Origin of the sequence: Paraburkholderia edwinii (genome assembly GCF_019428685.1) — a bacterium.
Classification (GTDB): Bacteria; Pseudomonadota; Gammaproteobacteria; order Burkholderiales; family Burkholderiaceae; genus Paraburkholderia; species Paraburkholderia edwinii.
Window position 1 is genome coordinate 2530099 of record NZ_CP080095.1, and the last position, 56955, is coordinate 2587053.

At 61.9% G+C, this 56955-nt stretch carries 49 protein-coding genes and 1 pseudogene (2 of these 50 cut by a window edge); 26 read left to right on the forward strand and 24 right to left on the reverse strand.

Features of this window, described 5'->3' with window-relative positions:
• Together KZJ38_RS11135 and KZJ38_RS11140 are read left to right on the forward strand one after the other, a co-directional pair.
• On the forward strand, positions 1-143 hold the 3' portion of the coding sequence (locus KZJ38_RS11135) for a DUF5990 family protein (RefSeq protein WP_219795969.1). 283 nt of this gene lie to the left of the window's left edge; the window shows 143 of its 426 coding nt (coding positions 284-426); its start codon lies beyond the left edge, outside the window; it ends in the stop codon at positions 141-143.
• A gap of 132 nt (positions 144-275) precedes the next feature.
• Positions 276-836: a lipocalin family protein gene (locus KZJ38_RS11140; protein WP_219795970.1), complete on the forward strand. Its 561-nt coding sequence runs from the start codon at positions 276-278 to the stop codon at positions 834-836.
• A gap of 297 nt (positions 837-1133) precedes the next feature.
• Here KZJ38_RS11140 and KZJ38_RS37105 read toward each other — a convergent pair whose 3' ends face one another.
• Positions 1134-1877 carry a response regulator transcription factor gene (locus KZJ38_RS37105; RefSeq protein ID WP_425518242.1) on the reverse strand — a complete coding sequence of 248 codons (744 nt, stop codon included), beginning with the start codon at positions 1875-1877 and terminating at the stop codon, positions 1134-1136.
• 1005 nt (positions 1878-2882) lie between these two features.
• Between KZJ38_RS37105 and KZJ38_RS11150 the strand changes: the two genes are divergently transcribed.
• The 3 genes from KZJ38_RS11150 to KZJ38_RS11160 all read left to right on the forward strand — a co-directional run bounded on the left by KZJ38_RS11150 (position 2883) and on the right by KZJ38_RS11160 (position 7702).
• Entirely contained in the window at positions 2883-5204 is a 2322-nt protein-coding gene (locus KZJ38_RS11150; protein ID WP_219795972.1) for an alkaline phosphatase family protein, read from the forward strand.
• 197 nt (positions 5205-5401) lie between these two features.
• Entirely contained in the window at positions 5402-6871 is a 1470-nt protein-coding gene (locus tag KZJ38_RS11155) for a cytochrome-c peroxidase (protein WP_219795973.1), read from the forward strand.
• 159 nt (positions 6872-7030) lie between these two features.
• The gene (locus tag KZJ38_RS11160; RefSeq protein WP_219795974.1) at positions 7031-7702 is read left to right on the forward strand and encodes a hypothetical protein; all 672 of its coding nucleotides are present in this window, start codon (positions 7031-7033) and stop codon (positions 7700-7702) included.
• 32 nt (positions 7703-7734) lie between these two features.
• Here KZJ38_RS11160 and KZJ38_RS11165 read toward each other — a convergent pair whose 3' ends face one another.
• Positions 7735-8628 (reverse strand): 2OG-Fe(II) oxygenase, encoded by an 894-nt coding sequence (locus KZJ38_RS11165; RefSeq protein ID WP_219795975.1) that lies wholly within the window; start codon positions 8626-8628, stop codon positions 7735-7737.
• A gap of 425 nt (positions 8629-9053) precedes the next feature.
• On the opposite strand from KZJ38_RS11165, the gene KZJ38_RS11170 reads away from it, so the two are divergent.
• On the forward strand, positions 9054-11027 hold the full coding sequence (locus KZJ38_RS11170; RefSeq protein ID WP_246641429.1) for an alkaline phosphatase D family protein: 1974 nt from the start codon (positions 9054-9056) through the stop codon (positions 11025-11027).
• 19 nt (positions 11028-11046) lie between these two features.
• Positions 11047-11295, forward strand: coding sequence for a hypothetical protein (locus KZJ38_RS11175; protein WP_219795977.1), 249 nt, complete (start codon positions 11047-11049; stop codon positions 11293-11295).
• 175 nt (positions 11296-11470) lie between these two features.
• Here the strand turns inward: KZJ38_RS11175 and KZJ38_RS11180 are convergent, their stop codons facing one another.
• Positions 11471-11896: a CBS domain-containing protein gene (locus KZJ38_RS11180; protein WP_219800252.1), complete on the reverse strand. Its 426-nt coding sequence runs from the start codon at positions 11894-11896 to the stop codon at positions 11471-11473.
• A gap of 1274 nt (positions 11897-13170) precedes the next feature.
• Between KZJ38_RS11180 and KZJ38_RS11185 the strand changes: the two genes are divergently transcribed.
• From KZJ38_RS11185 to KZJ38_RS11195, 3 genes are all read left to right on the forward strand, one after another.
• On the forward strand, positions 13171-13884 hold the full coding sequence (locus KZJ38_RS11185; protein ID WP_219795978.1) for a DUF4396 domain-containing protein: 714 nt from the start codon (positions 13171-13173) through the stop codon (positions 13882-13884).
• A 136-nt stretch (positions 13885-14020) separates the two neighbouring features.
• The gene (locus KZJ38_RS11190) at positions 14021-14350 is read left to right on the forward strand and encodes a four-helix bundle copper-binding protein (RefSeq protein ID WP_219795979.1); all 330 of its coding nucleotides are present in this window, start codon (positions 14021-14023) and stop codon (positions 14348-14350) included.
• A gap of 137 nt (positions 14351-14487) precedes the next feature.
• Positions 14488-15354 carry a formate/nitrite transporter family protein gene (locus KZJ38_RS11195; RefSeq protein WP_219795980.1) on the forward strand — a complete coding sequence of 289 codons (867 nt, stop codon included), beginning with the start codon at positions 14488-14490 and terminating at the stop codon, positions 15352-15354.
• A gap of 36 nt (positions 15355-15390) precedes the next feature.
• On the opposite strand, the gene KZJ38_RS11200 is transcribed toward KZJ38_RS11195, so the two are convergent.
• Positions 15391-16623: a histidine kinase dimerization/phosphoacceptor domain -containing protein gene (locus KZJ38_RS11200; RefSeq protein ID WP_219795981.1), complete on the reverse strand. Its 1233-nt coding sequence runs from the start codon at positions 16621-16623 to the stop codon at positions 15391-15393.
• Positions 16624-16707: 84 nt separating this feature from the next.
• Here KZJ38_RS11200 and KZJ38_RS11205 point away from each other — a divergent pair, with 84 nt between their 5' ends.
• On the forward strand, positions 16708-16944 hold the full coding sequence (locus KZJ38_RS11205; protein ID WP_219800254.1) for a hypothetical protein: 237 nt from the start codon (positions 16708-16710) through the stop codon (positions 16942-16944).
• Positions 16945-16960: 16 nt separating this feature from the next.
• Here the strand turns inward: KZJ38_RS11205 and KZJ38_RS11210 are convergent, their stop codons facing one another.
• Positions 16961-17476: a hypothetical protein gene (locus tag KZJ38_RS11210; RefSeq protein WP_219795982.1), complete on the reverse strand. Its 516-nt coding sequence runs from the start codon at positions 17474-17476 to the stop codon at positions 16961-16963.
• Positions 17477-17881: 405 nt separating this feature from the next.
• On the opposite strand from KZJ38_RS11210, the gene KZJ38_RS11215 reads away from it, so the two are divergent.
• Positions 17882-18364, forward strand: coding sequence for a GNAT family N-acetyltransferase (locus KZJ38_RS11215; RefSeq protein ID WP_219795983.1), 483 nt, complete (start codon positions 17882-17884; stop codon positions 18362-18364).
• A 23-nt stretch (positions 18365-18387) separates the two neighbouring features.
• On the opposite strand, the gene KZJ38_RS11220 is transcribed toward KZJ38_RS11215, so the two are convergent.
• The 5 genes and pseudogenes from KZJ38_RS11220 to KZJ38_RS11240 form a co-directional block, all read right to left on the reverse strand.
• Positions 18388-19176: a cupin domain-containing protein gene (locus tag KZJ38_RS11220; RefSeq protein WP_219795984.1), complete on the reverse strand. Its 789-nt coding sequence runs from the start codon at positions 19174-19176 to the stop codon at positions 18388-18390.
• 83 nt (positions 19177-19259) lie between these two features.
• The gene (locus tag KZJ38_RS11225) at positions 19260-19466 is read right to left on the reverse strand and encodes a CsbD family protein (protein WP_425518243.1); all 207 of its coding nucleotides are present in this window, start codon (positions 19464-19466) and stop codon (positions 19260-19262) included.
• Between the two features lie 159 nt (positions 19467-19625).
• The gene (locus KZJ38_RS37110) at positions 19626-20216 is read right to left on the reverse strand and encodes a chemotaxis protein CheB (RefSeq protein ID WP_219795985.1); all 591 of its coding nucleotides are present in this window, start codon (positions 20214-20216) and stop codon (positions 19626-19628) included.
• Positions 20213-20563: pseudogene (locus KZJ38_RS11235) on the reverse strand (phosphatidylserine decarboxylase); the annotation flags it as partial. The gene KZJ38_RS37110 and the pseudogene KZJ38_RS11235, both read right to left, overlap by 4 nt.
• A 48-nt stretch (positions 20564-20611) precedes the next feature.
• On the reverse strand, positions 20612-21151 hold the full coding sequence (locus KZJ38_RS11240; protein ID WP_219800258.1) for a CinA family protein: 540 nt from the start codon (positions 21149-21151) through the stop codon (positions 20612-20614).
• Between the two features lie 350 nt (positions 21152-21501).
• On the opposite strand from KZJ38_RS11240, the gene KZJ38_RS11245 reads away from it, so the two are divergent.
• The 8 genes from KZJ38_RS11245 (at position 21502) to KZJ38_RS11280 (ending at position 31094) form a co-directional block, all read left to right on the forward strand.
• On the forward strand, positions 21502-21996 hold the full coding sequence (locus tag KZJ38_RS11245) for a YciE/YciF ferroxidase family protein (RefSeq protein ID WP_219800260.1): 495 nt from the start codon (positions 21502-21504) through the stop codon (positions 21994-21996).
• A gap of 203 nt (positions 21997-22199) precedes the next feature.
• Complete coding sequence (locus KZJ38_RS11250) at positions 22200-23105, forward strand: YihY/virulence factor BrkB family protein (RefSeq protein WP_219795987.1); 906 nt, start codon at positions 22200-22202, stop codon at positions 23103-23105.
• A 165-nt stretch (positions 23106-23270) separates the two neighbouring features.
• The gene (coxB, locus tag KZJ38_RS11255) at positions 23271-24344 is read left to right on the forward strand and encodes a cytochrome c oxidase subunit II (protein ID WP_219795988.1); all 1074 of its coding nucleotides are present in this window, start codon (positions 23271-23273) and stop codon (positions 24342-24344) included.
• On the forward strand, positions 24341-27031 hold the full coding sequence (gene ctaD, locus KZJ38_RS11260) for a cytochrome c oxidase subunit I (protein ID WP_219795989.1): 2691 nt from the start codon (positions 24341-24343) through the stop codon (positions 27029-27031). The genes coxB and ctaD overlap by 4 nt, the downstream gene beginning before the upstream one ends.
• 11 nt (positions 27032-27042) lie before the next feature.
• On the forward strand, positions 27043-27372 hold the full coding sequence (locus KZJ38_RS11265) for a hypothetical protein (protein WP_219795990.1): 330 nt from the start codon (positions 27043-27045) through the stop codon (positions 27370-27372).
• Complete coding sequence (locus KZJ38_RS11270) at positions 27369-28316, forward strand: cytochrome c oxidase assembly protein (RefSeq protein WP_246641431.1); 948 nt, start codon at positions 27369-27371, stop codon at positions 28314-28316. The genes KZJ38_RS11265 and KZJ38_RS11270 overlap by 4 nt, the downstream gene beginning before the upstream one ends.
• Entirely contained in the window at positions 28313-29677 is a 1365-nt protein-coding gene (locus KZJ38_RS11275) for a c-type cytochrome (protein WP_246641432.1), read from the forward strand. Before KZJ38_RS11270 ends, KZJ38_RS11275 begins: the two co-directional genes overlap by 4 nt.
• A 115-nt stretch (positions 29678-29792) precedes the next feature.
• Positions 29793-31094, forward strand: coding sequence for a cation:proton antiporter (locus tag KZJ38_RS11280; RefSeq protein WP_219795992.1), 1302 nt, complete (start codon positions 29793-29795; stop codon positions 31092-31094).
• Positions 31095-31117: 23 nt separating this feature from the next.
• Here the strand turns inward: KZJ38_RS11280 and KZJ38_RS11285 are convergent, their stop codons facing one another.
• Both KZJ38_RS11285 and KZJ38_RS11290 read right to left on the reverse strand, forming a co-directional pair.
• Positions 31118-31717, reverse strand: coding sequence for a hemerythrin domain-containing protein (locus KZJ38_RS11285; protein ID WP_219795993.1), 600 nt, complete (start codon positions 31715-31717; stop codon positions 31118-31120).
• A gap of 170 nt (positions 31718-31887) precedes the next feature.
• Entirely contained in the window at positions 31888-32769 is an 882-nt protein-coding gene (locus KZJ38_RS11290; protein WP_219795994.1) for a manganese catalase family protein, read from the reverse strand.
• 936 nt (positions 32770-33705) lie between these two features.
• On the opposite strand from KZJ38_RS11290, the gene KZJ38_RS11295 reads away from it, so the two are divergent.
• The 3 genes from KZJ38_RS11295 (at position 33706) to KZJ38_RS11305 (ending at position 38108) form a co-directional block, all read left to right on the forward strand.
• Positions 33706-34305: a hypothetical protein gene (locus KZJ38_RS11295; protein WP_219795995.1), complete on the forward strand. Its 600-nt coding sequence runs from the start codon at positions 33706-33708 to the stop codon at positions 34303-34305.
• 51 nt (positions 34306-34356) lie between these two features.
• Positions 34357-36747, forward strand: coding sequence for a hybrid sensor histidine kinase/response regulator (locus tag KZJ38_RS11300; protein ID WP_219795996.1), 2391 nt, complete (start codon positions 34357-34359; stop codon positions 36745-36747).
• Between the two features lie 224 nt (positions 36748-36971).
• A complete protein-coding gene (locus KZJ38_RS11305) occupies positions 36972-38108 on the forward strand; it encodes a glutathione-independent formaldehyde dehydrogenase (RefSeq protein WP_219795997.1) in 1137 nt (378 codons plus the stop codon).
• Between the two features lie 131 nt (positions 38109-38239).
• Here KZJ38_RS11305 and KZJ38_RS11310 read toward each other — a convergent pair whose 3' ends face one another.
• Positions 38240-39535 carry an NRAMP family divalent metal transporter gene (locus KZJ38_RS11310; RefSeq protein ID WP_219795998.1) on the reverse strand — a complete coding sequence of 432 codons (1296 nt, stop codon included), beginning with the start codon at positions 39533-39535 and terminating at the stop codon, positions 38240-38242.
• A gap of 198 nt (positions 39536-39733) precedes the next feature.
• On the opposite strand from KZJ38_RS11310, the gene KZJ38_RS11315 reads away from it, so the two are divergent.
• Positions 39734-40765 (forward strand): flavodoxin family protein, encoded by a 1032-nt coding sequence (locus tag KZJ38_RS11315; RefSeq protein ID WP_219800264.1) that lies wholly within the window; start codon positions 39734-39736, stop codon positions 40763-40765.
• Between the two features lie 105 nt (positions 40766-40870).
• Here the strand turns inward: KZJ38_RS11315 and KZJ38_RS11320 are convergent, their stop codons facing one another.
• The 8 genes from KZJ38_RS11320 to KZJ38_RS11355 form a co-directional block, all read right to left on the reverse strand.
• A complete protein-coding gene (locus tag KZJ38_RS11320; RefSeq protein WP_219795999.1) occupies positions 40871-41857 on the reverse strand; it encodes a UDP-glucuronic acid decarboxylase family protein in 987 nt (328 codons plus the stop codon).
• 49 nt (positions 41858-41906) lie between these two features.
• Complete coding sequence (locus KZJ38_RS11325) at positions 41907-42860, reverse strand: glycosyltransferase family 4 protein (RefSeq protein WP_219796000.1); 954 nt, start codon at positions 42858-42860, stop codon at positions 41907-41909.
• The gene (locus KZJ38_RS11330; RefSeq protein WP_219796001.1) at positions 42850-43998 is read right to left on the reverse strand and encodes a glycosyltransferase family 9 protein; all 1149 of its coding nucleotides are present in this window, start codon (positions 43996-43998) and stop codon (positions 42850-42852) included. The genes KZJ38_RS11325 and KZJ38_RS11330 overlap by 11 nt, the downstream gene beginning before the upstream one ends.
• The gene (locus KZJ38_RS11335; RefSeq protein ID WP_219796002.1) at positions 43995-45020 is read right to left on the reverse strand and encodes a glycosyltransferase family 2 protein; all 1026 of its coding nucleotides are present in this window, start codon (positions 45018-45020) and stop codon (positions 43995-43997) included. Before KZJ38_RS11335 ends, KZJ38_RS11330 begins: the two co-directional genes overlap by 4 nt.
• The gene (locus KZJ38_RS11340; RefSeq protein WP_219796003.1) at positions 45017-46774 is read right to left on the reverse strand and encodes a carbamoyltransferase family protein; all 1758 of its coding nucleotides are present in this window, start codon (positions 46772-46774) and stop codon (positions 45017-45019) included. The genes KZJ38_RS11335 and KZJ38_RS11340 overlap by 4 nt, the downstream gene beginning before the upstream one ends.
• 47 nt (positions 46775-46821) lie before the next feature.
• The gene (locus KZJ38_RS11345) at positions 46822-48021 is read right to left on the reverse strand and encodes a glycosyltransferase family 9 protein (RefSeq protein WP_219796004.1); all 1200 of its coding nucleotides are present in this window, start codon (positions 48019-48021) and stop codon (positions 46822-46824) included.
• Positions 48018-48746: a D-glycero-alpha-D-manno-heptose-1,7-bisphosphate 7-phosphatase gene (locus KZJ38_RS11350; RefSeq protein WP_219796005.1), complete on the reverse strand. Its 729-nt coding sequence runs from the start codon at positions 48744-48746 to the stop codon at positions 48018-48020. The genes KZJ38_RS11345 and KZJ38_RS11350 overlap by 4 nt, the downstream gene beginning before the upstream one ends.
• Positions 48747-48845: 99 nt before the next feature.
• Positions 48846-50147, reverse strand: coding sequence for a glycosyltransferase (locus KZJ38_RS11355; RefSeq protein ID WP_219796006.1), 1302 nt, complete (start codon positions 50145-50147; stop codon positions 48846-48848).
• A 378-nt stretch (positions 50148-50525) separates the two neighbouring features.
• Between KZJ38_RS11355 and KZJ38_RS11360 the strand changes: the two genes are divergently transcribed.
• Positions 50526-53339 (forward strand): ATP-binding cassette domain-containing protein, encoded by a 2814-nt coding sequence (locus tag KZJ38_RS11360; protein WP_219796007.1) that lies wholly within the window; start codon positions 50526-50528, stop codon positions 53337-53339.
• On the opposite strand, the gene KZJ38_RS11365 is transcribed toward KZJ38_RS11360, so the two are convergent.
• Positions 53272-54186: a glycosyltransferase family 2 protein gene (locus KZJ38_RS11365; protein WP_219796008.1), complete on the reverse strand. Its 915-nt coding sequence runs from the start codon at positions 54184-54186 to the stop codon at positions 53272-53274. The two genes, KZJ38_RS11360 and KZJ38_RS11365, sit on opposite strands and share 68 nt — an antisense overlap.
• Before the next feature lie 195 nt (positions 54187-54381).
• Here KZJ38_RS11365 and KZJ38_RS11370 point away from each other — a divergent pair, with 195 nt between their 5' ends.
• Complete coding sequence (locus KZJ38_RS11370) at positions 54382-55590, forward strand: zinc-dependent alcohol dehydrogenase (RefSeq protein ID WP_219796009.1); 1209 nt, start codon at positions 54382-54384, stop codon at positions 55588-55590.
• A 147-nt stretch (positions 55591-55737) separates the two neighbouring features.
• Here KZJ38_RS11370 and KZJ38_RS11375 read toward each other — a convergent pair whose 3' ends face one another.
• Both KZJ38_RS11375 and oxlT read right to left on the reverse strand, forming a co-directional pair.
• Positions 55738-56043 carry a hypothetical protein gene (locus tag KZJ38_RS11375; RefSeq protein ID WP_219796010.1) on the reverse strand — a complete coding sequence of 102 codons (306 nt, stop codon included), beginning with the start codon at positions 56041-56043 and terminating at the stop codon, positions 55738-55740.
• Positions 56044-56769: 726 nt separating this feature from the next.
• A protein-coding gene (gene oxlT / locus KZJ38_RS11380) for an oxalate/formate MFS antiporter (protein ID WP_219796011.1) crosses the window boundary here: on the reverse strand, positions 56770-56955 show its 3' end. The gene runs 1098 nt beyond the window's last position; the window shows 186 of its 1284 coding nt (coding positions 1099-1284); its start codon lies beyond the right edge, outside the window; the stop codon is at positions 56770-56772.

Below are 56955 nucleotides of genomic sequence, written 5' to 3' on the forward strand. Positions count from 1 at the left end.
GTATTCGCACGTCGCTAGCCGCCAAGGTCATCGCGAGCAATGGCATCCTGCTTGCTCGGGTCTCCGGGATGGCTAAGGACGGTGGGCCGTTTTGCGCATCGGTTCCGCTCCTGACAGATTGGGAAATCAAGGCTCTCTCCTGACAGGGCATTGCAGCGGGCGGCCTCCGTCGACGTCGGGTTTTCGACGTTTTCGATTGCGTTCGGGCTGCGAGGTTGCCGGCGCATAGTCCGGTTCATCACCTTTGCAACCCGTTGTGAAAGGACAATCCCGCTATGCAAAAGAAAATTATTGCCGCTGCGCTAACTGGAACAGCGCTGCTTCTGGGGGCGTGCGCGTACATTCCCCGACCCGGCCCGGTCGGCAACCGCGCCGTGCCGCAGCCGGTCCGATCGGTCGACCTCACCCGATACATGGGCCGGTGGTACGAACAATTTCGCTATGAGGCGTCGTTCGAGAAGGACATGGACGACGTTACGGCGGTGTACTCGCTCAACGACGACGGCACGGTCAAGGTCGTCAATCGCGGCCGCAAGCCGGGCGACTCCGGCGATTTCAGGGAATCGGTCGGCAAAGCGAAAATCGCGGACCCGGAAACGAATGCAAAACTGAAAGTTTCATTCTTCGGGCCGTTCTACGGCAATTACTGGGTACTGGATCATGGCGACGATTATGACTGGGCGATTGTCGGCGAGCCGTCGGGTCGCTACCTATGGGTACTGACGCGCGCAGCGCATCCCGCCCCCGACCTCCTGGCCAGTCTGGAGGCTCGAGTGAGAGCACTTGGTTACGACTGGTCGCTCGTCAGGGTGACGAAACAGAGTGGACCTTATTGAGGTAACACCGCTTAGTCATTGCCTGCGCCCGATAGCCGCTACTAAGCACGGCATCTCGCACGAGGACGACTGGAGCCGGCTGTGGCCGGCGTTGCTGCTTATGTTGCCGGCGTGTGCGTCGCCACCTGGACATCAGTACATAAGTCAATCGGATTTCGCATGCTGCCCGGGAGAGACAGGCGAATGACTTGCGGGTGTCGGCGGCTAGGAGTCATCCACTTGACCTCGCTAACAGCGCGCTAGCGATAGCGGTCGATGATCTCGAACAGTCGACGGCACGATGCGGCAAGCTGCGGTTCAGTGATTGCCGCTGAGGGTAACCATTCGATACCCCTGCCGTTTAACGGATTCTATTGCCACATTCGCGGCACAACGACGCATCTCTGCACGGATCAAACTAATCTGTACAGCGACGTTTTGACTGCTCAACGAAGTGTCACCTCTCCAGACGGCCCTCAAAATCTCGTCGCGTGCAAATAGTGTCTCAGGACGGGAAAGGAAAAAATGCAAAAGCTCGAATCCGATTGGGCCCAGGCGTATTTCTATTTCTTTACCATCCGCGCGACTTATTACGCGGCGCGATATTCGATCTAAAGTCACAGAGCCAAACGTGACGGGCCAGGTCCGCAGTGCGCTGGGCGGCGGTAGCACTCTTGTAACCGATCTCACTCTTGAGAGCAATTCGCTCGCCGAAAAGGGCACCATGATATGGTCATCGGCACCGGCGTCTAGCGCCTCAACACAGTCGTGGTCGCTAGTGGTTGTGCTAACCACAATGACCCGCAAGGCTTTTGTCCTTCGCCAAGAACGAAGATAACGGATGAAAGATACCGTTGGGATCCCAGACACGAATGGTTCCATGACTAAAATCAAGGGCAATGCGGTGCTAATAACGCGGTTCGCGTCAGGGAATGTATGGACCAGCATAACCTGATATCCAGCATCTTGCGCAGATGCTAGCATCGTCTGGTAAAGAGACTCTGTGTCGGAGACAACGAGAATCACATCTTTCATTCCTGCAAAGAGATCCACTGAATACATAGAGTCGCTTGACTGTCGATCGCCTTCAAAATTTGACGAAAATGACCAGGCATCGACGAGATGAGCGAACGAGCACGTCTCGAAGCGCCGACTATGTTACCGAAAATAGAACATTGAACGGGCCTACTGCTTTATTTCGACGTCAGAAATAGGTGCGTGGTCGCAGTCGACAGAACGCGGCGCTTGGTATCGCCGCCATCACACTATCTATAGATTCGTTTCCGTCGAATACATGGACCAACGCTTCGCTAAGCGTCTTGATGCATTGCCGGCGCCGACGATGCGTCCGCTGTTAGAGTGGTGGGTTCTTAGCCTTAAGGGAAAGGCGGGCGAGGGCGAATGTAATCGATAGTTGGCCACGCAGCAAAAAACATCGGTATCGAGACACTGGCGAAAAGAATCAACCGGCCTAGCCGAATCTGTAAAGCGATAATTTTTTATAACTTCATTGCGGGTAGCCTTTTATTTGAGTATCGGCATCCTCAACATTGAGGTGCATCATCGTTGCCCTCGGGAGCCAGTTTATAAGCGGTGGGCGGCTCGGTGCTGAAAGGGCAGGTCAGGTCGTAGACCAGTTCGGTGTGGGTCTGCTTCATCACTCTAATTCAGTATGCTTATCAGCATACGATTGAACTACACATTTATTACCCGATTATGACGGCGCTCAAGTGGCCTGGTTGAAGCTTTTGGTACAGTGCTCCTGAATCGGGGGGGCGTTCGTCAACCCCATGCGGGTATGTCATACGACGACATACCCAAACATAGCGGAGAACCGGTCCCAGACGTATCGAGGAGAAAGCTATCGTGTCTGAAGCTATGCATTGTTCGCGAGTATATTTGTAGTATGCCTTAATATGTAAATCAAATTGAAAGAAATAAAAAAATAAACGATAACGCTGAATGGAACCTTTCACAGAATCTTAATTTTTTGTCCCGATAATCCGACCCCGCCAGAGTTCGAAAGAGCACAAGAAGTAGCAACGCAACTACCCAGGGGCTCCACATATGTCGGTCATTACTAAACCTCGCAATACTCTTCTCCTAACTTCGATCGCGTCGGCGTGCATGCTGACCGCGTGCGGAGGCGGCGACGACGGTTCATCGACGTCCGTCGGCACTGCCCAGCAACAGCAGACGTTATCCGGCGTCGTCTCAGCCACGGGCTTTGTTCCGGGCAATACGACCGGCAACCCGACTATCAAGGCAGGCTATTTCGCCGGCGCTACCGTGTGCTTCGACGCGAACGGAGACGGCGCGTGCGATTCGGAAACGACGACCACGGACGCGAATGGCCGTTTCACGCTGAAGACCACCGGCACCGGACAGTTGATCGCCGATATCAGCACCAAGGCTAAAAACACCGCCAACGGTCAGGCAGTTGCCAGCCACATGATCCTGCGCGCCTCGGCTGCGCAGATCGCCGACCAGGGCTCGACCAACATCGTGATCAGCCCGATGTCGAGCGAAGTGCAGCGTCTCGTCGAAGCGAACGGCACCAGCTACGCAACCGAGAAGAGCAACCTGGCCGCGCGCATGAGCGCACCGGCACTCGGTGCATCGTCGGTAGCCGTGAGCGCATCGGCCGTGCTCAGCGACGTGAACACGCTGTCGGGCGCCGCGCAGCAGTCCATGCTGTTCGAAGAAAACCAGCTGGCGAACCGCTACACGTACGCGACGACCAAGCTCGATCGCCACGACATGTACCCGGACAACCTCGCTGTCGCGGGCGGCGATCCGGCGCTGGTCGGCCTCGCAGGGGTGAGCACCGCCACCGCCGTGGTGCCGGCCAAGCCGCAAACGGCGATTACGTTCGCGCAGTCGCAGCAGGCGGCGTTCAACATCGAAGGCATTCCGCGCTACGACAACATCTTTATCGTGATGCTCGAGAACAAGAGCACGAACACGATTCTCGGCTCGCAGTTCGCACCGAACATCAACGCGCTGCTGGCCGCCAACAACAACTTCACGACCTACTACGCAACCGGCAACCCGAGCGAGCCGAACTACACGGCACTCGGCGGCGCGGACGACTGGGGTATCACCGACGACAACTGGTGGGGTTGCGGTGCCGGCGCGCCGGGCAGCGGCGTGAACAATGCGCCGACGGACGCCCTGTTCCCAGGCGGCACGGCATCGGATGGCGCGCCGCTGGTCGCGACGACCGGCATCACGCCGCCGCAAGACAGCACGCATCTTTCGAACTTTGGTAGCGCGAACTGTGCCGTCGGTACAGCCGCGAACCACAATATCCGAGCGCCAAGCCTGTTCACGCTGATGTCGCAAGCCGGTATGAACTGGCGTACGTACAGCGAATCGATGAACCCGGGTCAGGATCCGCGCTCGGACAGCATTGCCGATGCGGCGGTGTCGGATACCTATACGGGTCCGGGTTCGGTGGGCACGGCATTCGCGGTTCCGAATGGTCTGTACAAGACGAAGCACCATCCGGGCATGGCCTATCAGACCACGCGTGATTTGCCGGAGTTCTACGCTGATAACCGCACCCTGTTCGGCACGCAGTACACGGCTGCGGACTGGGCGAAGTCGACGGCCTACACGATTCCGACCGGCTACAACTACGATCAGTTCAGCACAGACCTTGCGAGCGGTGACGTAGGCAACATCAACTTCATCATGCCGGACCAGTGTGATGACATGCACGGCGTGGGTAACGATACCTCGTGCAAGGGCACCAACATCATCCAGCGTGGCGACGCGTACGTGAAGCTGCTCGTCGACAAGATCCAGGCCTCGCCGCTGTGGGCGAACCGTCAGCGCAAGGTGGCGATCGTCGTCATGTTCGACGAAGGCGGCGGCTCCAGCACCTCTTGCTGCGGCTGGAACACGTCGAAGGCGAGCGGCGACCAGCCGGTGCAGCAGAACGCGGACGGCACCTTCTCGCCGGTGGCGACGCCGCTGTTCAACTACAGCAACGGTAACTTCGGCCACGGCAACTCGATCTTCGGCATGCTGACCAACCAGCAGACCGGGACGCAGGGGGTCACGGACAGCGATTCGTACAGCCACTTCTCGTTCGTGCGTACGCTGCAGGACATGTTCCAGATTGGCGATCCGCAGAAGCCGGCCACGTACCTGGCCCGCGCGAAGTACACGGAATCGTTCATCGCTCAGAACATTTTGAACCTGCCTGAATTCAGCGGCAGCGCGGATACGCACTTCGATGCGGTGCGCCCGATGAATCACGCTTACGTCATTCCGGCGGGGTACACGCAGCGCCTCAACCCGGGCGACGTGAGCGGCACTTCGCTCGCGACCGCTCAGGTCGGTCCGGACGCGAAGCAGACCAACGCCTGGACGCAGAAGTAAGCAGGGCAGGCGGCAGCGGAAGGCGCAATCCGGGCTTCCGCTGCCGCCGATACGTATCCCTTCGTTCATTACCAGTCGATGCATGGCAGGCCGCGTGATGCGCGGCCTGCCATGCATCGTGTGACATCCACCTGCGTTCGCTCTCCATGCCGTTCCCCAACGGAACCGACGGCAAAGCGGACCAGCAAGGAATCGATATGCGCAAGCTTTATGTCGGCGCGCTCATGGGTGCGCTCTTATTGATGCTGGCGGCCTGTGGCGGCGGCAGCGGGGATTCGTCCCAGACCTCGTCGAGCGGATCGCCCGGAACCGGCGGCGGCACGACGCAGCAGGTGAAGCTGAGCGCGGCTGCCCAGGTCGGCAAGCAACTGTTCTTCGACCAGAATCTGTCGGGCGGCAAGAACATGTCTTGCGCGACCTGCCATAGCCCTCAATTCGCGTACGGGCCGCCTAACAGCCTGTCCGTACAGCTCGGCTCGGATCCCTCGGTGGCCGGCCAGCGCGCGGTGCCTTCGCTGCGCTACAAGTCGATGACGCCGCCGTACGACGACGTCGCGGCCAACCCGGATGGCATCACGGGGAACGCGCCAGGCGGCGGCTTCATGTGGGACGGCCGCGCGACGACGCTCGCAACGCAGGTATCGCTGCCGCTTCTCAATCCGCTTGAAATGAACAATTCGTCTGCGGCGAACGTGGTGCAGGCCGTACAGAGTGCGTCCTATGCGCCGCTGTTCCAGCAGGCGTTCGGCGCGGGCGTTTTCTCCAATACGGATTCCGCGTTCACTGACATTGGGCTGGCGCTGAAGGCATACCAGGAAGAAGATCCGAGCTTCGAGCCGTACACGAGCAAGTTCGACCTGTATCTGGGGAACAAGATCGGCGGCACGTTGACCGCGGCGGAGCTGCGCGGACTCGCGCTCTTCAATAACACGGACAACGGCGCAGGATGCGCGGCCTGCCACTTCGGCGGCGCGAATTTCAACGGCTCGGTCGCGTTGATGACCGACTTCACGTATCAGGCGATCGGCGCGCCGCGCAACGACACGCAGATTCCCGGCAATCCGGACCCGATCCCGAGCAACGCGGATACCGCGTATGTCGACATGGGCCTGTGCGGTCCGCTCGCGACGATTCACCCGCCCGGCACGGCGAACAGCGGCGGCGGACCGGATCAGTTCACCGGTGTCAATGTTCCGGATCCGTACTGCGGCCGCTTCAAGGTGCCGACACTGCGCAACGTCTCGACGCGCACGGCGTTCTTCCATAACGGCGTATTCCACTCGCTCGTGCAGGTGCTGAACTTCTACAACACGCGCGATACGAACCCGGAATATTGGTATCCGAGCACGGGTGGCGATGCGAACCAGATGGTTCAGAACCCGTCGTTCGCGCTGTTCCCGCAGGCAGCATCGGGCGCCACGGCCACGCGTTTCAACGATCTGCCCGCGCAGTTCCAGGGCAATATCGACGAAGAGCTGCCGCTGGGCCAGGGGCAGACCGACGCGGGCGGCACGACCGCGGCGGACGGCGCGCTGCCGCGCACAGTCCACTCGACGCCGCAAATGACGCAGCAGAATATCGCCGACGTCATCTGCTTCCTGAACACGCTGACGGACGGTTATCAACCGCCTGCCACGCCGCCGACGAGCGGTGCTTGCGTCAACTAACTAACGACGAACGAGTGACGAGCGGCGCGCGGCCTGGCCCAAGGCCGGCCGCGCACCGCATGCCGCACGATTCCGCCACGCGTGCCTCAGCGCTCAAGCCGCGCGATACGCAACCGACGACTCAATCCAGAAGCTAATCAACCCGAGCAACAAAACACCATGATGCAACGTTCTACCGCCGCCCGCCTTGCTGGCGGCGCGCTGTCCCTGATTGCCCTGACACTGTTCTCCGGTTGCCATAACACGAGCCAGGTCGCCAATCGGGAAAACTTCACCGCCGCCATCAACGGTTTTCTCGAGAAGCACGGGCATATGTGCCTGGCCAAATACGATTGGCCGATTTACGTAACGACCGACGATCGCGCAAGCGGTACGCGCGACGCGCTTCAGATGCCTGTGCTCGAAAAGCTCGGACTCGCGACGGGCAAGGACATGCAGGTTGAGCGCGTCGACGCGGACGGCAAGAAGATCACCGCAATGGCGCGGCAGTATCAGTTGACGCCCGAAGGTCAGAAGTACTATCTGCACTCGCCCGAAGTGGTCGCGACGGCCACCTCGAGCGTGACGCATCCGGCCGATTTCTGCGCGGCGACGCTCACGCTCGACAAGGTAGTGGGCTGGGAAAAGCCGATGCAACTGAACGGCAAGACGGTGACGTCGGTGGTCTACACGTACAAGATCGAGCCGGCGCCGTGGGCGAAGAACGCCGACGCGCAGCGCGTGTTCCCGATGATCAAGCGCGTGATCGAGGGCGCAGGAACAATGCAGTTGCGCGAAGGCGTGTATCTGACGGCGGACGGCTGGGTGGCCGACGAAGTATTCCAGCGCTGAATGCCGTGGGCTTGTGGGTAACGGCTTGTGCGTTACGTGTTGCCGCGCGGCACGAAGCGGCGCGTGCGGATCCATTTGGTGGCCACCCATTTCTCGCCCGCGCGCAACGGCGTGCTCGCATGCAGCGAGCCTGGATCCGACAGCCCGAAGCGGTTGCCGTATTCGAAATAGAGTGCATCGCCGCGTCGCGGCGTAACCGACCAGCCGAGATGAGGGAAGACCGTTTCACCGCCGCCGCCATCGACATCGTTCAGGTACATCAGCAGTGTGCCCACGCGTTGTCCGCTGCGTTCGACCGACTCGATGTTCGCCGCGTTGTTGGAGACCAGGTAGTCGACATGCGGCGTCGATTCGGCGCCGGTCTCGTAATGCAGCAGCTGCAGGCCTTCGCCATTCTCGACCGGCAGCCCGGTGAGCTCGGCGATACGCGCTTCGAGGCGCGCGATCAGCGGCGTTTCGCTGAGACGGAAGAACATGCCGTGGCTGCTGCGATGTCCGGCTACGACGTTACGGCCGGTCACCGGATCGACCACCGTCGAGCGGTCCAGACGAGGGCGCGCGAGTGCGATCAACTGGTCGCATTCGTTCTCACTGAGAAAGTGGGCGAGTTGAACTGCGGCCGGCCGCTGCATGCGCGAGACCACGCGCACCTTGCGCTCGCCGAGCGTGATCAGCGGGCCTTGCGGGATTCGCAGCGCTTCCGGCTGGTATGTCAGCGGCGCTGCGCCGACCTCAATCGTTTCGCCCGGCAACGGTGTGCCGTACAGAAATGCCGACGACACCGCATCGACCATTGCCGACGCGAGCTCGACTGGATTGTTTCGGCCGACCAGTTCTTGCACGATCGCCGGCGGCGCTACGCCGCGCGTCAGATTGTGGGCGATCCAGTCGCGGACTTCGGCGGGAAAACGGACGGTTATCGACATCGGAATATCGCAGCTCAAGCTGAACAGGTTGTGAACACAACAACATCCAGCCACCATGATAACGATTGTCGACTGCATTAGCGAATGAAAATGTCAATTCTCGAAGCAAAAATGATCGGTAGGACAGGAGAAAAATTGTGCCCATATTTCTCTAAAAACGAATGAGGAACGGTGCGAGCATTTATTACTTCCGCGTCGATAAGGTTTACTAATTGCATGACAAAAATCTCATATTAGTGAAGCAATGCGAAAAGGGCCGCGCAGCGAATCTGTTCTGTCATTCAAGAGACATACGGCGATGCTTTAATTCGGCATCCAGAGATAATTCGACAATTTTTAATGTCGAAGATCGATATGTACTCCAACGCTGATTTATTAACAGGTTAAAAATGGACCGCCGTACATTTATCAAATGGAGCGGTTTTATGACCGTTTCCGCCGCAAGCACCACGATATTGAGCGCATGCGGAGGGGGCGACGATTCGCCTTCCAGCAGTAGTGCCGCGGCGAGCGGCGGGCCTCTTTCGTTCTCGCAGGGCGTCGCTTCCGGCGACCCGCAGCCGGACAGCGTCGTGTTGTGGACGCGCGTGTCGGGCGGCGATGGCATCCGTGACGTGAATGTCGGTGTGCAAGTGTCGACCACGGCCGATTTCACTTCGCTGGTCGTCAATACCACGGTCGCGGCGAGCGCGGATTGGGACTACACGCTGCGCCATCAGATCACGGGCCTGAGCGCGAACACCATTTACTTCTACCGCTTTATCACCGGCGGCGTAACCAGCATGACGGGTCGCACCTGGACCCTTCCGGCCTCGGGGCAGGCCCTGACGCAGTTGAAATTCGCTGTGATTTCGTGCCAGGACTGGAGCGTGAATCACTGGGCGGCGTTCGACGCCATGCAAAACGAAGATATCAATTTCATCGTGCATGTGGGCAATTATGTGTATGAGCAGATCGGTATCACTCTGCCGATCCAGCCGGCGCGCGATCCGCAGCACCCCGCTTTCAAGCTGCCCAACGGCACCGCGTTGCCCGATGGCTCGACTTACGCGACCACGCTGGCCGACTATCGCACGCTGTACATGACGTACCGCAGCGACCCGCGCCTGCAGCGTCTGCATGCGAACTGGCCGATGATCGCGATCTGGAACGACCACGAGTTTTCGAGCGACAGCTGGCAGGATCACGAGACCTACACGTCGGCCGAGGCCGAGCAGACCGCGCGCCGGCGCAGCGCCAATCAGGCGTGGTTCGAATTCATGCCGACCAACGTCACGTTCAACGCCGCCAATACGTCTTTCCAGAACATCCAGATCTATCGCTCGTTCACCTTCGGCAATCTGGCCACGCTGGTGATGACCGATGAGCGTTTGTATCGTGCGGCACACGAGGTGGCGGAACAGGTGTCGGGCAACCCCGTCGGCAGCCGCTACTTCGTTCCGAAAGCGACCGTGGACGCTGCCGAACAGGCCAGACTGACGGCCAGCAACAATGCGCTGACGCCCGTGTCGATGCTTGGCGATACGCAGCGGCAATGGTGGCAGGATCAGATGAGCACGGCCACCACGACCTGGAAATTGTGGGGTAACGATGTGTCGCTGCTGCGCATGCAGGCGGACATGTTCGCAGCCCTGACGGATGCGCTCACCCAGACCGTTCTGCAAACCGCAGCCGGTTTAGGGACCTTCGAAACACAGTTCCACACGGCGATCCAGGCGGACTTGACGGCCGCTGTGGCGGGCAACCTCGTCCCTGCGCCGTTCACGAATCTGGATACGTTCGCGCGAGGCCTGGGCTTCGACGAAGATGACGTCCAGGCGACGATTGCCGCTTTGAATACGCTGATCCCGCCGTATTCGGTGCTGACCACGATGCTGATGAACGCCGACCAGTGGGACGGCTATAACGCTGAACGTCTTAGCCTGATGAGCTTTCTGACGAACAACAGCATCAGGAATGTGGTGGCGCTGACCGGCGACCTCAATGCGTTTGCCGCCGGCACCGTGATGAACGATTTCGATGCAGCCACGCCGGTGCCCGTCATGGTCGATCTGGTGACTGCCGGTATCTCGAGCACTTCGCTGTTCACCTCGTACGTGACCTTCGTCAACAATCCCGCCAATCATCTGGGATGGTTGGGCAAGGTTGCCCCGGCGACCGGCCCCAATAGCCTCGACACCATGTTGACGTCGAACAACAGCTGGCTTGCCTACGCGGATACCAACGCGCAGGGCTATAGCGTCATTACGCTCACACCGGGCACGCTGACCTGTAACTTCCGCAAGCTCGCTCCGGTCAGCCCGACCGGCCAGGTGCCCACGGCGGCCAATGCGGTGGCCAGCACCCGGGTCGTTACGGTGCAAGCGAATACGGCGGAGGTCACCGTCTCGCCGATGTAAGCTATGGGTGTGAAAGCAGATGGCCCGGCACGAAGTATCCGCCCGGGCCTATGCAACTGAGCGCGTTGATCAGCTGGACCCGGTGCTGCGGATCGTCGCGCGCGGCGCCGCACCGCTTCGCGAGCGTAAGCGACTACGGGCGTTCTGTCGTGAGGAACTGTGGCGCCGCGCAGGCTTTTCTTCGCTGGAAGACTATCTGGTGACGGGAGTCGTCTTCACGTATTTCCCCGTTGATGGATGGAGCTGGCGGTGGCCGCACTTTTTGTAGCGCCCTTCGACGAGACGGAGGCAAGGCTACGTCGGTCGTTTCTGGAAAGACAATCTCCGCCTTGCCTCTCGCTGTTCTTTAACTCGGCGTGACGTGCAATGAAAGAGGTAACTCAAGTTGGTCGACTTGCCGATGCGATGGCTCGTGCGTCCTCGTAGATGATTTGACATGCGAATCATCTCTCCGGTGCGGACGGTGTCGAGACAGCAGTTAATGTCGACGACATTCCACCATCCGAACTGGTGGCGAGGTCGCCGATCGAAAGTATGCCGACCAGACGTTTCTCCTCGTCGACCACGGGCACGCGGCGGATTTGCGAGCCTTCCATTTTTCGTTTCACATCCTCAACATCGTCTGTCTCGTAGCACCAGGTTGGCGGCCCGCTGACAACGCCTTCGATTCTTTCGTCCGGTGGTACGCCTGCGGATACCGCGCGTACCACAATGTCGCGGTCGGTCAGCATGCCAAGAAGGCTCGTACCGTCGCAAACGGGCAGCGCCCCAACGTTCAGCTCATCCATCATCCTTGCCGCTTCACGCAGGCTTTGCGTCGGACCGATGGTCGCCGCGTCGCGTGTCATCACTTCTGCAACTGTTGTCATCATGAACTCCTTGCGGTACGTTGTGTCGACCTTTCAAGTCGAGCATCGCCTGTACCTGAGGCGTACAAACGCGTTTGCCCACTCGCCATAGATCGGCCGAACCGCCCTATGCGCCGCGCCCCATCGAATCGACAGGCCTCCATCGATGGTCCAAGTGTACCTGTCCACTCTTGGGCCAATCCTCAGACGGAGCGTCGGACCGCTTGTTAGCGCATGACACGCGGCGCGCCTGCGGCGCGCAATGACCGATCAGCCGAGTCGCATTAACTGACTGCCGAAAAGACTCACAAAGAGGCCACGACCAGGCCGCGCATCCTTGGCGGCGCTGTATCCGGCAAGGTGGAACTGGCAGCAGCTAATCGTCAACGAACGCGGCGCCGCACCGCACGGCGAATGCAAATGCCGCCAACACAACTGAGATCAGCATTCAAGGTTGAGTTCGCGCGGGGTGCGTCGCATATATCGAGTGCGATGTCGCCGAAGGCTCGAAGGCCACTGTCGGCAAAATACTGGATAATTTCGTTGTTGCACGCCCCTCGCGGAAGACCTCAAAAGGCGCGGGTGCATTGACTGCGTGGACGCTGTGCTTGCTTACGGTCGCCCGCCTTCGTCGGCGCCACGGATAGGCACGACGCGATCCCATGGCATTGTCGTCGGAGCGCCATTTCAATGCGTACGCGGTGAGTTGCTCTGATGATGCGCAGGCAGCTGCGCCGCCAGTTTGCAACTGTGGTTTGGCTCGGACGTGCAAGCAAACAATGGGGCCTGTTGGCGCGGAGGTCAATGATGGACCTCGAACACGAGTTGCAGCAGTTACATCTCGCCGATCAGCACATCGCGCGAGGGCGAAATCTCATCGAGTGCCAGATGAGGACAATACACAAGCTCCAGCGAGACGGCCACGATACCTCACAGGCAGTGAGACTACTGAACGAACTGCGCGCGTCGCTCGAGGCGATGATGGAACATCGTGCGGTCATACAGGAGACCGTCAAGCTGATGGAGCTTCAGGGGAGTCGGAGGATGCGATAGTCGCGACAAGGCAATCCCATCGGTTCAAATCGGCGCATCCAACGGACATTTACGGATAGCAGCTCTATGTCGGTGGTGGGCTGCTTCCGGTCGCGTCCAGCTGACCGCGTCGGGCGCCCATCGACTCTTGAGGCGACATTGATGGCGTCCGGTGGGTCGCCGGAGCAGCAAATAACCAGCCGCTGGCGCGGCACAAGGGTTGCGCGCACCTCACGCCGAAGCCGCCAACACTTGAAAAGGCGATGACCTACGGCACCTTCCCAAACTGGCTGCACACGCTCTCAATCACGTGGATCGTCATAGGGGCAATCTGCGCGGTCGTCATTTCCGTTGACGAGATTCGATACCCACAAAAAATGGGGATCATGAACCTCGTCTGGCCGCTAGCGGCGTTGTTTGGTACCGCTGTGTGGCTGGCTGCCTACTACGCTTGGGGACGCAACGTCCCGGACGCGGGAAAGGAATCCAGTGCGCAGCCGTTCGCAGTGATGGTGATAAAAGGAACGAGTCACTGCGGCGCCGGCTGCACGCTCGGCGACATAATTGTTGAATGGTCGGCTTTTGCCTTTCCCGCCTTAGCTGTATGGTTTGGGTGGCATACGCTATTCAGCGAAAAAACTTTCGCTGTCTGGATTCCCGACTTCATCGTCGCCTTTTTGATCGGCATAGTGTTTCAGTACTTCACGATCAACCCAATGCGTGAGCTGTCCGTAGGTGCAGGGGTGCTCGCCGCTGCCAAAGCTGACATAGCCTCAATCACGGCCTGGCAGGTTGGCATGTATGGACTCATGGCGATCATCCAATTCTTGTGGTTCAAGCCGGTGTATGGGGGAATTGCGAAGGTCGTGAGCGCTGAATTCTGGTTCGCTATGCAGATTGCGATGCTCGCGGGATTTATGACCAGCTATCCCGTCAATTGGTGGCTAATCCGTATCGGCGTGAAGGAAAAGATGTAGCAGGTGAATCCACGGGTCCGACGAATGTGTCGATCGTTTCAGGACAGTCAGGTCCGTAGGCTTGCGGCTTGCGGCATTCGGCATGCGAGTTTGCTAGCCGCAATCATCACTTTCCATTCACCCTACGGAGGATCAAATGGCGCAACAGGAACATCAATCTTGCATAGAGGCTTGCGACGCATGCGCTGCGGCTTGCGACCATTGCGCAACGGCATGTCTTTCTGAACCGAACGTAGCCGCCATGGTGGAGTGCATCAAGTCGGATATGGACTGCGCGGACATTTGCCGTCTCGCGTCTGCTGTCATGGCTCGTGACAGCAGTCGTGCACAGGAGATTTGCTCATTGTGCGCGTCGATCTGCGATGCCTGCGCCGCTGAATGCGAAAAGCACCAGCACGAACATTGCAAACAATGCGCGGAAGCTTGCCGGAAATGCGCCGATGAATGTCGGGGCATGAGCCGATAATAGACGGACCGCCCGCTGTGCTTGCCATGCTCGCCGCAACGACGAGGGCGACGACGGGCGGAAGCGATGCGCCTCGTAGCTCCGGCAGCGGGCATGCGGCGTGCGGAGCGCTCGCAGCACCGACCGAGGAGCGCGCAATGGCAGATCAACCGGGTCCGAACGATGGACAGGCGGCGGGACAAGCCTCTCCGCACCTCGACGAGAAGGAACGCGATCAGGCGTCCGCGCACAGTTCTCCACATGCGCTCGTGATTCACGAAATCATTCGCGAGGAAGGCGAGACGGCTCTCGGGCGCAAGCCACTCGCGCTGCTGTGGTCCGCGCTGGCAGCTGGGCTGTCTATGGGCTTTTCGTTCCTGACTCAGGCCGTTCTCGAACGCAAGGCGCCGTCCGGAACCGATAGTGTCTCGCTTATCGCCGCCGCCGGCTACTGCGTCGGCTTTATCATCGTCGTGCTGGGGCGCCAGCAGCTTTTTACTGAGAGCACGCTGACTGTCCTGCTGCCGGTGCTCACGCGGCGAGACCTGCACACGGCTGCCGCCGCGCTTCGGCTATGGCTCATTGTGCTAGCCGCCAATCTGGCCGGCACGTGGTTATTCGCTGGAATGCTCGCCACGCCGACATCGTTTGCCGGTAAGCTTGCGCCCGTTTTAGACCAGTTGGCGCAAGCGTCATACGAGTCGTCGTTCGCAACAACGACGCTTAAGGCGGTCCTCGCGGGCTGGCTGATTGCCTTGATGGTGTGGCTGCTGCCGAGGGCGAGGTCTGCCGCGGTACTGATTGTCGCCATTCTGACGTACGTCGTCGCGATCTGCGATCTGTCGCACGTCATCGCGGGCTCGGTGGAAGCCGCGTATGCGGTGCTGCGCGGCAATGCGGTCGTGTACGACTATCTGCTGCGTTTTCTCGCGCCCACGCTGCTCGGCAACGTAGTAGGCGGCATTGCGCTCGTCGGCCTGCTGAACCACGCGTCGATTGCGCCGGAGATGACCGGCCGCACATGAGCGATCCCAGGCGCATGCATCGCGTGGACTTTTCGACTACGGCTTTGCAGCGCCTCGTTTCCGCGGCGGCGTGTCGCTGAACAAAATCGACCACTTCACTCCGCGCTCAGGTGCGGTCTGCACATCGAGTCGGCCGCCGATACCGTTCAGCATCAGACGTACGGTACGCAGCCCCGTGCTCTCCAGCGCAGCAGCCGGCAAGCCGTGCCCATTGTCCGAAATTGTTACGGCGCACAGGTCGTCTGCCTCGCGCGTCATCGAAACCGTAATCTGCCCCTCGCTACCGCCGAATGCGTGCTCGACGGAATTGGCGACGAGTTCATTCACGATCGTTCCGACGGTCGTACACGTATCGAGGTCGACGTCGATGCCGAACTGAAGTTCGATCTTCAACGCGATGCCGCTGGTCCTCAATGCATAGAAGTCGTCGAAGCTCGCCGCCATTGCGCTCAGATAACGCCCGAGATCGGCACGTTCTGCCTGGACGCTCAACCCAAGCAGGTGGTCGTATAGCGATGCCATCGCAAACACGCGGCGCTCGATGTCGCGCAGATTTTTACGGCAGCCGTCGTCGGTCGTCTGAAGCACGCTGCGTTGAACCATCGCAATGATCAGCTGGAAGTTGTTGCGGATTCGATGTTGCTGCTCGCGCAGTAGCACTGCTTTCGCGTCGCGTTCGACGATAAGCGCGGCGCGTGCATGGATCTTTTCGATGTTGTCCGCCAGTACGCCTGCGACGACTGCAAGGAACGAGATGTGAAAGGCGCCGATCTGCGTCGGCTCGGGAAAGTCCACTTCGAGGATGCCATAAGGTCCGTCATGGTTGATCAACGGAAGACTCACCGACGTGACGACGTTGTTGTCCTTCAGGATGTCAGGCAGCGACTCGGGCGGGCGCCGGCGCACATCAATGTCGATCACCGGCTCGGCATTCTTTAGCGCCTCGCCGGCTGGATTACCTTCCACCGCTTTCCCTGCAGTCCGGCCGATTGCGCCAGCGGGCATTCCACACTGGCTCTTCAGCACCAGCGTGTCGTCTGTACGGTCGATCTCCAGAATTTTAGCCATGGGCGCGGGACATCCTTGCGCGGCGGTATGCACTGCGCCGTTTAGCACCTGTTGCAGTGGCGCCTCTCCCTGCGAGGCCTCGATCATCCTTGCGATCAATTGCCGCTGCCGCAATACGTCGCTCAACGACACCATGTCGTTGGGGTCGGCGACGATACGGCTCAATGACGCAGCCAACGTTGCTGCTTGCGCGGTTCCCATTCTTGCCACCGTGAAGGTCGATTATCTGTACCCGGGGCGCGCAAGTCATGTACCTCGGAACATTTCTCCGCCATGTACAGCATCATGGCGACGAAGGAACCAACGCCGGACAACGCGCAACCGGACAATGCGGGCAAAGAAAACGCTGGCACGGACGCAAGCGACGCGGGCACGTTCGAAACCGATATTTCCGAAACCGGCGAGGACGGCACCACGGTGCGCCAGGCCGAAGTCAGCGAACAGGACTTGCGTGAGGTCAAGCCGGACTCCGAGCGCAGCGGCCGGAAGGAGTCAGGCAAGCGTGAGGGACCGGGCGTGTGAGCCCTTTGACGATGCGCTAACGCGACGGCCGCCGCAGCATCGCGGCGACGAACAACCCCGCGCCGAGCGCAACATAAACGGCGGCCAGCGATTTGCCTGACAGGCGCACTTCGAAACCTGGGGTAAGCCGCGGCGGCACAACCTTATAGTCGACCGCATACGCTGTCGCTGCCGTTGCCGCCGCAGCCGCTGCGGTGGCAACCGGCTGTTGTCTCTGGCGCGCGTCGGGCATGCGGCCGATCAATGTCTCGAACAGCATCGCCCAGAAGATCGCGGACGCCTCATGAATCGCGAAACCCGTCACGGTGTGGCGCAAGCTGAAGCCGCGTTGGCGCAATGCGCGGCGCGGCCACAGGCAATGTGTGACTGCGTTCACCGGGGCGAACGCGGAGCCGCCTTCGCTGACCGATCGTGCGCACGCAGTGCCAGCTGCGAACAGTCCCGCAATGAGGCCCGAAGGCACGGCGCGGCAGGCCGTCGCGCAAAGCGATTTGTACCAGGTGGGGTGGCTTGCGTGCGCGAGCGATTTCATTATGCGGCTCCGTGTCGATGCTTCGGCCCGCGCGGGCCGGTTGTGGCGGCACGCCAGCCAGGGCGTGCTGCCCGCTTACATCAGTAGCATCGCGCGTTCCCCCTCGCTCGCCCATCTCCGCGGCGTCACGCGACATGGCTTTGACGCTCGCATTATCCATGGTCATTTCCGATCCAATCGTGGCCTGCGCGGATTTAAACAGTTATCGCAGGTGCCCCAGCGTTCGAACCCTCGCGCGTCGCTAACGTAATCGAGCACTTCGCGCCAACGGCGTCCGACCGCAGGCACGAATTCGCGCTACACGCGTATTTCGTCAGCCGGCGGTGTTGCGACTAGAACTGCTGGCCCGCCGGGAATTGACTTTGCTCGTTAATGGTTAGCGAAGCTTTGAACCAGGTGGCGACCATGATGCATCCGTCAATAACTATCGTCGTCGTTCGAGAAGACCCTCGAATACAGGACGCACAAATTCTGCTCGACGAATCCAGTGCTGCTTTTGCGATATTTTCAGGCGACAGCGGACAATCGCGCTTTCGCACCGAAGACTTATGCTCGGCCAGAGGAGAGTATCTGATAGCGAGAACCGCGCAGGGTGAGCCTCTCGGCTGCGGCGCATTTCGGAGGTTCGACTATGGCGTTGCTGAGGTCACGCGGATTTATAGCAGGCAAAGCCGAATCGGGGTTGGGCAGGCGATTCTGCAAAAGCTGGAGCTCGGCGCGGTTACTGCTGGTTATCACACACTGATCACTGAAGCGCCGTCATCCAACAAGCGAGCCGTTCGGTTCTATGAACACAATGGATTTACCCCAGCCGCGCCATTCGGTGTATGCGCGCAATCCCCAGGCGTTTGTTACTTCTCGAAAGCGCTGTGCTCCATCACTGCTTAGGGCGGCCAGCAAGATGACTAATTTTAACGACACTTGGTGTTGCTGTCGTGAGATCTACCGCTAGCGGTAGTCGGATCGGGCCTGCATGTGTCTTTCGCGCCGGGCTTACGCGTAATGGTGACCCGGTCGAGCTTACGCGGAATCTGCGCGAAGGTTTCCGGCGAAACACCGAAAACCGCTCCGAGCACATCGAGGGGAATAGAACTCAGCGAGGCCACGATGCCCACGTCGTCAGCCGGCTCGCTCGCACTCGTATTGAAGATAATGAGGACAACGAGGTCCTCAGTGTCGCTAGCGTTTTCGAAATAGTGAAAGTGCCCTTGCGGCGCGAAGACGAGATCGCCTTGCGTCACGTCGAACGTGTCGTGAGTGGCTTCGGGTCCCACGAAGCTCCAGCGAGCTGACCCCGTAATGACGAAATTCAGTTCCCACGCGCTCGGGTGCCAATGAGGCTCCCGCACGCCGCCGGGTTCAAGCCGTGCCAGATACACCGAAGCCTGCTGGCCCGAAAGGATCTTCCAGTTGTCCCCGGTCGCACCCTGTAGAGTACCGCCGTCGAAGACGTCTGGCGCCCATGTGGAGAGATGGAATGCGTGAGGGTGCTGACCGCTCCAGCCGCCGCCTGGCTGTCCGGAGGAGGTCAACGCAGGTGCGTCGTTGAAAGCCTTACGTGTTCGAACGTCGCCCGCTGCATGCGGGCCGGATGACGTTTCGGGGGCGCTTCGTTCGCCCGCGATAACGGCGGTGTGTCGGGACGAAGCTTCGATGTCCGGTTGTTGCGCGCCGTCACCCGGCGTGTTGGAGTTGGACATGGTGATCCCTTGCAGAGCGGATTAGTGAGGCGCAAGCGCTTCGGCATCGCCGAATGGAGCGTTTGCACGTTTGCCCAGCTCCGTCAAAGATTCGTCGGATTGCCGGGGTCTGGCTTTCCCTTTTCCGCGTTCTCGCGCTGATCGCCTAAGTCCTTGCGGTTATCGCCTTCGGTGATTTGCGCTTCGCCCTTCAGTTTCTGGTCGTCATTGCCGGTGATCGAACCTACTCCTTTATTGACGTATCCCTTCAGTTCCTCTTTGATTCCCTGTGTCTTATCGCTGGCCATCATCGACTCCCTCAAGACAATTTAATCGGTGGCGCTTAGTGCTGCGTTGCGGTCGCCGACATTTTGTCGCGCAAAGGGCGTGCCGCACGGACCTGCGTTTAAGGGACGGCAACCTGCCGAATATCAGTGGCCACTCCAAGCACCGGGTGGCGGCCTTAGCTGTCAGTTCCAGATATGCTTTCCGTGTTCCGCCAGCTGCTTGAGCAGTGGTCCCAGCTCTTCCAGCGACAACGAAAACTTCGGATCGTCGCCATCCAGAGCGCTCATCGGCATTCCCGGCGCCTCAGCCTGTGCGGGGTGCTGGACTATCCCGATACCGCCGGCGAGCCTGATCTTTCTAAGGCCAAGCGTCCCATCGCTGCCGCAACCGGTCAGAACCACTCCAGCCACTCGCGGGCCATAGCATTCGGCTGCGGACTCGAACAGTCGGTCCGCGGCTGGCCGTACGCGGTGCAGTTTGGGCCCAGCGTCGAGTCGCAGTATTTCGCCGGGCACAACGATCAGGTGTCGGTCGGGCGGCGCAATGTACATCTGGCCTGCGTGTATGCGATCGCCATTTCGAGCATACGTGACCGGAAGCGTCGTGTTCCTTTGTATGATGCGATCCAGCATTCCAGGGCTTCCAGGCCCTGTGTGAAGGACCACCAATATCGTGCCGGGGAACCCGCGGTCAAGTAAGGAGGCGAGGCGTGAAAGTGCCTTCAGGCCGCCAAGGGACGCGCCGATTACGATCAGATCGCGATATGCGTTCATTGCCACTCCTCGATGCTGGAATAACGCCTCTCATCGTGCGAAAACGGACCCTGTCGCGCGAATGTTTTCACGACGCCAGGTCGAAATACGAGGCAGCACGTGGATCCATACTGGAAGAAACCAAGCTCATCGCCCTTTTGTACCTGTTGCCCGGGCAAGGCATTGACTACACACGATGACACCTCGGCCATGCCGACGAAGATGCATCCAACCATACCAATAGCAGTGTTGTCGCTTTCGATGGTGATAACGGCCCTTGCGGCGACGGCGGAGATGTAGCCCTGGGAGTCGTTGAGGCCGCTCGGGTCGACGCCTTCCGATTCAGCATCGGAGTAGTACGAACCACCGTTGGCATGCATTTGACGTGCCTGTATGCGCCCCCTGGATTCCTGTTGTTATGTTTCGCCCGCTCGAGCATGCATCCGGGCGCGCCTGCCTCTCACTGGAAGAAGATTGAAATAGTGTTCAATACGCGACAGCGCGTGAATCGCGGCTGCGTGGCGAACTTCGTTGCGACCTCCCGCGAATTGACGTGTCTCACAGAAGGTTGTCAGTTCGCCGTCGTCTGTCCTGAAGGACCAGGCAAAGCACTGGGTTCCTGGTGCGGGTCCCCCAGCTGGCGCACCGTCCGCGACACCAGTGTTCGATACGGCGATGTCTGCGCAGCACCCTTCCTGGCGCAACGCACCTTCAGCCATCTCGCGGGCTACTGCCTCGCTCGTCAGGCCATGCTCATCCATCGTTTTCTGACGGACACCGAGAAAGCCCGCCTTACCGGTTGGTGAGTAAGCAATAAAGCCAACGTCCAGACAGGTCCCGCTGCCGGGTACAGAGGCGAGAAGCGAGGCGATCTCGCCCGCCGTGCATGATTCGGCCGTTGCAAGCTTCTTGCCGCGAGAGCCAAGAAAAGAGACCACCTGTCGAGGGATATTCATGCTTTTCTCCTTGACGAAGGACTTGATCCAACGGGCTGCGGTCATCCTGCATGACCATCAGATTTTTTATCCGCCCGCGCAGATTTACCAGCGGCTGACGTCCACGTAGTTCAACGTCCTCTTTCTTCTGACCGATTTCGGCCCGTCCGCAGGCATACGCCATGCACATGTTTGCGCGCGACCCGCCGCAAATGGACCCGGTTTATAGGGATCCCGCGCAACTACGATGCCACCAGCCTGATGGATTGCGGGAAGCAGGTACGAGCCACATGCGTGGCAGGCTCGCGCCGGCCACTACATCAACGACAGGTGCCGACGATTCTCGGCGTAACGTCCTCAGGGAGCAAACCATGACCGCAAAAACTGTCCATGATCTTTTTGTCCATTCGCTTTCCGATATTTACAGCGCGGAAAAGCAGATGACAAAGGCTTTGCCGAAGCTTGCCCGAGCCGCGACCCATTCCGAACTGAGCGGCGCGTTCACGACGCACCTCGAAGAAACGCAAGGGCAGATCGAGCGCATCGATCAGGTGGTGGAGGCCTGCGGAATTCGCCTCAAGCGGGTGAAATGCGTTGCAATGGAGGGACTCATCGAGGAGGGACAGGAGCAGATCGACGAGATTGAAAGTGGACCGGTCCTCGACGCTGCGCTTATCGCCGCGGCACAGAAGGTCGAGCATTACGAGATTGCAGCCTACGGATCGGTCATCGCGCTCGCGAAGCAACTGGGAGAAACGCACGCGGTGACGCTTCTGCTGCAGACGCTGAAGGAAGAAAAGGCTACCGACGAAAAGCTGTCGCTGCTCGCAGAAGAAAAGATCGCGGCGGAAGCGTTGGGCAAGTAGCAACATGCGACAGCCATGACTACTGTATAGGGCGAACGTGAAAGTACGGCGTGCGACACATGCTCAAGACAACCACCTGCGGTTCGCGCTCGCGGGTTGGCAGATGGCGGTCTGGTTGGTCGCCGTCGCGCTTTCGTTTTCCCTGTGAGCCACAACGGCCGCCATCCACGCGGTGGCCGATTGGGCTTCGCCAGGTGTAAGACATGAAAACCGGACAGATCGACTCTAGCGCTGGCCGTGCCTCGCGTTTGTTGAACATCATGCGTGAATCCGTCAGCCGTTTTCTGGCGGACCGGTGCCCAATGATGGGCGCGAGCATCGGTTTCTACTCCGCGTTCTCGCTTGCGCCGACGCTGCTTATCGTGCTCGCTATCGTTGGATGGTTCTTCGGCGCGGAGGTGGGGAAGGGGCGCTTCTTTGGTCAGGTCAAAGCAATCATGGGTGCCGACGCCGCGAGCGCGATGCAGTCGATCGTCGAGCACGCCCACCGTGCTCAGGGCGGTGGCATTGCCGCAGCGCTTTCCGGCGTGCTACTCATCGTGGGTGCATCGGCGACATTCTCATCACTGAATACTGCGCTCGATGTGGTGTTTCGCGCCAAGCCGACGAAGGGCATTGCTGGCGTTGCCTTGCTCGTGCGAACCCGTGTACTTTCGTTCGCGCTCCTGATGGGGCTGGGCTTCCTTCTCGTAGTGTCGCTCGTGCTAGACGCCGCAGTCCAGTCATTGGGCAGTGCGATTTTCGGTAACAGCACACTGTCTATCGTGGCTGCGGTCGTGCAGTCGGTGCTCGGACTAACGGTTCTGACAGTCGGTCTGTCGGCGCTGATCAAGTGGTTGCCCGACACCAGAGTCGAGATTCGCCACGCGGCAGCCGGCGGTCTGGTCGCAGCCGTGCTATTCACGATCGGCCGCCATCTTTTCGGTCTCTATCTGGTCCACGCGGGCACCGCGGGAGCGTTCGGCGCTGCAGGCTCGCTGGCCGTTCTGATGATGTGGCTGTATTTCTGCGCGGCAGTGTTCCTGTTTGGGGCCGAGGTAGCTGCGGCAGCGGAAGATAAGGGGCGGGCGACTGAAGCACGGTCTGGACCGGCGCGACTGAAACAGTGATTGCGGCAGAGAAGCCGCCGCTGCCCGGCCAGGCTATGGCTCGAGGGGCTCGATATCCGCTTCGGCCAGCATCTTCAGCAGCGACAGGCTGGGGGCGGGGAGGGGGTACCCGGAGCGGCATGAAAAATGCTGACCGTCTTCACCCTTCGTTCACCCCGATCAGTCATGAAGCGCAATCGTCCTTCATACCGCGGGTTGCCGAGTGCGCGTGGCCGCTATGCCGCGGCCGGGTGGCTGGCCACTTCTGCGATATCGGCTCCGCGGCTGGCAGACGCCGAGCCGCAGCAGAATGCCTTGCTGCCTGCGGGTGTGCAGGCCGCGCACATCGGGCAGTTGTGGAATCTCACGCTGGTGGTCTGCACGATTGTCTTTGCGGCCGTGCTGCTCGCCACGCTCGTCGCGCTCATGCGCAGCCGGCGAGACAACGCCGTGGCCGCGCCCGACCTCGATTCCTTGACTCGTCCCGAGCGGCGCACGCGCCGGGTGGTCGCGGCCGCCAGCATCGTTTCCGTGGTCGCGCTGTGCGGCCTGATCGTCGCCGACGTGCTGACCGATCGCGCGTTGTCGAAGCTGCCTGTCGATAACCCGGTGCGCATCGACATGACGGGGCAGCAGTGGTGGTGGCAGGTGCAATATCCGGCCGGGCAGGACATGGCTGGTTTTGCGACTGCCAATGAACTGCACATTCCCGTGGGCCACCCGGTTATCGTGTCGCTGAAGGCCGGCGACGTGATCCACAGCTTCTGGGTGCCGAGCCTGCACGGCAAGAAAGACATGCTGCCCGGCATCACGACGTCGATCGTGTTTCGCGCGGACAAGCCCGGCGTTTACCGCGGCCAATGCGCAGAGTTTTGCGGAGCCCAGCATGCATTGATGGCGGTGCTGGTCATTGCGGAGCCGCCCGAACGTTACGACGCATGGCTGCGGCAGCAGGCTCAGCCGGCCCGGGCCCCGCTTGACGCGACGGCGCAACATGGCCGCGACGTCTTCGAGAAATCGGCGTGCGCGGGCTGCCATACAGTGCGCGGCACATCGGCCAGCGGCACACTCGCGCCCGATCTCACGCATCTGATGAGCCGCCAGACAATCGCGGCTGGCGTGCTCGCAAATACGCCCGGGAATCTCGCCGCATGGATTCGCGATCCGCACGCATGGAAGCCTGGCGTCACGATGCCGGCGGTACCGCTTTCGGACAGCGATCTGCAGGCGGTCGTTACATGGCTTGCGACACTCCAATGAGCACGACCAACCAATTCCACGCAATAGAAGCGGACCTGCGGATCAAGGACGGGCCCGATGCGACCGCAGACGCTCGCACGGCACTGGCCGACACATGGAGCGATCGGCGCGGCGTGGTCGGCTGGCTCTCGGCCGTGAACCACAAAGCGATCGGACGGCGCTTTATCGTCACGACGTTCGCGTTTTTTCTGCTCGCGGGTCTGCTCGCGCTCGCGATGCGCACGCAACTCGCGCGGCCCGACAGCCGGCTGATCGGCCCCGACCTCTACAACCAGCTGTTCACGATTCACGGCACGACGATGATGTTCCTGTTCGCCGTACCGGTGATGCAGGCGGTCGCTGTATATCTGATTCCGCTGATGATCGGCGCACGCAGCGTCGCGTTTCCGCGCATGAACGCGTACGCATACTGGGTGTTCCTGTTTGGCGGCCTCATGCTTTATGTGGCGTTCGCATTAGGCGCCGGGCCGCGTTCGGGCTGGTTTAGCTACGTGCCGCTCGCGGGGCCCGACTACGCGACCGGCAAAGGTACGGATATCTGGGCGCAGATGATCACGTTCACCGAGGTGCCGGCGCTGCTCGAAGCCGTGGTGCTCATCACGACGATCCTCAAGATGCGCGCACCCGGCATGTCTCTGAACCGTCTACCGTTATTCGCGTGGGCGACGCTCGTCACGCAGTTCATGGTGCTGTTTGCGATGCCCGCGATCATGCTGGCAAGCACCGCGCTGATTCTCGACAGGCTGGTCGGCACCCAGTTCTACAACCCCGCGCTCGGCGGCGACGTGCTGCTCTGGCAGCACCTGTTCTGGTTTTTCGGGCACCCGGAGGTGTACCTGATCTTTATTCCGGCGCTCGGTTTCATGTCGTCGATCATCCCGACGTTCTCGCGCCGGCCGATTTTCGGCTATTCGGCGATGGTTCTCGCGCTGATCGCGATCGCGTTTCTCGCGTTCGGGCTGTGGGTCCATCATATGTTCGCGACCGCGGTGCCGGAACTCGGCAAGAGCTTCTTTACCGCCGCAAGCGTGCTGATCGCTGCGCCGTCGGGTATCCAGATTTTCTGCTGGCTCGCCACGCTGCTGACCGGTAAGCCGTCGCTAAAGGCGCCGCTGCTATTCGTCATGGCGTTCTTTTTCATACTCGTGCTCGGCGGCTTGTCGGGCGTCATGCTCGGTTCCGTGTCACTCGATTTGCAGGTGCACGACACGTACTTCGTCGTCGCACACCTACACTATGTGCTGATCGGCGGCGCCGTGTTTCCGCTATTCGGCGCGTTCTATTACTGGTTTCCCAAATTCACCGGACGCATGCTCGGCGAAACGCTCGGGCGCTGGCACTTCTGGCTGTTCTTTATCGGCTTTAATCTCACGTTCTTTCCGATGCATCTGCTCGGCCTGCATGGCATGCCGCGGCGCGTGTGGACCTACCCTCCGGGGATGGGCTGGTCGGACATGAATGCGCTGGCGACGGCCGGCGCGTACATGATGGCCGTCGCGGTACTGCTTTTTCTTTTCAATGTCGTGCGCAGCCGTCGCCACGGCGAACGCGCGCCGGCCGATCCGTGGGGTGGCGGCACGCTCGAATGGAGCGTGCCCAGCCCGCCGCCGCCGCACAACTTCGACGTGCTGCCGGTCGTGCACGGCCGCGATCCGCTGTGGGAGCCGCAGCGCGAGCCGCGCTCGGTGTCGGGGCTGGCCGTGCATGCGCGCGAAGTGCTGACGACCGGCGTGCTTGCCGCACAGCCGGATACGCGGCCGCTGTTTCCGGGGCCGTCGATCTGGCCGTTCATCAGCGCGGTGGCGACAACCGTGTTCTTTATCGGCTCGATCTACACGCCGAGCGCGGTGTGGTGGGGCACCGCGCCCGTCGCGGCAGCGATGATCGTGTGGTTCTGGCCGACGCGCCGTGCGAATCGTATCGGGCTCGCACTCGAGCGCTGGCCGCGCGACGAGCGGGACCGGCAGCCTGAGCGCGAAGGCGCCAGAGAGGCGGGGCGGCGCGCACAGCAACGTGCAGTGCAACGACACGGCGTGCCAGGCGAGACCGAGCAGCAGTCCGCCGTCCAGCGCGAACCCGACGCCGCAACACCGAGCTCGCTCGATGTGCGCGGACTGCCGAGCTTCGGCTTCGGGCATCGCAGCCTTATGTGGTGGGCCACGGCGGGGTTGATGCTGATCGAAGGCAGCGTGTTCGCGATCACGGTCGGCATGTACTTCTATCTGCGCGCGGTCAACGCCTGGTGGCCGATGAACGCGCCGCCGCCGTCGCTGCTTTGGGGGACCTTGAATACGGCCGTGCTGCTGCTCAGCATGTGGCCGAACGCGCTTGCGAAGCGCGCGGCCGAGCGGGGCGAACGCGCACGCGCCCGACTCTGGCTCGCTGTATGCCTGCTCTTCGCGCTTGCGTTTCTTGTTTTGCGCGGCTTCGAGTTCGCGGCGCTCAACGTCATGTGGTATGCGAATGCGTACGGCTCGATCGTCTGGTTGCTGCTCGGATTGCACACCACGCACCTCGTGACCGATACGGTCGACACGGCAGTCCTCGCATTGCTGCTGTTCACGGGGCCGTTTGAAGGAAAGCGGCTGCTCGATGCGAGCGAAAACGCCGTGTACTGGTACTTCGTCGTGCTGAGCTGGCTGCCGATTTACGCGGTCATCTATCTGGCGCCGCGCATTCACTTCTAAGGCGAACGGACATGAGAATCTGGCTTGGGCTGCTCGCTGCACCTGCCGTCGTACTCGGTGCGCAAAGCGCGAATTATGCGCTGCTGCAGCCCGCATGCCGCCATCACACGATGGCCATGTTGCATGCGGTGAGCGTCGCCGCCTTGCTGTTCTCGATCGGTGCGGCGCTGCTCGCTTTTCGCAGCTGGCGCGTGTCGTCACAGCCGTTCGATGCCAGTTACGTGCCGCGCGATGCGCGCACTGCGTTTCTGTCGCTGATGGCGACGATCGTCGCGGCGCTCTGCGCGGTGATCCAGCTCGCCATGTATTTTCCGCAATGGTTGCTGTCGCCTTGCCAATGAACAAGCGCCCGACATGGATTGCTCTGTTCGCGCTGCTTGTCGCTGCGCCGCTCGCCAACGCGCATGTGCTGTCCGACGCCGAACAAGCGGCGCCTATATTCGGCTGGAGCGTCGAGCCTTGGCCGCTCGCGCTGAGCCTGGCTAGCGCTGTTGCATATGCAACCGGGTACTTCAGGCTGCGGCGCAGAAGCGGCGCACACGGCCGCGCGTTGCACGCGCGGCATGGCTTGGCATTCGCAGGCGGCTCATGTGCGCTCGCGCTCGCATTGTTTTCGCCGCTCGATACGCTAAGCGCGTGGCTTTTTTCTGCTCACATGGTCCAGCACGAAACCATGATGCTGGTTGCCGCGCCGCTGCTGGTGCTGGGCCGTCCGCTTGCAGTATGGATCTGGGCGCTGCCGCATGAATGGCGTTTGCGCGTGGGCCGCTGCATACGCGCGCGCCGCTTTGCCGCAAGCTGGCGTTTCCTGACCGCGCCGTTAGCCGGATGGCTGCTGCACGCTGTGGCGCTCTGGGCCTGGCATGCACCGGCGGCGTTCGAAGCGGCGCTTGTTCATCCGTTCATCCATTCGCTGCAGCACACGAGCTTTTTGCTGACGGCGCTGGTGTTCTGGTGGACCGTATTCGGCGACGGGGCGCGGCGGCAGTCGGGCGGGCACGCGATGCTGTCGGTCTTCACGACGATGGTGCATACGACGGCGCTCGGCGCATTGATCACACTCGCGCCCGGGCTCTGGTATCCCTACTATGTCGAGCCGTGCAGCACACTCGGCATCGACCCATTGCACGACCAGCAACTGGGCGGCCTCATCATGTGGGTGCCGGGCGCGACCGCTTACCTGATCGGAGGCCTCGCAATCGCGGCGCGCTGGCTCAAAGGCCAGTCGTCGCCGCTGCTTGCTACGGGGCGGGCCGTGGTTGTTCCGAGGGACACGCCGCGATGAAGCTGCTGCGAGTCATTCTGGCGACGCGCATCGCGATGCTCGCGGCGGCGGGCGTGATTGCCGCCGCAATGAGCGGCCTCCCAACGCCAGGCCCGGCACAAACTGGCACCGCGACAAAAACTCCGGCCGGCGCCGGTGTGCATCCCGGCGCCGACGCCGGCGCGCATATCCTTGCGCGCGGCGAGTATCTCGCGAAAGCCGCCGACTGCGCCGGATGCCATACGGCGCCGCAAGGCGGCGCACCCTATGCGGGCGGCCTCGGCCTGGGCTCGCCGTTCGGCACGATCGTTTCGACGAATATCACGCCGGACCCGCGCTTCGGCATCGGCCGTTACACCTACGACGAGTTCGCCCGCGCGCTGCGCGCAGGCGTCGCAAAGGACGGCAAACGGCTGTACCCGGCGATGCCTTACGCGTCATTCACAAAAATTCGCGACGACGACATGCACGCGCTCTACGCGTACTTTATGCATGGCGTCGCGCCGGTCGCGAAACCGTCGCCGCCATCCGACGTTGCGTTCCCGTTCAATCAGCGTTGGGCGCTGCGTTTCTGGCAATGGATTTTCATCCCGCATGGCGTCTATGAGCCGCGCGCCGACCGCGATGCGCAATGGAACCGCGGCGCCTATCTCGTGCAGTCGCTCGGCCATTGCGGCGCATGCCACACGCCTCGCGGCGCGGCGTATCAGGAGCGTGGCTACGACGAGTCGTCGAACAGTTATCTGGTGGGCGGCGTGAACGACCACTGGTTCGCACCGAATCTGACCGGAGACCCAGGCGCGGGCCTCGGCCGTCTGTCGGCGCAAGACATCGCATCGTTTCTGAAGACGGGTCATGGCGCCGGCGTCGTCGCGTACGGCAGCATGGTCGAGCAGATCGAGGACAGCTCGCAGTATCTGACCGATGAAGATCTTGCAGCGATCGCGCGTTATTTGAAATCGTTGCCCGCGCAACAACCCTATGGCACCTACGCACCGCATGCCGACGTCGCGCGCTCGCCGCAAAACGGCAGTCGCGTGCCCGATGCGCTCTCAACCGGCTACAACGTCTATCAGTCGTTTTGCGCGCGCTGCCATCGCGACGACGGCAAAGGTGTGCCCAACGCGTTCCCCGCGCTGGCCGGCAATCCGTCGGTGCTGGCGGAAAACACGACGTCGCTGATCCGGCTGCTCGTCGAAGGCGGCAACAGCCCGTCGACCTTGACGGGTCCGCCGCGCCAGCAGATGCCGCGCTATGCCGACACGCTCGCGGATGTGCAGATTGCCCAGGTTCTCACCTATATCCGCGGCGCATGGGGCAATAACGCACAGCCGATTACGGCCAACGACGTCAGTTCGTTACGCCAACTGTTGCATAAATAGCGGAGCAGGGCCGCAAAGCGCAAGCGGTATGACGCTTGCTCGGTCGATGGCGCCTTCCGTGCGCGACAGCACAAGCGCACATGTACCGTCAGCCAGGCAACTCCCGGAAACCGACATGATGGAAAAAGCGTGGTGGTTCCTGCTGATCGGCACATTGCTCACCTTTATCGCGCTTGCAAGAGGTCCGATCAGGCGCTTGCCGATGACGGGCGCGATGATCTACATCGCGGTCGGCTTTGCGATCGGCCCAGCCGGCTCAGGGCTCGTCGCTACCGACCTTGCAAGCCGGCCCGGTCTGCTCGCGGTGCTCGCCGAAATCGGGCTCGTGGTGTCGCTGTTCTCTATCGGCATGCATCTGCGTGTACCGCTCAGGAACGCGTTGTGGCTGCTGCCGCTGCGTCTGGGCATACCCGCCATGCTTGTCACTATCGCGTTGCTGACAGGCTTTTCGCTCGTCGCGACCGGTGCGTCGATCGGCGTGGCACTTTTTCTTGCCGCCGTGCTTGCACCGACCGATCCGGTCCTTGCCAACGAGCTGCGCGTCGAGCACGCGGGAGACGACGAACCGGTACGCTTCGCGCTATCGGGAGAAGGTGGCCTCAACGACGGCACCGCGTATCCGTTCGCGTTGCTCGGGCTCGCGCTGTGCGGTGCGCATCAGGCCGGTATCAGCAGCGGCGCGACATTCGCGGGAGTCGCAGTGTGGGGTATCGTCAGCGCGATCGGTTCTGGCTGGCTGCTTGCAATCGTATTCGTCAAGGCGGTGTTTGTTCTCAGAACGCGGTATGGCGAAGCGATCGGCCTCGACGGCTTTCTCGCGCTCGGTCTGATGTCCGCGGCGTACGGCGTGGCGATTTTCATTCATGTGTTCGGTTTCGTCGCCGTGTTCGCCGCCGGTGTCGCGCTGCGTCATGAAGAGTTACGCGCCACAGGCGACAAGCCGCCCGTCGAAGTGCTCGAAAACATGGAGCGCGGAGAAAAATCCGACGTCGCGAAGGACCCCGAGCGCGCGCATGCATACCTTGCTGAAGCGATGATGGGATTTACGCTCGAGATGGAGCGCATCGCCGAGTTATCGTTGATGCTGGTGACCGGCTGCGTGGTTTCCGCCCATTGGCGCGAAATGATTGCGTGGAGCGCAGTGTTGCCGGCGCTGTTTCTGTTTTTCATCGCCCGCCCGTTATCGGTCTGGCTCGTGATGGCCGGCTCGCAGGCCGATCGCCAGCAGCGACATTTAATCGGCTGGATGGGCATTCGCGGCGTCGGCGCGTTTTACTATATTGCGATGGGTATCGATGAAGCAGGCGAGATGCTGCGTCCGTTGCTTCCGATGGTGCTCGATGCCATCACGTTGTCGGTGTTTTTACACGGTGCGACCGCGGGCGTCGCGCTCAAGCGCTATTTGCGGAATCGATAACGGCCTTTCGCGCCGCCCGGCAGTTACGCGTATTCGCGGCTTCGCCCTCGCCGGCGCGCCGACGATCGGCCGAAAATCCCGCTCACTGCAAAAACGGCAAGGCCTGTGAGCACGGCTGCTGCAATTGGAAAAGTGCCTGCCGTGTGCACCGCGACGTCGATCGGACGCTCGCCGAGCAATTGCATTCGCCGTCGCGTCATTGCCGCGCCCAGCGACGACAGTTCGTTCTTCAGCGACCGCTCGGCCATCGGAAGCAGAACGGTTTCTTCGTCGGCGACGTGATGAATTGTGATGCGCATCAGTTGCATGAAAAGCCCGTCGTAGGCGGCGTTTTCTGGCCCCATCGAGCGCAGCTTCTCGATCATCTCGCGCATTTCATTATGCTCAGGCTTACTCTTTTTCACCGCGTCATTGTCGGGCGCGACGCGCGCGACCGCTGGATAAAAGATCTCTTCTTCCAGTTGCGCGTGAATTTCGAGTGCTGTGCATACCGAGCCCACGATTGCGCGTTTGCGCCACCACGGGCTCGACAGGCGATAGCGGTGAAAAGCGCACAGCACGTGCGTATGGTCCATCCGGATCATCGATGTGATCGTCGGGGAGGCTGAACTGAGATCGGTCATGGCTTTCTCTTGCGGTCTTGTGGGCGGCCTGCGTGGCATTTCAGATGCGACGGCCTCCTAACGCCCGAGCATTTCGCGTTCCCACTTCAGCTCGAACCGTACCCGTACGTATCGCGTTCACGGCTTCAATACAACCTTGATGCAACCGTCTTCCGATGCGTGCGCCGCTGTCACGACTTCGCGCTCGGCTCCGACATGCCGAGTTCCGCACCGGTTTGCGGGTCGGACGATGGATCTGACGCGAGGCGCTGCTGCATCGCCTTGAGTGCGGCCTGCTGTTTCTTCTCGAGCTTGACGGCAGCGAGGCCGTCGCCGCCGTCGACCGCGGGCTCCGGCTCACCGATGAACTCGAGGCCGCTGCCTTCGTTCCACGGACCCATTTGCGGTGGCTCACCCTGCGACATCTTCAGATACGCGTTGGCAAATTGCGGCACCGGCGGCATCTTGCCCGGCGGGAAGTTGCCGACGATCGAATACAGCGCCTTTTCGAACGACTTCTGATGCGAGACCTCGCGTGTCATCAGGAAGCCGAGCGCTTCGCGAATGCCCGCATCGTCGGTCACGTTGATGAGGCGCTCATAGATGATCTTCGCGCGCGCTTCCGCAGCGATATTCGAGCGCAAGTCGGCCGTGGGCTCGCCGATCGTATCGATATACGCGGCAGTCCAGGGCACACCTGCCGAGTTGGTCAGCGGTGTACCGGCGCCGTACAGCACCTGCGTGACGTGGCTATCGTTGCCGGCGCCATTGAGCTTGCGATACATCTCGGCCTGCGCGTCGACGGCTTCCGCGAGTTCGCCCTTCGCGCCGCGATTGAGCATCGCGACAATCGATCCGATGATTTCGAGGTGGCTCAGTTCTTCGGTCGCGATGTCGTACAGCATATCCTTGCGACCCGGATCTTCCTCGGTGACGGCCTGCGTGAAATAGCGCATGGCGGCGGCGAGCTCGCCTTGCGGACCGCCGAACTGTTCGAGCAGAAGATTTGCGAGTCCGGGATCGGCCTGGGCGACGCGAACCGTGTATTGCAGACGTTTGTTGTGCATGAACATGGAGACGCTCCTTGACGAATGATCCAAGAATGATTGCCGGGAGGTGGCGCGTTGGCTGCCGCATCACACGTTCCTGACGCAGGGCGGGGCAAGCTATATTTCCGGAGCGACGATCGCGGTCACGGGTGGGGCGCCGATGCTCTGAGCTGGCGCGCATCGCACCAATGGCGGATAAGCGTTCGTATCCAGTGGACTCTGCGCTCGCGGCAACAGGGCGGCGGACAACGTTTGTTTATCGGCGCTGCTGCCTGGTTATCTTGAGCGTTTCCTCAGGCCGATAGCTGCTTACAGCGAGCGCACCCTCCGCGCATCCCCGCTTCGTGAGGTCTTGAATCAGAAAAGCGCGGAATTGATCCAACGCGTCCGACCCGCGATTTTCGATAAACCCATCCAGTACTTCAGCGACGGCCGCATCAGTGCTTTTTGATGATGTTGTACTGGAGATGTGCGACGCGCCTCGCGCAAGTTCAACCTTGAATGCAAGCCTCAACAGTATTTCCGGACAGGTCCGGGCTGACTTAGGCATTTCGACCTCGCAATCTTTAACGGCATCGGTTGTATTAGCGCAACACTGCGTTCGGCAATTTACCCGACGGTCGCGACGGTGCTTATCGTATTCCGCAGCGAGACCGATTTGGGCTGCACCGGGCGTCCGGAAGTCATGGTTTATGCGCGGCCCCGGAGCAAGCGGCGATTGAGCATCTGACACACCCAAATCGGGTCACGAGTCTATCGGCGTGGAGAACCGTGAAAGCTGTAATTCAAAGGTTTGAGAATTGCGTGCATGACCGTTGCCGGGAGTAACCGGAGGCAACGAAAGTCCTGCGCAGAGCCGGTGCAACGAGAAAATGACTTACTCGTGGCGAGTTATAGTTTCATACGTGTCGTAAAGGCCAATGCTCACTTTATCGGGCTATTCCAGCGAGGCATTTTTCCATGGACAGGCGTGATGCATTCGACGTGTCGCTGCGCGAACTCAACCGCGCCTTCGACGCGGTAAGTGTCGCCCATTCGAGATGCGGGGAAGATTCGCTCGCCTTCGCGCGCGCACACGAGCGCTACCGCATTGCAGTCCTCAAATGGAAGTCTGACCATACAGCGCTCGCTGCCGACGGCGCTCGCGTTGTGCTGGAGGATATTGGTCGCGGACGGCGCGTGCTGGTGCTTTCCCGGCAGCATGAGCCAGTCGCCGAATCCATCTTCAGTTTTTCGCTGATACGCGGATTTGATGCGACGCTTGAGGACTGCGCCAACCTTGCCCGCTGCCCGGTTTCGAGCCGCGTACAGCTCGCATTCCTCGATGGGGATTGCCATATTGCATCCAAGGTAAAAGCGATCGAGCTGATCAGGATAAACAGCCCGCAATGCCGCATCGCCGTTCTGTCGAGGACGCCTTCCCCATTCACTACCTGGCCTGGTGTCGATGCGGTCATTGACCGTCCCACATCGCTGAAGCACATCGTCGAGGTTTTTTGCCAACTGGTTGCGACGGTCGAGCATGTATCTCCGGTTCAGGAATCCATGAAGGCGTGCTAGGGTGCGGACGCATCGCAAACTTGCGGGCTTCAACATCAAATGGGAAATCCGATGAACGGCGACCAGAGAGACGATAGCGATTCGTCATGGATGCAGTCCCTGATCACGCGGGTCTCCGAATACGCGATCTTCCGTCTCACAAAGGAAGGGGAAATTGCCAGCTGGAACCCCGGTGCGAGACGTATTAAGGGCTACGAGGCAGACGAGGTCATTGGCCGACACTTCTCCTTGTTTTACACGGAGGACGATCGGCGCAACGGCGTACCGGAGGCCGCGCTGCACGCCGCGCGGGAGCACGGTCAATACGAAACAGAGGGATGGCGCCTACGTAAGGACGGAACGCGTTTCTGGGCGAGCGTGCTCATCACGGCACTCTATGCTGCCGACGACACATGGGTCGGCTTTGGAAAGATCGTCCGCGACACGACTGACAAACGTCTCGCCCATGAGGCTGTGATCGAAAGCGAGCGGCGTTTCAGGCTGCTGGTCCAGGGTGTGACCGATTACTCGATCTTCATGCTGTCGCCCGAGGGGCACGTGACAAACTGGAACCTCGGGGCGGCGCGTATCAAGGGCTATGAAGCAACCGAAATTATTGGAACGCATTTCCGGCAGTTCTACACGCCTGAGGATGTGGCTCAAGGGCTACCGGAGCGCAGTCTGGGCACGGCCGCTACGGAAGGGCGCTTCGAAACCGAGGGGTGGCGGGTCAGGAAAGACGGCAGCCGGTTCTGGGCCAATGTTGTTATTGATGCAATCCGCGATGAAGGAGGGCAACTGGTCGGCTTTGCCAAAATTACACGCGATGTGACGGAGCGCAAGACCGCCCATGAAGAGCTCGAAAAGGCGCGCGCTGCCCTGCTTCAGTCGCAGAAAATGGAGGCGCTTGGCAAACTGACTGGCGGCGTCGCCCATGATTTCAACAATGTGCTGCAGGTCTTGCGCGGAAATCTTGAACTGCTCGAAGGACGCCACGGCCGCGATGCCTGGACAAGGGAGCGTCTTAACAAGGCGATCGAAGCGCTTGAGCATGGGGCAAACCTCGCGTCCCAACTGCTCGCGTTCGGGCGGCGCCAGGCGTTGGATCCGATCGTTGTCAACCTGGCAGTCATGCTGCGTAGCATGGATGACCTGCTCAGGCGGGCGTTGGGTGAAGTCGTCAACGTGGAAACGGTTATTGCCGGAGGGCTGTGGAACACGCTGGTCGACCCGAATCATCTTGAGAATGTAGTCCTGAATCTTGCCATCAACGCTCGCGACGCCATGCCGGAAGGCGGCAAGCTGACACTCGAGCTGTCGAACGCGATGCTCGACGATCACTACAGCGCACTCGCCGCGGACGTTCTCGAGGGGCAATACGTGTTGCTGGCGATCACCGACACCGGGATGGGTATGCCCCCGGACGTACTCGAGCGCGCTTTCGAGCCGTTCTTTACGACCAAGCCGGAAGGACAAGGTACAGGCCTGGGGCTGAGCATGGCGTATGGTTTCGTCAAGCAGAGTGGAGGCCATATCAGGATATATAGCGAGCCTGGACTCGGAACAACCGTGAAAATCTATCTGCCTCGCTCAACGGAGAGCGTCGCGGATCTCGAACCGGCACAACCGGTTACGCTCACCGGTGGGTCGGAAACCATTCTTGTCGTCGAAGACGACCGGCGTGTGCAGGCAACCGTGGTTGAAACGCTCAGGCAGCTAGGCTATACGGTGCTTAAAGCACACGATGCACAAAGCGCACTCGCGATCGTGCAGAGCGGCGCACATATTGACCTGATATTCACGGATGTCGTGATGCCCGGTACGATACGCAGCACCGAACTTGCGAAGATGGCGACCCGCGTGCTGCCACATGTCAAGGTTCTTTTTACGTCGGGCTATACGCAGAACGCGATTGTGCATGGTGGTCGGCTTGACCCGGGTGTTCACCTGCTTAGCAAGCCTTATAGCCGGGAGCAGCTCGCATCGAAAATCCACCGGCTCCTTGGTCCGGCGCGCTCGAAGAAAAATGCTCTGACGGCGGAGCCGGCTGGAGCCGCGCCGTCAGCCGCTTCTCAAGCGCCAGCAGGACTGTCAATTCTCATTGTTGATGATGATGCTACTTCGCGAGAGGCTGTCAGCGAATTGTTGGGCGCCATGGGCTATGACGTTAGACAGGCGGCTCATGCAGAAGAGGCGACACATATGCTGGCGACGGAAGAACCGGATGTGCTTCTTACAGATATCGTGCTTCCTGGCCGGTCGGGCATTGAGCTCGCCAGGATGGCGCTTGAGCGTTATCCGGACATCAGGATAGTGTTTGCGTCGGGCGGTGAAGCTCCCTCTCCCGAAGAGGTGGGGTTCGCATGTGCATCACTTCGCAAGCCATTCGGCGCAGAACAGTTGCATGCGCTTATCGCAAGGATGCGCGAACAGACGGTGGATGAAAAGACAGGAGGGTCGTAGGCTCATCCCCTGCTGAAGGCGCGGCGCTTGCTCTTGCTGCGCGTGTTGTCGTGCAGAAGCGTGAATGTCCACGAATCGGGCACGCGTTAAAGCGCCGGCGGCGAGATGCTTGCCCGTCGGCCCCTAACGGCCCGCTATGCGAAAGGCAGTGGAACACCAGATGCTCGATGTGATGGCCGCGCGAGCGGCCGCCACCGATCGCAGCACCCATCTGGAGAATCCGAATGAAAGCGCTAGTCTATGAAGGACCGCGAAACGTCGTCATCAAGGAGATGCCCGACGCAAAGATCGAAAAGCCAACCGACGTGCTCGTCAAGATCACCACGACGAACATCTGCGGCTCCGATCTGCATATGTACGAAGGCCACACGAATATGGAGAGCGGGCGCATTCTCGGTCACGAGAACCTGGGCGTGGTCGTCGAGACGGGCAGTGCCGTCGAACGCGTGAAGGTCGGCGACCGCGTCTGCGTGCCGTTCAATATCGGCTGTGGCTTCTGCAAGAACTGCGAGCGCGGCCTCACGGGTTTTTGCCTGACGGCCAATCCGGGCATGGCCGGCGCTGCATACGGGTTCGCGGGCATGGGGCCTTATAGCGGCGGGCAGGCCGAATATTTGCGCGTGCCGTTTGGCGACTATAACTGCCTGCTGCTGCCGCCCGATGCCGAAGAAAAGGAAAACGACTACGTGATGCTGACCGACATCTTTCCAACCGGCTATCACGCGACCGTGCTTGCCGGCGTCGAGGCTGGCGACAGCGTCGTGATCTACGGCGCGGGACCGGTCGGCCTGATGGCGACGATCTCTTCTGCACTCAAAGGCGCGAGCAAGATCATGGTGGTCGACACGCATCCGGACCGGCTCAAGCTTGCCGAGAAGCTCGGTGCGATTCCAATCGACGACAGCGACGGCAGTTCTGCCGACCAGGTGCTCGAGCTGACGGGCGGCGAAGGCGCTGACCGCGGCTGCGAGTGCGTCGGCTATCAGTGCAGCTGCAAGGGACACGAAGTGCCGCATCTGACGATGAACAATCTCGTGAAGGCCGTGCGGCCAACGGGTGGCATTGGTGTGGTCGGCGTGTTCGTCGCGGAAGATCCAGGCTCTCCGGACAAGCTGATGAAGGAAGGCAAACTGGCGTTCGACTTTGGCCAATTCTGGATGAAAGGCCAGCATATGGCGACGGGGCAGGCGAACGTCAAAGCCTATAACCGCAAGCTGCGCGATCTGATCGCGGCCGGCAAGGTGAAACCGTCGACGATCATTTCGCACGAGCTGCCGTTGGAGAAGGCGCCCGAGGGATACGAAAATTTCGACGAGCGCAAGGACGGGTGGACAAAGGTTGTGCTGAAGGCCGCGGCTTGATGCGGGATGTCTCGGGTTCGAGTTGACACCCGTCCGAGGTTGCGGCGATCTCGTTTCGCACCTCGATGCACGTGCCCGGTTCGCGCCGAATCGGGCATGACCGCGGGATTCCCATATCACCGCGATCGAACCTATACCCATTCGACGATGAAATGCGCAACCAGCGCAGCGCCCGTGACGATCGTCGCCAGCCAGCAAAGCATGCGCAGCGACCAGTGCGCGACGAGATCGCCCACAGCCGCGCGTTTGGAACTTAGCAGCACTAGCAACACGAGCACAGGTGTCATCGTCATGCCGTTGACGACCGCGCTCCAGTAAAGCGCGATGACGGGATCGATGCTGAACATTGTCATCGCGACGGCCAGCGCGATACCGATCGCGGTGATGACGACGAGCAAAAAGGCAATGCGAGTGTTGCGTCTTTCGCCACGCTGCCAGTCGAAAGCGCTGGCGGCGGCCTGTGCGGCGGAGCCCGCGAGCGGGGGCAGCGCGAGCAGCGCCGAACCGATCACGGCCAGAGCGAGAACCTGTGGCGCGAACCCATGCGCAAAAGGCTCGAGCACGTGTTCAAGCCGCACGCGTTCGCCGGGCGACGGATGCGAAAATTCGAACACGGCGGCAGAAGCGATCATGATCGCCAGTGCAACGGCATTCGATAGCGCAGTTCTTAGCGCCGTGTCCTTGCGCAGTTTGCGTAACTCCTGATCCGAGCGGGCCGAAGACGCCGACGGTGCACCTTCCTTGCGCTCTTCCACCTCCTGCTCGGCCTGCGAGAACAGCAGGTATGGGCTGATCGTCGTGCCGAGCAGCGCAAGCAGCATCGTCGTATAGTCCTTCGTCCAGACAAGCCGCGGAACGAACGCGCGAATCGCGACGGTGTGCCACGGCACCTGAAGCCACAGAACAACGCCGACATAACCAAACATGCCCAGCACCAGCCATTGAACCGCCCGCGCATAACGCGCGTAGGGAACGCACCATTGCAATACCAGCGACGCGGCGCCGCACAACAACGACAGCAATGCGGCGGAGCCGCCCACTACGGCATGCAGGGCCGTACCCATCGCCAGTACGTCGACGGCGATGTTGAAAGTATTGGCGATCAGGAATCGCGCGACGCCGAAATAGAAAAAGACGGGAGCATAGTGCTCCCGCATGTTGTCCGTCAGTCCCTTGCCGGTGATCGATGCGACGCGTGCGGAAATCAACTGAAGCGCGATCATCGATGGATAGGACAGTATGCACACCCATAGCAGGTCATAGCGAAACCACGCGCCGGCAAGCGTGTAAGTGGCGATGCCGCTCGGGTCGTTGTCGGTGCCGAGCGTCGTTAGGCCTGGCCCGACGTCGGCAGCCCACGAACGTGCTGGCCGCTCGGTGCGCTTGTCGTTTGCGCGCAGAGCCTGCTTGTCCGGATGACGATTCATGCAACAGGCCTGCGTGAGAACGGTGATTATTACCTGCACAAACTGTTCCCATCCCGCTTAGCCAATCCCCACATGGAAAAAGGCATGTCGATTGCTCGACCGCTACGAAGCCAGCAATGAGAGAGCGCCATGAGTTCAAAGCCGCAGTCGCCAGCTGCCCGCACAATCGAGGTACGCAAGGGACAGGTCACGGAAAAAATGTCGCGCGACGCCTTCCGCGAACGCTTCATGGCGCGCTTCTACGATCCCGCCTTTCGTGCCGAAGACGAATCGCTGGCCCGGCTCGAAGCGATAGCGTGGGATGCCTATTCGAATGCGCGAAAGTCGCCCGTGACTGAAAAAGCCGGTGCCGGATTTGTCGATCCTGACTACGATCTCTCGGTCGAGTGGCGCGCGACGAGCGACCGGATCAAGGCGGCCCAGATAAAACAGCGAGACGCAGCGACGCGATCTCGCGTGCTGGTCGTCAACGCGTCGGCGAGAAACGACTACACATGCCCCGGAGAGATGTCCAAAAGCTTCCGGCTTGCAGGACTCGCTCATGATGCACTCGAGCGTAAGTCCTGTGATGTCGACCTGCTTGACCTGTCGCGTCTCGCATCCGACAGGGATCTGCATATTCACCCTTGCAAAGGGTGCGTCTCGACGGCCATGCCCCTGTGCCATTGGCCTTGCAGTTGCTACCCCAATCACTCGCTGGGACTCGTCAACGACTGGATGGGCGAGATATATGAGCGATTCGCGGCCTGTCACGGTGTGTTCTTCGTGACACCCGTGTACTGGTATCAGGTGAGCAGTCCACTGAAACTGTTGATGGACCGGCTGGTGTGCGCGGACGGTGGAAATCCGGATCCGACATCCACACACGGAAAGACACCCGACGAAGCCAAGCGCCTGGAACTGGAAGGATGGGACTATCCAAAGCACCTCGCTGGCAGGGCGTATGGAATGGTCGTGCATGGCGACGTGGCGGGTATAGAAGGGTCGCGGCGTGCGCTGACAGACTGGCTTGACTGGATGGGCTTCATCGAATCGGGCGCCAAATCCAGGCTGGACCGCTTCATTGGCTACTACGAACCGTACGCAACCAGCCACGCAACGCTCGATCACGACGACGCCTTGCAAAAAGAAGTCGTCAACGCAGCCGAAGCTGTAGCCGCGTGCGTCGAACAGATCCGCCACGGGCGCAAGGAGCCCGACAGCTTTATTGAGCCGCCGCGCGCGAAATGAGCGAACAGACTTCTGCCAACACGAGCTGCTTAGCGCGTAGCCCGGCAGGCGCGAGGTTACCGCCTGCTAGCGTGTCAACTCAGTGCGCCACCGCGGGAAGCGCATCTATGCATGAGTCGCGACAGCCGCAGCCGTGCGCGCGGCGCCGATCACGGACGTGAAATAGCGCGCCGTTTCGCGCAAGCCGTGTTCAAGCGACGTATGCGGCGTCCAGCCGATCAGGCGCGTCGCGAGCGAGATATCGGGTTGCCGGCGGCACGGGTCGTCCACGGGCAGCGGCCGGAATTCGATCGGAGACGATGAACCGGTGATCGCTTTGGTACGCTGCGCGATTTCAAGCATGGATACTTCGCACGGATTGCCGAGATTGACCGGACAGCCGGGATCTGACGGCAGATTCATCAGACGCACAAACGCATCGATGATGTCGTCGACATAGCAGAACGAGCGTGTTTGCGAGCCGTCGCCATAAACCGTCAATGGCCTGTTTTCCAGCGCCTGCATCATGAAGTTCGACACGACGCGGCCGTCGGCCGGATGCATGCGCGGCCCATATGTATTGAAGATTCGCGCGATGCGGATGTCGAGCCCGTGCTGCCGCCGGTAGTCCATAAAGAGTGTTTCCGCGCAGCGTTTGCCTTCGTCGTAGCACGAGCGCGGGCCGATCGGGTTAACGTTGCCCCAATAGTTTTCCGTTTGCGGATGCACGCGCGCATCGCCATAGACTTCGCTCGTCGACGCCTGGAAGATTTTCGCCTTTACGCGTTTGGCGAGCCCGAGCATATTGATCGCGCCGTGTACGCTCGTTTTGGTCGTCTGCACGGGGTCTTGCTGATAGTGGACCGGCGACGCGGGGCATGCGAGGTTGTAGATTTCATCCACTTCCACATATAGCGGAAACGTCACGTCGTGGCGCATCAGCTCGAAGTTCGCGCAGTCGAGCAGGTGTGCAATGTTGTCCTTGGTTCCCGTGTAAAAGTTATCTACGCATAGCACGTCGTGGCCTTGCGTCACGAGGCGCTCGCATAGATGCGAGCCGAGAAAGCCGGCGCCCCCTGTGACGAGAATCCGTTTGCGTGTCAGTTCTTTCATGTGCTGCTCCCTGTCTCCACGATTTTCCGTTGTGCCGCGCATCGCTTTGCTAGCTGCTGACCCGCGATAGCGCTTCGAGCCAGTCGCGCACGAAGCGGTCGATATGAAACCGTTCGCGCGCGGTGCGGCGCGCCGCATAGCCGAGCGAACGCGCGTGCGCCGGATCGCGCAGCAGGCTTTGCATCGCCTTGACGAGCACCTCGCGGTCGGTATGCACGTAGCCGTTTTCGCCGTTGCGTACGACAGTGGAGAGTTCAGTCGTCGCAAAGCCGACGACCGGCATGCCGATCGTCATCGCTTCGACGATCGCGAGGCCGAGGCTCGTCCAGCGGATCGGATTGAAAAAGAAGCGGTAGCGCGCGCTAAAGGCGGCGAGTTCGAGATTCGGTATTTCGCCGATGCCGCCGCTTTGCGCCGCATCCATGCCGACGAGGTCGAGCGGTACGCGCTCGCGCATCGCCTCGAACAGGTCCGCGCCGAGCCGGCGGCCGCGCCGCGCCAGATGGTTGACGACGACGATGCCGCGCTCCAGTTCGCCGCTGTACTGCACGTCTTTCGGCACGAGCACGCCATGTTCGATCACGCACGTCGGCGTCGCGCCGCAGTCCCAGACCAGTTCGTTGAAATGCGTGACGTGCACGAGCAGCGTGTGCCGATCGTCGACCCAGTGCTTCTGTTCGTACGGGTTGTCGAGCGGCGGGTCGTGCTCCAGATAGATGCGCGGCAAGCGCTGCTGCGCTGCCGACAGCGCATGCTGGCGGTCGTGGTCCCAATGCACGCGATGCTGATACAGCACGACGTCGAATTCCTGCGACGCGACAGCGTCGACCGGCACTTCATGCACGTTGTCGCCCCACGGCAGCGTGCCGTTGCGGCCCGCGTAGCCGGGCGGGTGACCGGGCTTCGTGACGAGATAGAAGTCGTGCGGGACTTGAGTGAGGTAGTACAGGTAGTTGCCGTGTACATGCCAGGTGAGGATGCGCAGGCGTCGGTTAGCGGGCATGGGGCGCCTCCCTGCGTACGCTTGATGACGCGGGCACGTCAGGAATGTATGCGGCCGCAGCATGTTCGCCCGTCGCGTGCATCGTGGCGGCATGGTTCCCAAGCTGCTCGCGCGCGGCCTCGACCACGCGCTCGACACCGACGTTCAACGCGCATTCGTGCCCATATGGGCAGTCGCGGAACGCGCACGGCCGGCACGGCGGATAGTCGGCGAGCACGCGATGCAACTGATGGTCGAGCGGCGCCCAGCGGCGCGTGTCGCTGCCCGACGCGACCACCACGCTCGCGGTTCGCATCGCCGCCGCAATATGCGAAATGCCGGTGTCGTTGCAGACGACGAGCCGCGCATCGCGCACGAGCGCAGCGAGCGCGCCGAGCGAAGTGGCGCCCACGAGATGCAGCGCCGGCCCCGCCATCGTGCCGAGCAGGCGGCCCGAGATTTCGATTTCCGACGCGGTGCCCGTGATTGCGATGCGCCAGCCGTCCGCAGCGAGCGCGTCGGCCACTTTGGCAAAGCGCTCGGCGGGCCAGCGCCGCGACGGCAATTGCGCGCCGGGATGTACGACCACGAGCCGCTCGACCACGATGCGGTGCATCGCAACGAGGGCCACGTGCTCGGAGAGATCCTGCGGCGTCAATTCGAACGCGAGCGCGTCGCTGTCGGCCGGCGCGCCGAGTGCGCCAGTCAGCGCGAGATAGCGGCGCGGTTCGGGCAACGTATCGGGCCATGCGATAAAGCAGCCGTCGCGCGTTTCGCCGGGCTGCACGAAGCCTGCATACGCGCGTGCGCCGAACTGGCCGACGATGTCGTTCGCGACGCCGCCGCTGCCGTGCAACTGGATGGCGAGATCGAAGCAGCGTTCGCGCATGGCGGCGGTGAAGCCGGGCAGGGCGGATTCGTCTTCGCGCTGTTCGGGAAAGCCTCGCGCGCCAGGGAACACGATCAGTTCGTCGAGCAGATCGCTAAAGCGTTCGACGAAGCTCTTTGCCCACGGCAAGCCGATCAGCGCGATATGCGCGTGTGGTGCCGCGCGGCGCAGTGCGCGCAAGGCGGGCACGCTACAAAGCATGTCGCCTAGCTGAAGCGCTCTGAAAATGACGATGCGCTTCGTTTCCGACAATTCGGTCATCGCGCTCATAGAAAGACCACCTTGAAGCGAAGTGCGCCATACAGACGCCAATACACCGACAGAAACGGAATCAGCAGCGACGTCCATGCCATTTCCGCGAGATGACGCCCGTCGCGCCGCGTGTGGCGCAGGCGTTGCACGCAGAATCCGGCGGTCAGCGACGCCCACACGAAAGCCGCGCATGCAGCGAGCGCGCCGACGCCCGCGAGACCCGCGATCATCGCGCAAGCGGCGCTCGCGACGATCGCGTAGTAGCGCAGCGGCGGGTGCGCGTCGATGCGTTGCCGGTACATCCTGGGATGCTTGCTGAACAGCAGCGCTTCAAAAGCGCTCTTTTTCTGCTGATGCAGACTTACGCCCCAGCGCGCGGGGCGGACCGGATGGACGACGATGGCGTCGTCGGCGCGCACGATGCGGTAACCGGTGTTCAACAGCGTGAAGTGCAGGTCGGAGTCTTCGCGCCAGGCCGCCGTGAAGCGCTCGTCGAAGCCGCCCGTCGCTTCAAGCGCCGCGCGGCGCACGAACACGTTCGCCGTCGCGAATTCGGCGCGCGCGAGGCCGCTGGCGTCAAGTTCGTAGTCGGTCGGGTGCTCGGGTAACGGCATGACGATGCGGCCGGATACGGCGTCGGCGTTTGCATGGCTCGCTGCCGCGAGGCCCGATGCGAGCCACAGCGGGTCGGGGATCGTGTCGTCGTCGGTGAACGCGATGAGCGGCGCGCGGGCGATGCGCCAGCCGGCATTGCGCGCGCCGGCCGGGCCTTGCGTCGCGGTGACCGGCACGTAGCGGACGGCGAGGCCGCGTGGTGCGTGCTCCGCTGCGACGCGGTCGACATACGCGCGCGTGGCAAGATCGCCGGGGCCATCGTCGCAGATCACGATTTCGTAGCGTGTGCAATCGAATTGCTGTGCGGCTAGTGCGTTCAGGCAACTCGCGAGCATGGCGGGACGACGGTAAGTCGGCACCACGATTGAAATGTCGGGCTGAGCGAACGCCGGCGCGTCGGCTGACTCCTCGCGCATCGCATTCATCGCGTGGCCCCCGCACTGCCGGCAGCCGACCCTGCCTTCTCGACGATAAACGACCCAATGACCAGCGCATCGAGCGGCGACGTCCAGAACGACTCCACCGCATCGCGCGGCGAATTGACCATCGGCTCGCCGCGCGTATTGAACGACGTGTTGACGAGCACCGGCACACCGGTCCGCCGGTAAAACGCGTCGAGCAGACTGTAGTAAAGCGCATGCTGCTCGCGATTGATGGTCTGCACGCGCGCCGTGCCGTCGACGTGGCGCACCGCGGGAATCCGGTCCGCTTTTTCTTCGCGCACGTCGAAGATAAACAGCATGAACGGCGCGCGTTGACCGCCGACGAACCAGTCCGCCGCATGCTCTTCCATTACGACGGGCGCGACGGGCCGGAAATCCTCGCGATCCTTGATTTCGTTCAGACGCGCCTGCATGCCGGGGTCGATCGGCGACGCGAGAATCGACCGCGCGCCGAGCGCGCGCGGACCGAACTCGGTACGCCCCTGGTACCAGCCGAGCACCTTGCCGGCGGCCAACATATCGGCGGCTTCGCCGGCAATATCGGCAGCACGGCGATATGGAATTTTCGACCACTTCAGAAACCGCTCGACTTCGTCGTCCGCATACTGAGGGCCGAGATAGGCGTGATCCATTGTCCAGTGCCGCGCGCGCTCGCCGCGCTGACGGTAGTCGGTCCACAAGGCCGCGCCTAGCGCGGTGCCCGCGTCGCCGGCGGCCGGCTGCACCCATACGTGTTCGAACGGCCCTTTGTCGCGCACCTTCGAGTTCATCACGCAGTTCAGCGCCACGCCGCCCGCCATGCAGAGCCGCGACAGGCCCGTTTGCTGGTGCAGCCAATGCGCGAGCTGAAGCACGGTTTCTTCGAGCACGCACTGCAGCGAGCTCGCGATATCGTAGTGACGCTGCTCGAGCGGGCCGCCGCGTTCGCGTGCAGGACCGAAACGTTCGACGAGCCGCGGTGCATCGACCGTATAACTACCGTCCTGATTTACCTTGACGATTTCGCGGAACGCGTCCGCATAAAGTGGCTTGCCGAACGACGCGAGCGCCATCACCTTGTACTCATCCGACGAGTGCAGAAAGCCGAGCCAGCCCGTCACCGCTTCGTAAAGCAGTCCAAGCGAATGCGGCAGTTCGACCTGGCGCAGCCGCTCGTACTTGCCGTCGATGAAACGTCCCATGCTCGTCGTCACGCCTTCGCCGCGGCCGTCCATCGTCAGGACCGCGCAATCGTCGAATGGGCTCGCGAGAAACGCGCTCGCTTCATGCGAAAGATGGTGATCGACGAAATGCCATTCGAAGCCGTTATTGCGGTCGACCCCGCGAAAGCGTTTCGCGAGGTGATGCGGCGCGCCGTCGAGCAGTTGCGCCTTGGCGTTCGCGATATAGCTGAGAAAAAGCGGGTCCCACGGCGATTCGGATGGATTCGTCGCCCGCTGCCGCGTGGGGTCGAACGGTAACGCAATCGTTGCGCCCGGCGCCTTCGGCATGCCGGAAAAGAGCGCAGGGTCATACGAATAGGCGACGTGATCGACATCCTTGAGCGTGATACCCGCCTCGGACAGGCAGTAGTCGATCGCATCGAACGGCAATTGCCATGTCGAAAACGGCACGGGCCGTTTCGCGTGCTTCACGTGCGTAAAGCGTTCGTCTTCGGCGGCCGCCAACACGACACCGTCTTGCAGCAGCGCGGCGGCGCTGTCGTGATAAACCGCATTGATTCCGAGTGTGTACATATCCGTCGTTCCGTATCAAGGATGTCGTGTAAGAGGGCCGGCGGCGTTTATTGCGCGAGCCGCTGCGGTTCGTCGTCCTCGGGCTGTGGCACCGCGCGCGAACGGATTTCGTCGAGCAGGTCGAGCGTCGCGTCGACGACGTCCCGCGTTTCGACGCCGAGCAGGCAAGCGTGATGCCCGTAAGGGCAGACGCTGCGATAGCACCAGCGGCACTCGACGTCGTGAAACAGCACACGATGCGGCGTTTGCCATGGGGCGTGCTGCGGGTTCGTCAGCGCGTAAAGGTCAACCACCGGCGTGCCCAACGCGGACGCAATATGCACGGGGCCGCTGTTGTTCGAAATCAGCACGCGCGTGCGTTCGATCAGCGCCGCGAATGCGCCCAGATCGAGTGCGCCGGTCAGGTCGTGAATCCACGGGCGACAAGCGGGCGGCGCCGATGCGCGCAAAGTGTGCGCAAGCGCGGCTTCGCCGGCGCTGCCTGTGACGAGCACGTTCATACCGGTTTCGCCGATCAACCGCGCCGCTGCGCCGCCGAAGCGTTCGGCCGGATAGCGGCGCGATTCGGCCGTGGCGCCCGGATGCATGACGATAAATGGCTGCGTAGCGTCGATGCCGCATGTGCCGAGGGCGGTATCGAGGGCGATCCGCGCGGCGTCCGTGACGATCATGCGCATCCGTGTGTCGTCGGTGTGGGCGCCGATTGCGTTGACGAGCGATAGCTGGCGCAGCACTTCGTGTTGCGTGCCTTGCTCGGGCTCGTGTTCGGGCACCCAGTCGCTGATCAGCGCATAGGGGTTTTCGCGGCATCGTGCGAGCCGGCGTTCGATGCCTGACAGGTAGCAAAGCGTCGCTGCGCCGAGCGGGTTCTGGCTGTAGACGGTGAAGATGGCCGCTGCGTCGAAGCCGCGCATTTTTAGCTGTGCGTGCATCGCGAGGTCGGAGGCGATGCTGGTCGATGAGCGGTGGCCGGCCCACGGGGCGTCGTAGCGGATCACGTCGTCGACGTCGGGTAGAAACGGTGCGAGCGCGCAGCCGGCCGACGAGGTCAGCAAGGTCAGACGCCGGCCCGGCGCGGCGCTGCGCAAGGCGTGAAGCGCGGGCGTGGTCATTAGCACGTCGCCGAGGTTGTCGGTGCGGACGCACAAGATGCGCTTCACGTCGGCGCCCCAAGCGTCGAGCGGTTTCGCGGCGGTGAGACGCGCGTGAGCGGTGATGGGCTTCGCGAGGGCGGAGAGGCTTTTCATGGCTTGGCCTCGCGCGTCGGGTGGCATGTGGTCGCGGTGGCATCGACGGCATTGCCCACATCGATGGCATCGCCGGTATCGCCCGCAGCCGCCCGCTCGTGGTCGCAGGCAATGAGCCGCGCCGCCACGTGCAGGTCGCCCACATGCGCAAACGGCGCGCGCCGCGGCCCGTTGCGCCATTCCGTCTCGTTGCCGTTATCGAGCAGAATCGTGCGGCAGCCCGCGCGATTACCGGCTTCGACATCGTCAAGAATGTCGCCGACGAGCCACGACGCGCGCAGATCGATCTGGTGGTCGTTTGCGGCTTGCACCAGCATCCCGGCCGCCGGCTTGCGGCACTCGCATGCGCATGCATACGGGCCGACATGCCCGCGCGGATCGTGCGGACACCAGTAAAAGCCATCGAGCGCCGCTCCGCATGACGCGAACATCGCGCGCAACTGGTGCTCGACCGCATCGAGCGCCTCGACCGCGAAACGGCCGTGCGCCACGCCGCCCTGATTGCTGACGACGATCAACCGGTACGGATACAGCGCGAGCAATTCGAGCGCCGCACGCGCGCCCGGCGCAAAGCGCATCTTGCGAGGGTCGACGTTGTACGGCACGTCGTTGAGCACCGTACCGTCCTTGTCGAGAAAGACGGCGCGCTCAGAAGGGCCGCCCGGCAAGCGCCCATGCGCGCGATCCGACGCTGGCCTGAAGACCGGATTTTCAGCGTGGGCCATATCGATGAATGCTCGAACAAGGAAGAGTGGATCGGAAGCCGCCGCAGCACGACTGTGCGTGTGCGCGGCTTGCCGCCTGAAACGATCGTTTTCGAAGGTCTAGCCGTAAGCGCCTCCGACGGCCGAACGGGCGCCTTGCGCACTCGCCGTTGCGTCGTCGCGCTCGCGCGGCTGCGGCAGCCTCGCGACGCGCCGGTACACGTTTTCAAGCGATTGCGCGACGCCTTGCCATGTGAACTGCGCCCGGGCGCGCGCCAGACCGGCCTCGCCCATCTGCCGCGCGCGCGCCGGGTTCGCATGCAGTTGCGCGAGCCGTGCGGCAAGCGCCGCCGGATCGCGCGGCGGCACGAGCCAGCCTGTCTCGCCGTCGCGGACCGAATAGCGGATGCCGCCGACGTCGGCGCCGATCACCGGCGTGCCGCAGGCCATCGCTTCGACGGGCGTGATGCCGAACGGCTCGTACCACGGTGTCGTCACGAACACGTCGGCGGCACTGTAGAAGAGGCCCAGATGCGAGCGGCCGCGCCGGCCGACGAAGGTTGTCTGTGCAGCAACCTGCTCATGCGCGGCGATGCCGCGCAGGCGCGCGATTTCAGGCGTCGCGATCTCGTTCGGCGATTCGGAATTGCCGCCCACGATATAGAGGCGTGCGCTCACGCCGTGATCGCGCTGCAACGCGCCGACGCCGCGAATCACGTTATCGATGCCCTTGCGCTGCACGATCCGGCCTAGCTGCAGCACGATGAACTCGTCCTGCGACCAGCCGAGGGCCGCCCGCGCTTCGCGCTTCGAGACACGCGTCAATTCGTCGACGTCGAAGCCGCACGGTACGATCTCGATTCGTTCGGGATCCGCATCGTACAGTTTGATCAGATCGATTTCATCCTGCGGGCATTCGGCAATGACCGCATCCGAATCGCGGACGAGCTCGTCTTCGATCGCGAAGCGTTCGTCGGGGAAGCCGTCGTCATCGCCTTGATGGATGCGCCGCACGCGGCCGAGCGCATGGAATGTCGTGACTACGGGGATCTTCAACGCGCGCTTCACTTTTAGCGCGACCATGCCCGACATGAAGAAATTCGCGTGCATCAGGTGGTACGGGCGGCGTTCCTGCGCGAAGAACGGCACAAGAAAATCAGCGAACTCGTTCATGTACGGCAGCAGGCGCTCCTTCGCGAGTTGCCGCGGCGGGCCTGCCGGAACGTTGATTACCCGAATACCATCCATTTCGGACACTAGCGGTAACAGCGACCGGTCGCGTCGCGTGAACACGTCGACCTCGTGACCCGCTCGATGCAACTGCCGCGCAACGTTCGCGACATAAATATTCTGTCCGCCACTGTCGACGCTGCCGGCAAGCGCCAGCGGCGACGCGTGTTCGCTGATCATGGCGATCTTCATTGGGGTTCCTCTTCGTTCATGGTCGGGCGGTGTCTGGAGATGGCCGCGTTGATTGACTTTCAGCGCCGCGGCGCATGCAGCAGTTTCAGCATCCGTTGTGCCCAACGATGAGTACAGGCGTTTCCAACGAACGCCACCGCACGCATTGTTTTTTCGCCGCGCGCGTTTTTTCGAAGTGCTGTGGCGATCCCCGATTTACACACTGCATGTAAGAAGGTGGGCGATGTATACGCGATGAACACACGCTATAGCGCCGCTTCAGGCCGCGTCGCGGGTGAATCGAACGAAGCGCGAACGAAGCGTGAACAGACCGCGAGCCGGGACCGAATCTCGCTCGCCTGCCAAAACGTCTTGTGATCACGCAACCGGAAAGTGAAGATGGCGCCAACCGATTTTCGGCAGAACGAGCGGGAAAACAGCGGGGAAAATCGCAGGCAATTGCGCAAGCGCATCACAGCCGACCTCTGGCATGCGCTCCTGACGTACCGCGGCATCACGCTTGCGTCGTTCGCGTTGATGATCGTCGGCAAACTCGCCGCGGTCGGCATGCCGCTCGTGCTCCGCGAGATCGTCGACGAGCTCGGGCATCCGGTGTCGCTCGCGCTGCTGCCGGTATTTCTGGTGCTCGCGTATGCGCTGATGCGCTTTCTTGCCGATGCGCTCAACGAAGCGCGCGATGTGGTGTTCAGCGTCGTCACCCAGCGAACTGTTGCATCGTTCACGGAACGGACCTTCGCGCATCTGCATCGGCTCGGCGCGCGCTTTCATGCGCAGCGCGAGACGGGCTCGGTCGTGCGCGACGTGCAGAAGGGCGCCGACGGCATCGGCTTTCTGCTCGGCACGGCAATCTTCGCGATCGTGCCGACCTTCGTCGAGATCGCCACGATCGTCGTCATCATCGCGCGCGGCTATTCGTGGGGCTTTACCGCGGTAATCGCGTTGACCTTCGTTTGCTATGCGATCTATACCTATGTGTTCACGCAGCGGCGCCTCGCCGTGCAGCGGCGCGTCAATGCGCTCGAGGCGCAGTCCGACGCGCGGCTCGTCGACAGCATGCTCAACTACGACACGGTTAAATTCTTCGCGACCGAACACGTCGAAACGCGGCGCCTGACGGAAGTGCTCGAACAGTGGATCGACGCGCGCATCGCGAACCAGCGCGCACTCACCACCTTGCACATCGGCCAAAGCGCGGTGGTCGCTGCCGGAATCGCCGCGATGCTATTGATCGCGGTGCAGGACGTGCTGCTCGGGCGCATGACGGTAGGCGACCTCGTGCTCGTGAACGCGTACATCGTTCAAGTCTGCATGCCGCTCAATACACTTGGCTTCGTGTTCCGCGAGACCAACGACGCGAAGGTCAACGTCGAGCGGATGTTCGGGATTCTCGCGGCGCGAGGCGTGCAAGGAGAAGATGTCGATTTGCCTCAAGCGCGGCCACTCGTCGTGACCGACGGCGCGATCGAGTTCGCGCATGTCGACTTCGCCTACGATGCGTCGCGACCTGTGCTGCATCACGTGCATTTCCGTGTGCATCCGGGGCACCGGCTCGCGGTGGTCGGCGGCAGCGGGTCGGGCAAATCGACGCTCGTGCGGCTGCTGTTCCGCCTCTATCAGCCCGGCGCGGGCCGCGTGAGCATCGACGGCCAGGACTTGCGCGAGGTCACGCAAAAGAGCGTGCGCGAAGCGGTCGGCATCGTGCCGCAGGACACCGTGCTGTTCAACGATACGATTGCGTACAACATCGCGTACGGCCGGCCCGGCGCGACGCGCGCCGATATCGTGCGGGCCGCGCGCGCCGCGCAGCTCGATGAATTTATCGAGCGCCTGCCCGATCACTATGACACGCGCGTCGGCGAACGCGGCCTGCGGCTATCGGGTGGCGAGCGTCAGCGCATCGCGATCGCGCGCGCGATTCTGAAAAACCCGCGCATCATCGTCTTCGACGAAGCGACATCGGCGCTCGATACGCGCTCGGAACGCGCGATCCAGGCCGAACTGAACCGGCTCGCGCACGGCCGCACCTCGGTGGCGATCGCGCACCGGCTGTCGACGGTCGTCGACGCCGACTGGATTCTCGTGATGGAGCACGGGCGCATCGTCGAGCAGGGCGCGCACGACGATCTGCTCGCGCGCGACGGCGTCTACGCGAAAATGTGGGCGCTGCAATGGCAGCAGGGCGAACTCGAGCATATGCAGCGCAAGGTGTCGGCGCAGGCGGTCGAACTCGGTCCGCTCGTCGCCGCGGTGGGCGACGATCTGCGCAATGAGATGGCGCGTCGCCGGGTGCGCTGGCACGTATCGATGCCCGACGGTGCGTTGTGCGCGACGGGCGACCGGTTCGATCTCAAGCAGATTGTGGCGAGCTTGTGCCGCAACGAGATCGAGCACGCGGGTGCGGGCGAGACGGTCGACGTGCGCGTCGAGCGGCGCGCGAATCATGCGTGGCTGAGCGTGTCCGGTGCGCGCGAGCGGCCCGGCGAGATGCCTGAAGAAGCGGCGCGGCGCATCGAGGCGAAGCTGTCGGCATTGGGCGGCGGCTTCACGGCGACGCAGGTCGGCAAGCGCGTCGCGTATGCGGCGGTGATTCCGCTCAGGCCGGTGGTCGAAGCGTCGGCGCTGGAAAAATACGTCACCGGAGTCGAGGCTGAATCTGACGCCGACGCCGCGGCGAATACGGCGAACGCGAACACCGCGCAGGTGCAGCCAGCCGATGCCGAGGCTTCGCAAGCTGTGCATCCGGCTCTGCTGGAGGAACCGCTTGCCGGCATAACCGTACTTGCGCTCGACGACCAGGAGGAAGCGCGCGACGCGCTAGAAGCGGTGCTGAGCGCGAGCGGCGCACACGTATTGCTGGCCGAATCGGGCGACGATGTGCTGCAGCTTCTTGCCGACACCCCCAAGCGGACATGGCCGCAGGTGTTTCTCTGCGACATCGTGCTCGGCCACGAAGATGGCTATGAAGTGCTCAAGCGCTTACGCGACCTCGAAGCCGCGCAGGATGCCGCGCTCGATGCCGATCGCGCGGCCCAGCATCTGCCGGCAATCGCGCTGACCGGCTATACGGAACCGTCGGCAGGCGCCGCTGCCCGCGCGCTGCAAGAGGGCTTTGCCGCGCATCTGACTAAACCTGTCGCTGCGGCAGTTCTGATCGGGACGATTCGCGACGTGGCGCACGCGCGTCGAGTCTGACCGCGTCCAGCATTGCCACGACGCGATCGGGTACGCACCGGCGTTCGCGCAGCGTCCACTTAAGGCCGCGGAGCAACGCGAATCCGTCCAGCCACAACGTCCCTTCGTTGCGAAAGCAGCCGAATGCGCGTGCCGTCGCGCGCAACGCGTCCATGACGGGCAACCGTTGCCACGCAGTCCATGCCGCATTGCGCGCAAGCATCCGCCGACGCAGCGCGCTGTCGCGCAACGGCGAAGGATGATGCGAGATCGTGCATGCCGGGCAGTAAACAATCGCGTGTCCGGCGGCAAGCACATCGAGCGCCATGCGCTCCTCCTCTCCGCCAATGAAATAGCGCGCGTCGTAGCCGCCCATCTGCCGGAACACGGACGTGCGCATGACCGACGCGCCCGCCATATAACCGACCAGCGACGGCCCCGGCAAACCGGTCGCATCGAGCGGACTCATCCGCATGACGGTCGAGACCGGATCGGTAGCGCCGTCGACGCCGACCTCGATGCGTGCGTTCAGAATCCCTACCCGTGGATACGCGTCGAGCAGCCGTACAGCCCGAGCGAGCGATCCGGGCTGCCACCACGTGTCGTCGTCGCAGAACGCGACGTAATCGGTGCGCGCACGATTGACCGCAAGGTTGCGGCCGGCCGCGCCGAGATTGGCGCCGCATTGCACGATAGTGACGTCGGGGAACAGCAGGGCGGCCATGCGCACGGTGTCGTCGGCGGAGCCGTTGTCGGCAACGATAATCGGCGGGCGTTCGGGCAGGGCACGAAGCCGCGTTAAGGTATCGACGAGTTGCGCCATGCGGTTATGGGTCAGGACGACCACGGAAATTCTCGATTCGGGCATCTTTCCTCATAGGTTCGCAAGTGCGCGATTCGTCGATCAACAGGCCGCGCTGTGACACGGCTTTTGCAAACGCAATGCCTGACGTTGCACCGGTATTCGAGCCAGCATTTCGCGAGACCTTAAGCAGGACTTCCGCTTGCTCGTCGACAGTGTCCGGCCACCGCGCCGCCCTGAACCTGTCTATGGAGAGCATCGATGAAAGCTGTCGTATTCCACGGTATCGGCGATATCCGCCTCGATACGGTTCCCGACCCGACGATCGAACAACCGACCGACGCGATCGTGCGCATCACGTCGAGCGCGATCTGCGGCACTGATCTACATATGATCCGCGGCACGATGCCCGGCATGGCGCCCGGTACGATACTGGGCCACGAGGCGGTCGGCATCGTTGAAGAGGTGGGGCGCAACGCGCGCAATCTCGCGCGGGGTGACCGCGTGCTCGTGCCGTCGACGATTTCATGCGGCTTCTGTTCGTATTGCCGCGCGGGCTACACCGCGCAATGCGATACGGCGAACCCGAACGGGCCACTGGCCGGCACCGCGTTCTACGGCGGCCCGAAAACGACGGGCCCGTTCAACGGTCTGCAGGCGCAATATGCGCGCACGCCGCTCGCGCACGCGAGCCTGATCCGCTTGCCCGACAGCGTCGACGACGACCGGGCGATCCTGCTGTCGGATATTTTCCCGACCGGATATTTCGGCGCGCAGCTCGCAGAAGTGCAGCTTGGCGATACGGTCGCCGTGTTCGGCGCGGGCCCGGTCGGTCAGTTCGCGATCGCGAGCGCGAAGCTGATGGGGGCGGGCCGCGTGATTGCCGTGGACCGCATTGCGTCGCGTCTCGAGATGGCACGCCAGCAGGGCGCGGAAGTGATCAACTTCGATGAAGACGACCCGGTGCAGGCGATTCTTGAACTGACGGGTGGCATCGGCGTGGATCGCGTAATCGATGCGGTCGGCGTCGATGCGGTGCGCGCCGAAAAGGGCGCGGCCGCGCAAAGCCAGAAAGACGCGCAGGGCCAGTTCGATGAGGAGCGCAAGGAGATCGTGCCGCAGCAGAATCCGCATGATGGCAACTGGCAGCCCGGCAGCGGTCCGTCGCAAGTGTTGCGCTGGGCCGTCAAGGCAGTCGCGAAGGCCGGCACCGTGTCGATCATCGGCGTCTATCCGGAAGGCGATCGCTTTTTTCCGATCGGCGAAGCGATGAACCGCAACCTGTCCATCAAGATGGGTAATTGCAACCACCGGTCGATCACGCCGAAGCTCGTCGAGCTCGTGCGCAATGATTCGTTCGATCCTATCGGCGTGCTCACGCAGCGTGAGCCGATCATGAACGCGATCGACGCTTATAAGGCATTTGATGCCCGTGAATCAGGGTGGGTGAAGGTCAAGCTTGAGCCCTGAGCTCTGGGCACGGAAGCGTACGCATTGAGGCCGACGCCAGCTATTGGCGCTCGGTCTGGGCGGAGCCGCATCAGTCGCAGCAGAATGGCGTGCCATTTGCAGGCAGTCAGGCTAAGGTGATAACGCGGCACGTGCCGCGATATTGCCTCAAGTGCGGCGTGTGGCGCCCGGTGGCGGCTGCGGCACCGCCGGTGCTTGTGGATCTGGTTGCAAAGCAGGGTCGAGCTGATCGTGCTCCGGCTCATACGGGCCTTGCTCGGGATGGTCCTTGCTGCTGGGGATCAACGTCTCGTCCATGTTTCCGTGTGGCTTCTGCACCACCTTACCGTCGCGCTCAATCGTGACGTCGTGATCCGTCTGTGACTCACGGCGGCGATCCGCGCGTTCGACAGGATCGGCGGAGCCTTCATGACTTTCGCGCGCGAGGGTGCCGTGCTTTTTAGGGGTGTTCATCGCAAACTCCTTCTCAGATTATCGAGTGCAAGTGTGCATCGCGCGTGCCCGGTTATCCGGCGACGGCGCGGAGAGACATTGACAGCCCTACGCCCGCACTAAACTTTGTGCGCCTTTGTGAATTGCGCCGCCGGCGAGCGGTCGCTTCCCGGCCATGAAGACCTGTTCACCACTTTTGCAGAAACGTCCGCTTCTACGCGTACAACGGCCGTCGCAAGCCTGTCATCGATCATAGCGACGGCTTGAACACCATGAGCCAGTACACGATCAGCATTGCCGCGAAGGCCGGATAGCCTGAACCCGTGTCGCTATGCGACCGATATACCTGGACTCACCATCATCTCGAACATCCGGTTGCCTACGGGGACGCACTATCCGCCGCACTTAACGATCTCCCGTTTGTGGGGTGTAAAGCGGCCCGCGGTCTCCCCGGGATGTCATCCCGATGGATGGGTTGCACAGTGCCTGGTGTGTGAAAAGTGGGCCGGCAAAACGCGCCAACGCGCTACGTTGGCTCGCTTCCTTCGGCGGCACCGACACTGCGCACCGCATAGTCATCACCGAACCGATATGTGTTGAACCGGAGCAACGTGAAGACATGCCCGCGAAAGCTCGGGGCAACGCGGGATGGTATGAATGCGCTTCGACCACATGAATCGGTAGAGCCCCTTCGACCGCGCAAGCAGCCCTCGAGGCTGCTTGCATCACTGCTGCACGCGCCGACGCTCAGTGTGCCCGTTGCCGCGCAAACCACGCGCGGCGCAGCGGCAGCAGCACCGTGATCGCCAGCAGCGCCGTGCAGGTATCGAGCGCGATCGCCGTGCCGAATACCGCATGCCAACCGCCGGTGCGCTGATGCAGTAGCGCCGCCACCGGACCGCCGAGAATCGAGCCGACGCCTTGCGCATAAGA

What these genes read in the sequence shown, in the direction of transcription:
- KZJ38_RS11345 (WP_219796004.1), bottom strand. Translation starts at nt 48,021, where the DNA reads ATGAAAAGCCTCTCCGCCCTCGCGAAGCCCATCACCGCTCACGCGCGT.
- KZJ38_RS37105 (WP_425518242.1), bottom strand. Translation starts at nt 1,877, where the DNA reads ATGTATTCAGTGGATCTCTTTGCAGGAATGAAAGATGTGATTCTCGTT.
- KZJ38_RS11180 (WP_219800252.1), bottom strand. Translation starts at nt 11,896, where the DNA reads ATGACAACAGTTGCAGAAGTGATGACACGCGACGCGGCGACCATCGGT.
- KZJ38_RS11195 (WP_219795980.1), top strand. Translation starts at nt 14,488, where the DNA reads ATGGCAGATCAACCGGGTCCGAACGATGGACAGGCGGCGGGACAAGCC.
- KZJ38_RS11355 (WP_219796006.1), bottom strand. Translation starts at nt 50,147, where the DNA reads ATGAAGATCGCCATGATCAGCGAACACGCGTCGCCGCTGGCGCTTGCC.
- KZJ38_RS11335 (WP_219796002.1), bottom strand. Translation starts at nt 45,020, where the DNA reads ATGAATGCGATGCGCGAGGAGTCAGCCGACGCGCCGGCGTTCGCTCAG.
- KZJ38_RS11210 (WP_219795982.1), bottom strand. Translation starts at nt 17,476, where the DNA reads ATGAAATCGCTCGCGCACGCAAGCCACCCCACCTGGTACAAATCGCTT.
- KZJ38_RS11330 (WP_219796001.1), bottom strand. Translation starts at nt 43,998, where the DNA reads ATGAGCGCGATGACCGAATTGTCGGAAACGAAGCGCATCGTCATTTTC.
- KZJ38_RS11250 (WP_219795987.1), top strand. Translation starts at nt 22,200, where the DNA reads ATGAAAACCGGACAGATCGACTCTAGCGCTGGCCGTGCCTCGCGTTTG.
- KZJ38_RS11205 (WP_219800254.1), top strand. Translation starts at nt 16,708, where the DNA reads ATGGCGACGAAGGAACCAACGCCGGACAACGCGCAACCGGACAATGCG.
- KZJ38_RS11285 (WP_219795993.1), bottom strand. Translation starts at nt 31,717, where the DNA reads ATGACCGATCTCAGTTCAGCCTCCCCGACGATCACATCGATGATCCGG.
- KZJ38_RS11200 (WP_219795981.1), bottom strand. Translation starts at nt 16,623, where the DNA reads ATGGGAACCGCGCAAGCAGCAACGTTGGCTGCGTCATTGAGCCGTATC.
- KZJ38_RS11215 (WP_219795983.1), top strand. Translation starts at nt 17,882, where the DNA reads ATGATGCATCCGTCAATAACTATCGTCGTCGTTCGAGAAGACCCTCGA.
- KZJ38_RS11245 (WP_219800260.1), top strand. Translation starts at nt 21,502, where the DNA reads ATGACCGCAAAAACTGTCCATGATCTTTTTGTCCATTCGCTTTCCGAT.
- KZJ38_RS11140 (WP_219795970.1), top strand. Translation starts at nt 276, where the DNA reads ATGCAAAAGAAAATTATTGCCGCTGCGCTAACTGGAACAGCGCTGCTT.
- ctaD (WP_219795989.1), top strand. Translation starts at nt 24,341, where the DNA reads ATGAGCACGACCAACCAATTCCACGCAATAGAAGCGGACCTGCGGATC.
- KZJ38_RS11155 (WP_219795973.1), top strand. Translation starts at nt 5,402, where the DNA reads ATGCGCAAGCTTTATGTCGGCGCGCTCATGGGTGCGCTCTTATTGATG.
- KZJ38_RS11220 (WP_219795984.1), bottom strand. Translation starts at nt 19,176, where the DNA reads ATGTCCAACTCCAACACGCCGGGTGACGGCGCGCAACAACCGGACATC.
- KZJ38_RS11325 (WP_219796000.1), bottom strand. Translation starts at nt 42,860, where the DNA reads ATGCCCGCTAACCGACGCCTGCGCATCCTCACCTGGCATGTACACGGC.
- KZJ38_RS11270 (WP_246641431.1), top strand. Translation starts at nt 27,369, where the DNA reads ATGAACAAGCGCCCGACATGGATTGCTCTGTTCGCGCTGCTTGTCGCT.
- KZJ38_RS11225 (WP_425518243.1), bottom strand. Translation starts at nt 19,466, where the DNA reads ATGATGGCCAGCGATAAGACACAGGGAATCAAAGAGGAACTGAAGGGA.
- KZJ38_RS11315 (WP_219800264.1), top strand. Translation starts at nt 39,734, where the DNA reads ATGTCGCGCGACGCCTTCCGCGAACGCTTCATGGCGCGCTTCTACGAT.
- KZJ38_RS11175 (WP_219795977.1), top strand. Translation starts at nt 11,047, where the DNA reads ATGGCCCGGCACGAAGTATCCGCCCGGGCCTATGCAACTGAGCGCGTT.
- KZJ38_RS11305 (WP_219795997.1), top strand. Translation starts at nt 36,972, where the DNA reads ATGAAAGCGCTAGTCTATGAAGGACCGCGAAACGTCGTCATCAAGGAG.
- KZJ38_RS11240 (WP_219800258.1), bottom strand. Translation starts at nt 21,151, where the DNA reads ATGAATATCCCTCGACAGGTGGTCTCTTTTCTTGGCTCTCGCGGCAAG.
- KZJ38_RS11150 (WP_219795972.1), top strand. Translation starts at nt 2,883, where the DNA reads ATGTCGGTCATTACTAAACCTCGCAATACTCTTCTCCTAACTTCGATC.
- KZJ38_RS11350 (WP_219796005.1), bottom strand. Translation starts at nt 48,746, where the DNA reads ATGGCCCACGCTGAAAATCCGGTCTTCAGGCCAGCGTCGGATCGCGCG.
- KZJ38_RS11170 (WP_246641429.1), top strand. Translation starts at nt 9,054, where the DNA reads ATGACCGTTTCCGCCGCAAGCACCACGATATTGAGCGCATGCGGAGGG.
- KZJ38_RS11375 (WP_219796010.1), bottom strand. Translation starts at nt 56,043, where the DNA reads ATGAACACCCCTAAAAAGCACGGCACCCTCGCGCGCGAAAGTCATGAA.
- KZJ38_RS11310 (WP_219795998.1), bottom strand. Translation starts at nt 39,535, where the DNA reads ATGAATCGTCATCCGGACAAGCAGGCTCTGCGCGCAAACGACAAGCGC.
- KZJ38_RS11300 (WP_219795996.1), top strand. Translation starts at nt 34,357, where the DNA reads ATGAACGGCGACCAGAGAGACGATAGCGATTCGTCATGGATGCAGTCC.
- KZJ38_RS11360 (WP_219796007.1), top strand. Translation starts at nt 50,526, where the DNA reads ATGGCGCCAACCGATTTTCGGCAGAACGAGCGGGAAAACAGCGGGGAA.
- KZJ38_RS11165 (WP_219795975.1), bottom strand. Translation starts at nt 8,628, where the DNA reads ATGTCGATAACCGTCCGTTTTCCCGCCGAAGTCCGCGACTGGATCGCC.
- KZJ38_RS11160 (WP_219795974.1), top strand. Translation starts at nt 7,031, where the DNA reads ATGATGCAACGTTCTACCGCCGCCCGCCTTGCTGGCGGCGCGCTGTCC.
- KZJ38_RS11295 (WP_219795995.1), top strand. Translation starts at nt 33,706, where the DNA reads ATGGACAGGCGTGATGCATTCGACGTGTCGCTGCGCGAACTCAACCGC.
- KZJ38_RS11320 (WP_219795999.1), bottom strand. Translation starts at nt 41,857, where the DNA reads ATGAAAGAACTGACACGCAAACGGATTCTCGTCACAGGGGGCGCCGGC.
- KZJ38_RS11370 (WP_219796009.1), top strand. Translation starts at nt 54,382, where the DNA reads ATGAAAGCTGTCGTATTCCACGGTATCGGCGATATCCGCCTCGATACG.
- KZJ38_RS11275 (WP_246641432.1), top strand. Translation starts at nt 28,313, where the DNA reads ATGAAGCTGCTGCGAGTCATTCTGGCGACGCGCATCGCGATGCTCGCG.
- KZJ38_RS11265 (WP_219795990.1), top strand. Translation starts at nt 27,043, where the DNA reads ATGAGAATCTGGCTTGGGCTGCTCGCTGCACCTGCCGTCGTACTCGGT.
- KZJ38_RS11185 (WP_219795978.1), top strand. Translation starts at nt 13,171, where the DNA reads ATGACCTACGGCACCTTCCCAAACTGGCTGCACACGCTCTCAATCACG.
- KZJ38_RS11280 (WP_219795992.1), top strand. Translation starts at nt 29,793, where the DNA reads ATGATGGAAAAAGCGTGGTGGTTCCTGCTGATCGGCACATTGCTCACC.
- KZJ38_RS11365 (WP_219796008.1), bottom strand. Translation starts at nt 54,186, where the DNA reads ATGCCCGAATCGAGAATTTCCGTGGTCGTCCTGACCCATAACCGCATG.
- coxB (WP_219795988.1), top strand. Translation starts at nt 23,271, where the DNA reads ATGAAGCGCAATCGTCCTTCATACCGCGGGTTGCCGAGTGCGCGTGGC.
- KZJ38_RS37110 (WP_219795985.1), bottom strand. Translation starts at nt 20,216, where the DNA reads ATGAACGCATATCGCGATCTGATCGTAATCGGCGCGTCCCTTGGCGGC.
- KZJ38_RS11190 (WP_219795979.1), top strand. Translation starts at nt 14,021, where the DNA reads ATGGCGCAACAGGAACATCAATCTTGCATAGAGGCTTGCGACGCATGC.
- KZJ38_RS11340 (WP_219796003.1), bottom strand. Translation starts at nt 46,774, where the DNA reads ATGTACACACTCGGAATCAATGCGGTTTATCACGACAGCGCCGCCGCG.
- KZJ38_RS11290 (WP_219795994.1), bottom strand. Translation starts at nt 32,769, where the DNA reads ATGTTCATGCACAACAAACGTCTGCAATACACGGTTCGCGTCGCCCAG.